The 57671-nt window shown below is 73.9% G+C and carries 28 protein-coding genes (1 of these 28 cut by a window edge); 7 read left to right on the forward strand and 21 right to left on the reverse strand.

The features are described 5' to 3' along the window. The first annotated feature begins 22 nt into the window (after positions 1-22). The 4 genes from ABZ459_RS32950 to ABZ459_RS32965 are packed head-to-tail and all read left to right on the forward strand — an operon-like array spanning position 23 to position 5346. The gene (locus ABZ459_RS32950) at positions 23-1315 is read left to right on the forward strand and encodes a cytochrome P450 (RefSeq protein WP_357978766.1); all 1293 of its coding nucleotides are present in this window, start codon (positions 23-25) and stop codon (positions 1313-1315) included. Positions 1316-1317: 2 nt separating this feature from the next. Next, the gene (locus tag ABZ459_RS32955; RefSeq protein ID WP_357978768.1) at positions 1318-2898 is read left to right on the forward strand and encodes a peroxidase family protein; all 1581 of its coding nucleotides are present in this window, start codon (positions 1318-1320) and stop codon (positions 2896-2898) included. Continuing rightward, entirely contained in the window at positions 2895-5048 is a 2154-nt protein-coding gene (locus ABZ459_RS32960; protein ID WP_357978770.1) for a hypothetical protein, read from the forward strand. The genes ABZ459_RS32955 and ABZ459_RS32960 overlap by 4 nt, the downstream gene beginning before the upstream one ends. Before the next feature lie 10 nt (positions 5049-5058). After that, positions 5059-5346 carry a hypothetical protein gene (locus ABZ459_RS32965; protein WP_357978772.1) on the forward strand — a complete coding sequence of 96 codons (288 nt, stop codon included), beginning with the start codon at positions 5059-5061 and terminating at the stop codon, positions 5344-5346. Between the two features lie 5 nt (positions 5347-5351). Here ABZ459_RS32965 and ABZ459_RS32970 read toward each other — a convergent pair whose 3' ends face one another. From ABZ459_RS32970 to ABZ459_RS32980, 3 genes are all read right to left on the reverse strand, one after another. Then, positions 5352-5534 carry a hypothetical protein gene (locus ABZ459_RS32970; RefSeq protein ID WP_357978774.1) on the reverse strand — a complete coding sequence of 61 codons (183 nt, stop codon included), beginning with the start codon at positions 5532-5534 and terminating at the stop codon, positions 5352-5354. 284 nt (positions 5535-5818) lie between these two features. Then, entirely contained in the window at positions 5819-6751 is a 933-nt protein-coding gene (locus ABZ459_RS32975) for a M56 family metallopeptidase (RefSeq protein WP_357978776.1), read from the reverse strand. After that, entirely contained in the window at positions 6748-7104 is a 357-nt protein-coding gene (locus tag ABZ459_RS32980) for a BlaI/MecI/CopY family transcriptional regulator (RefSeq protein WP_357978778.1), read from the reverse strand. Before ABZ459_RS32980 ends, ABZ459_RS32975 begins: the two co-directional genes overlap by 4 nt. Before the next feature lie 163 nt (positions 7105-7267). On the opposite strand from ABZ459_RS32980, the gene ABZ459_RS32985 reads away from it, so the two are divergent. Beyond that, a complete protein-coding gene (locus ABZ459_RS32985) occupies positions 7268-7960 on the forward strand; it encodes a DUF899 family protein (protein WP_357978780.1) in 693 nt (230 codons plus the stop codon). 29 nt (positions 7961-7989) lie between these two features. Next, positions 7990-8706 carry a PIG-L deacetylase family protein gene (locus ABZ459_RS32990; protein WP_357978782.1) on the forward strand — a complete coding sequence of 239 codons (717 nt, stop codon included), beginning with the start codon at positions 7990-7992 and terminating at the stop codon, positions 8704-8706. 57 nt (positions 8707-8763) lie between these two features. On the opposite strand, the gene ABZ459_RS32995 is transcribed toward ABZ459_RS32990, so the two are convergent. From ABZ459_RS32995 to ABZ459_RS33030, 8 genes are all read right to left on the reverse strand, one after another. After that, positions 8764-9438 carry a Crp/Fnr family transcriptional regulator gene (locus ABZ459_RS32995; protein ID WP_357978784.1) on the reverse strand — a complete coding sequence of 225 codons (675 nt, stop codon included), beginning with the start codon at positions 9436-9438 and terminating at the stop codon, positions 8764-8766. A gap of 124 nt (positions 9439-9562) precedes the next feature. Further along, on the reverse strand, positions 9563-10690 hold the full coding sequence (locus tag ABZ459_RS33000) for an alpha/beta hydrolase (protein ID WP_357978786.1): 1128 nt from the start codon (positions 10688-10690) through the stop codon (positions 9563-9565). Positions 10691-10823: 133 nt separating this feature from the next. Further along, positions 10824-11771 (reverse strand): chlorinating enzyme, encoded by a 948-nt coding sequence (locus tag ABZ459_RS33005; RefSeq protein WP_357978788.1) that lies wholly within the window; start codon positions 11769-11771, stop codon positions 10824-10826. A gap of 3 nt (positions 11772-11774) precedes the next feature. Further along, positions 11775-13511, reverse strand: coding sequence for an amino acid adenylation domain-containing protein (locus tag ABZ459_RS33010; RefSeq protein ID WP_357978790.1), 1737 nt, complete (start codon positions 13509-13511; stop codon positions 11775-11777). Beyond that, positions 13508-14407, reverse strand: coding sequence for a DUF6039 family protein (locus ABZ459_RS33015; RefSeq protein ID WP_357978792.1), 900 nt, complete (start codon positions 14405-14407; stop codon positions 13508-13510). The genes ABZ459_RS33010 and ABZ459_RS33015 overlap by 4 nt, the downstream gene beginning before the upstream one ends. A 79-nt stretch (positions 14408-14486) precedes the next feature. After that, complete coding sequence (locus ABZ459_RS33020; RefSeq protein WP_357978794.1) at positions 14487-15860, reverse strand: carboxyl transferase domain-containing protein; 1374 nt, start codon at positions 15858-15860, stop codon at positions 14487-14489. Continuing rightward, a complete protein-coding gene (locus ABZ459_RS33025; RefSeq protein WP_357978796.1) occupies positions 15857-17050 on the reverse strand; it encodes a cytochrome P450 in 1194 nt (397 codons plus the stop codon). Before ABZ459_RS33025 ends, ABZ459_RS33020 begins: the two co-directional genes overlap by 4 nt. A gap of 167 nt (positions 17051-17217) precedes the next feature. After that, positions 17218-18708 carry an MFS transporter gene (locus tag ABZ459_RS33030; RefSeq protein WP_357978798.1) on the reverse strand — a complete coding sequence of 497 codons (1491 nt, stop codon included), beginning with the start codon at positions 18706-18708 and terminating at the stop codon, positions 17218-17220. Positions 18709-18845: 137 nt separating this feature from the next. Between ABZ459_RS33030 and ABZ459_RS33035 the strand changes: the two genes are divergently transcribed. Further along, entirely contained in the window at positions 18846-20156 is a 1311-nt protein-coding gene (locus tag ABZ459_RS33035) for a fatty acid--CoA ligase family protein (protein ID WP_357978800.1), read from the forward strand. Here the strand turns inward: ABZ459_RS33035 and ABZ459_RS33040 are convergent. The 10 genes from ABZ459_RS33040 to ABZ459_RS33085 form a co-directional block, all read right to left on the reverse strand. Continuing rightward, the gene (locus ABZ459_RS33040) at positions 20153-20692 is read right to left on the reverse strand and encodes a DUF1697 domain-containing protein (protein ID WP_357978802.1); all 540 of its coding nucleotides are present in this window, start codon (positions 20690-20692) and stop codon (positions 20153-20155) included. The two genes, ABZ459_RS33035 and ABZ459_RS33040, sit on opposite strands and share 4 nt — an antisense overlap. Positions 20693-20697: 5 nt before the next feature. Beyond that, a complete protein-coding gene (locus ABZ459_RS33045; RefSeq protein ID WP_357978804.1) occupies positions 20698-21762 on the reverse strand; it encodes an NAD(P)/FAD-dependent oxidoreductase in 1065 nt (354 codons plus the stop codon). A 108-nt stretch (positions 21763-21870) separates the two neighbouring features. Further along, positions 21871-22269: a DUF3224 domain-containing protein gene (locus ABZ459_RS33050; protein ID WP_352327373.1), complete on the reverse strand. Its 399-nt coding sequence runs from the start codon at positions 22267-22269 to the stop codon at positions 21871-21873. Between the two features lie 66 nt (positions 22270-22335). Beyond that, positions 22336-23589: a beta-ketoacyl synthase N-terminal-like domain-containing protein gene (locus tag ABZ459_RS33055; RefSeq protein ID WP_357978806.1), complete on the reverse strand. Its 1254-nt coding sequence runs from the start codon at positions 23587-23589 to the stop codon at positions 22336-22338. Continuing rightward, the gene (locus tag ABZ459_RS33060; protein WP_357978808.1) at positions 23586-23825 is read right to left on the reverse strand and encodes a phosphopantetheine-binding protein; all 240 of its coding nucleotides are present in this window, start codon (positions 23823-23825) and stop codon (positions 23586-23588) included. The genes ABZ459_RS33055 and ABZ459_RS33060 overlap by 4 nt, the downstream gene beginning before the upstream one ends. Continuing rightward, the gene (locus ABZ459_RS33065; protein WP_357978810.1) at positions 23822-25039 is read right to left on the reverse strand and encodes a hydroxymethylglutaryl-CoA synthase; all 1218 of its coding nucleotides are present in this window, start codon (positions 25037-25039) and stop codon (positions 23822-23824) included. The genes ABZ459_RS33060 and ABZ459_RS33065 overlap by 4 nt, the downstream gene beginning before the upstream one ends. After that, a complete protein-coding gene (locus tag ABZ459_RS33070) occupies positions 25036-25272 on the reverse strand; it encodes a phosphopantetheine-binding protein (RefSeq protein ID WP_352327369.1) in 237 nt (78 codons plus the stop codon). The genes ABZ459_RS33065 and ABZ459_RS33070 overlap by 4 nt, the downstream gene beginning before the upstream one ends. Beyond that, positions 25259-26182 (reverse strand): LnmK family bifunctional acyltransferase/decarboxylase, encoded by a 924-nt coding sequence (locus ABZ459_RS33075; RefSeq protein ID WP_357978812.1) that lies wholly within the window; start codon positions 26180-26182, stop codon positions 25259-25261. Before ABZ459_RS33075 ends, ABZ459_RS33070 begins: the two co-directional genes overlap by 14 nt. Next, positions 26166-46784 (reverse strand): SDR family NAD(P)-dependent oxidoreductase, encoded by a 20619-nt coding sequence (locus ABZ459_RS33080; RefSeq protein WP_357978814.1) that lies wholly within the window; start codon positions 46782-46784, stop codon positions 26166-26168. The genes ABZ459_RS33075 and ABZ459_RS33080 overlap by 17 nt, the downstream gene beginning before the upstream one ends. A gap of 4 nt (positions 46785-46788) precedes the next feature. Continuing rightward, positions 46789-57671 carry the 3' portion of an amino acid adenylation domain-containing protein gene (locus ABZ459_RS33085; RefSeq protein WP_357978816.1) on the reverse strand. The gene runs 1321 nt beyond the window's last position, so only the last 10883 of its 12204 coding nucleotides appear in the window; its start codon lies off the right edge, out of view — the gene reads right to left on this strand; it ends in the stop codon at positions 46789-46791.

The raw sequence follows: 57671 nt of genomic DNA on the forward strand, positions 1-57671 counted from the left end.
TATCAGGCGGAAGGTCCACGGAATGGGTGCTGTCGATCAGGCGATCACGGGCGGCTATCTGGAGAGGTACGACCAGGCGCTGGCCAAAGACCCGATATCGGCGTTCGGCCTGGTCCGGGAGTGGATGCGGACCGAGTGGCGGAGCCTGTTCGCCGAGCTGCGCGAGCGGCGTCCGGTCTTCGTCACCCCCGCCTTCACGGTCGTGACCCGCTTCGCCGACGTGACCGAGGTGCTCGCCCACGAGCAGGTCTTCTCCGTCCGCGCCTTCGGTCCCCGCCTCGACGCCGCGCTGGGCGGCCCGTTCATGCTGGGCCGGGACGCCACGCCGATGAACTGGCGGGAGAAGGGCCTGATGCAGCTCATGCTCGCCCCGGAGGACGCGGCCGGCGTGCGCGAGCTGACCGGCCGCCTGGCCGACGAGCTGCTCGACGCCGCCGGGCCCGGCGGGCGCCTGGAGGCGGTCGAAGGGCTGTTCCGCCCTGTCGCCCTCGGCGTGTGCGCGCGCTATTTCGGCGTTCCCGGCCCCGACCCGGTGACCCTGGGCCGCTGGACGCGGGCGATCGTCGCCGACGGCTTCGCCAACTTCCTCGGCGACCCCGAGCTCCAGGCGGCGTCCGTCAAGGCGGGCGCCGAGCTGGTCGGGCACCTGTGTGACCTGCTCGCCGAGCACCGGGCCACGCTGCGCGCCGGCCGGGACCTCCCCGACGACGTCTTCGCCCGTCTGGTCCGCACGTCCCCGCCCGCCGTGGCCGACGACCGCATCGTGATCAACATGGCCGGGCTGCCGCTGGGTTTCGTGGAGAGCGCGCCGGGGGCCATGGTCGAGGCGGTCGAGCAGCTCCTGCTGCGCCCGCGGGTGCTGGCGGAGGCGACGGCCGTCGCCGGGGACCCCGAGCGGTTCGACCCGTACGTCTGGGAGGCCCTGCGGTTCAGCCCGTTCTTCAAGCTGCTTCCCCGGCTGTGCGAGCGCGACCACGTGCTGGCCGCCGGCACGCCGCGCAGCACGGTGATCCCGGCGGGCACGTTCGTGCTCGCGGCGCCGGCCTCCGCCATGTTCGACGCGGCCGTGGTGCCGGAGCCCGGCGAGTTCCGCCTCGACCGTCCCCGTCACCATCAGCTGTTCTTCGGCTCCGGTCATCACGCCTGCCTCGGCGTGCACGTGGCCGAGGTGGTGATCGCCGAGACCGTACGCCGCCTGCTGCTGCGTCCGGGCGTACGGCTGCTGCCGCCGCCGGAGGGCCGGGTGGAGCGGTCACTCGGGATCTTCCCCGACACCTTCGCCCTCGGGCTCGGCACCGGCGCGCGGGAAGGCTGACGATGGCGGCGAGCCGAGCACGCAGCATCGCCACGGACGGCCTGTCCAACCGGCTCAGGTTCCTGGCCCTGACCCGCGGCCGGCCCCTCTGGGACCTGCTGCAGAGCAGCCGCCCGGTGCGGCGCCGGATCAACGCCTCGCTGATCGACCACGCGATCCGCGAGATGCCGCCGCGCCCCGAGCCGCTGAGCACCATGGCCGACTACACCTCGTGGGCCTCGCTGACCGACCGCACCTACAGCGGCAGGCACCTGCCTCCGGTCGCCGTCGCCGAAGAGCGGCTGCCCACGCCGGACAGGGCCGCCGACCTGTTCACCCGCGGCGAGTCCATGATCCCGTGCCCACGCTCCACGGTGCTCTTCGCGTACTTCGCCCAGTGGTTCACCGACGGCTTCCTGCGCGGCGACGTCAACGTCCCGCGCGACCCGCGCAAGAACAGCTCCAACCACCACATCGACCTCAACCAGGTGTACGGCCTCGACGAGGCGGCGACGGCCGCGCTGCGCGCGTTCGACGGCGGGCTGCTCAAGAGCCAGTCGGTCGAGGGCGGCGAGTTCCCGCCCCACCTGTGCGCGAACGGCAAGATCAAGCCGGAGTTCGCCCCGCTGCGCGTCATCCGCTTCGACCAGCTCTCCGACGCCCAGCGCGACACGCTGTTCGCCACCGGCAGCGACCGGGGCAACGGCCAGATCGGCTTCACCATGCTCACGGTGCTGTTCCTGCGCGAGCACAACAGGGTGGCGCGGCTGCTGGCCCGGGAGAATCCGCGCTGGGACGACGAACGGCTGTTCCAGACCGCCCGCAACATCCTCATCGTGCTGCTGATCAAACTGGTCGTCGAGGAGTACATCAACCACATCACCCCCTACCACTTCCGGTTCGCCCTCGACCCGTGGTTGTCCACGCGGCTCGACCACGCGGCCTGGCACCGGCAGAACTGGGCCTCCGTGGAGTTCAACCTCGTCTACCGGTGGCACAGCCTGGTCCCGTCCCGCCTGTCGGTGGCCGGGCGGGAGCTGCCGATGGCCGAGACCTTCTTCGCCGGCTCGCTGATCCCCGGCCCCGGTCTCGGGCGGCTGTTCGAGGACGCCTCCCGCCAGCGCGCCGGCCGCATCGGCCTGTTCAACACCGACCCCGTGCTGCGCGAGATCGACGTGGCCAGCCTCGCCGACTCCCGGGTGCTCGGCCTGGCCCCGTACAACGGCTACCGCGAGCACTGCCGCTTCCCCCGGGTGCGCGCCTTCGAGCAGATCACCGGCGACCGGCGGGTCAGCGGCGCGCTGCGCGACCTCTACCGCGACGTGGACGACGTCGACCTGTACGTCGGGCTGTTCGCCGAGGAGCCCGGCTCCCCCGACGCGATCCTGCCGCCGCTGCTGACCAAGATCATCGCCATCGACGCCTTCTCCCAGGCGCTCACCAACCCGCTGCTGGCGCCGCGGATCTTCAACGCCGCCACGTTCTCCCCCCAGGGCCTGCGGATCATCGCGGCCACGCGCACGCTGTCGGACGTGCTGCGCCGCAACACGCCCGAGGACCCGGCCCCCCGCTTCGTCAGCATGTCCCGGCGGGCCCGGCCATGACCGGCGACCACGATCCGGCCGCCGGGCCCCTGCGCGCCCTGGCCCGGGAGCTGGTGGACATCGCGGTCACCATCCACGGCGCCGCGTCGCACGCCACGGCCGCGCTGTCCGACGACGCGCTGCTGCGCGCCGTGCCACGCGCTCCCACGGCGGCCGGGCCCGCCTACCGCGCGCTGCTGAGGGTCACGACGAACGGCCGGGGCCTCGGTCACTCGTTCACCGGGGGCCGGCTGGCGACCGCGGCCGCCAAGGCCGGCGCCGTGCTGGGGGCCGAGAGCCTGGCCGTACGGGTGCTGGCCACGTCGTTGCGGTTGCGCGTGGCGGCGGTGGCGGTCGCCCATCCCGAGCTGACCGAGGATCCCATGCTCGTCCGGCTCATCGAGGCGGCCGCCGCCGACCGCGACGTGGAGGCCGTGCGGGCCCTGCGCGCCCTGCTCAAGGACCGTGGCGCGGTGCGCGCGCTCAGCCAGCTCGCGCCGGTCTTCGGCGAGGTCCTGGCGCTGCGCGCGCTGCTGGACGAGAACCCGCTCAACGACGCCGCCGCCTGGCTCATCGCGACGGGACGGGGCTTCGCCACCGCCGATCCGCTCTTCGGCGTGAGCAACAGGGCGATCGCCGTCCTCGACGTCGGGGACGGCGCCGCGCGCCGGGTCGAGCTGACCGCGGCCGAGTCGGCCCGGCTGTGCGCGCGCGGGTCGCTGCTCGGCTTCCTGTCCAACATCAGCACGATCGGCACCACCGGACGGGCCCTCCTCCAGAGCATCGAGGGGCCGGACGGCGTGATCCGCCACGTCCTGCACGCGCCGGGCATGCGCGTCGGGCGTCCCGACGGCGAGTCGCCCCAGGACCTGCTCGGCGCGTTCAGCAGCGCCGTCCTGGCCGCCAGCCCCTACAGCCGCGCCCTGGCCCAGGCCGTCGCCGACTACGGGCCGCCGCAGGGCGCCGAGCTGGCGCTGGTCGGGCACAGCGCGGGCGGGGCGGCGATCATGAACCTGGCCCAGGACCCCGCCTTCTGCGCCCGGCACACGGTCACGCACGCCGTCGCCGTCGGCTCGCCCGTCGACTTCAAACGCCCCGCCGACCCGCGCACCTGGGTGGCCAGCGTCACCAACCAGCACGACATCATCCCCACCCTCGACGGGCAGGGCGCCGGCACCTGCTTCGACCTGCACCCCGACTGGTACGTGGTGGACTACAGCGACTCCACCCACATGTTCCCGCAATGCCACAGCATCGAGCGCTATCTCGCCAACCTCACCGACGACCTGCCCGAGGCCCGCGACCTCATCGAGCAGCGGCTCGGCCCGTACCGGGGGCGGGTCGTGCGTTCCCAGGCGTACCTGCTGTTCGACCGTCCGCCCGCGCCGGAGCGGTCGCCCTTCCCGGCCGTGCCCGTCCATGCGGTCGACGGGCCCGAGGGGGCCGTCGAGCTGCCGATCCGGTGCCGCGACGGCGAGGCGCTCACGGCCTGCTTCGCCGTCTGCCCGGCGGCGGTGGCCGGGCTGCTGGCGGGCACGGGGCTCGGTCCCGTCGTACGGGTGGCGGGGCGGGCGCTGGTCGTCGTGCACGCCGCCCGGAACCGGCGCACCGGCGTGGGCGATTACGCGGAGCTGCAGGTGGGCGTCGTGGTGCCGGGGCCGTTCCGGTCGCCGGAGTCCGGCCTGCCGTGGTGGGGCTCCCGCCTGCCCGGCCTGCTGCGGGACGCGGACGCGCGCCGCTGCGGCGGCTTCCTCGTCGGCTCGGCGGTCGACAGCGCGGTCGTCCAGGCCCTGGGCGCGCGGCTGTGGGGCGGCGAGACGTACCTGACGGCTCTGGAGCTGCGGCTCGGCGCGCGGTCCGCGCACCTCGCCGCCGACCGGATCCTCACCCTGCGCGGGCGGCTCGGTCCCGGCCTGCCGCTGAACGATCCCGGACTGGTCGGCTATGCCCGTGAGGGCGGCGCGGTGCTGCGGTCCCGCGTCCGCGCCCGCGGGCGGGCCCGGCTGCACGTGGCGCCGTCGCTGCGGCTGGCCGTCGAGCCGCGGTCGGCCCACCCGCTGGCCGATCGGCTGCGCGAGCTCGGCCTCGACGGCGCCCGCCCGCTGCTGTGCCTGTCGGCCACCACCCGCCGGACGCTCCGGGACGCCGCCGTCCCGGTGCCGACGGGCTGACGGAGGAGCCATGTCCGCCCGGATCGCCGCGATCGTCGCGCACGCCGAAGTCCTGCGCGCGGACGCCCGCGCCCTCGCCGCCTGTGCCGAGCGTCTGCGCGCCGTCGAGGCAGGTCTGAAGGCGGGCGACGGGACGCCTGCCTGGTTGCGCGCGGCGTTGACCGCCCATCTGGCGGCGTGCGTGACCGCCGCCGCCGACCTGGAGGCGTCCGCCCGCCACCTGCTGCGCTACGCGGCCAAGGCGGGCGCCGAGCATCCCGAGCACATGCGGCCTGGTTGCGACGAGCCCGGCCGGTAGCGGTGTCAGCCGTCCGCGCGCGGCTCCGGCTGCCGTCCCGGGTCGGGCGGGGCCGCCGCCCGCTCCCGCGCGGCCCGGGCTTCGGCGGCCTTGGCCCGCCCCTCGGCGCGTACCAGGTGGACGACGCCGGCGATGAAGGCTCCGCCGACCACGACGGGGGGCGCGAGAGCGGCCACGATCTCGTACACAGGGACACCTCTTTCCGGGCTGGTTGCCCAGGACATGGAGAACGCCTACGTCTTGGTGGCGCCGCTCACCCGCCCGCCAGGACGACCGCGGCCACGATCAGGGCCAGGACCAGGACCGCCACCACGCTGACGGCGAGGACGATCCTCGAATCGGTCGACATCTTCCGCCTCCCCGGACAGCGCCCGCCCGACCTCGGAGCGAAAACTTCTACACCACGTAGAACTTTTACCGCACGTCGGATGGGAAGCCAAGCCCGGGGACGGCCGCCCTGAGCGTGGGCGGCCTAGACGACGAGGCAGACCAGCGGCGCGATCAGCACCGCCAGCGGCCCGCTCAGCTGCAGGACGGCCGCCGAGTAGGCCGCCGCCGACACCCAGCGGGGCCGGCCGCGCCCGTCGAGCAGGCGCTCCAGCCGTTCCACCACACCGGCGTCGGCCAGGGCGAACGTGGCCGCCCCCGGCTCGGCGCCACCGCCCGCCATGCGGACCAGGGCACGCGCCAGAGGCAGCTCTCCGTGCACGCGGCGGGCGTGGTCGTCGGCGATCATCTCCAGCAGCACCGCCACCGCCTCGCGTGCCGTGCGCGCGGCGGGCAGCCACGAGAACGCGTGCGACAACGCCACGAACGGCAGCAGGGCCAGATGGTGACGGCCGCGCGCGTGCGCCCGCTCGTGCTCCAGGACGGCCCGCAGCTCGGCCGGCGTCAGCGCGTCGAGGGTGCCCTGGCTCAGCACGATGCGTCGGCGTCTGCCCGGCACGCAGTAGGCCACCTGCCCGGCCACCGGCAGCACGTAGGCGTCGTAGGCCGGATGGTGATCGGCCACCACGTCGACCAGCAGGCGCTGCCGCCGCCGCTCGCGAAGGGTCTTGGCCGTGGCCCGCGCCGTGTGCACGGCCAGCCAGCTCAGCAGGCCCGCCGACCAGGCCAGGGCCAGCAGGTGCGGCGGGCCGAGGCCGACGAGCCCGTGGCCGCCGGCGATCTGCCGCAGCAGCGTGTGCATGCCGTGCGGGAACACCGCCGCCAGCGGCGCGACCGCGGCCACCAGGCCGAGGCCGACCGCGCCCAGGCCCGCCCCCAGCCCGATGGCCTGCCACAGCGCCAGAGCCGCCCGCGGGCAACGATATGACCAGGCGGCGCCGGCCAGAGCCCGGGCGACGCGGCCGCCCAGCGTCACCGGCAGCAGCGCCACCCCGGCGGCGACGAACCAGGCGATCACCGCGCCGGTCCGTCCTGCTCCTCCAGCGCGTCGCGCAGCGCCGCGGCCACCTCGGGCGTCACCGTGCCGACGAACCGCTGCACGGCCGCCACCACGTCGCCGGCCTCCGCCAGCGCCGCGCGCATGGCCTCGGCGACGAAGGCGTCCTTGCCCGCGGTGGCCTTGTAGAGGTGGGCCCGGCCGACGCGCTCGCGGGCGACCATGCCCTTGTTCGCCAGGCGCATCAGCACGGTCAGCACCGTCGTGACGGCGGGCTGGGAGGGCAGGCCGGCCGCGAGGTCGTGGGCGAACATGCCCTGAGGATGCCGCCACAGGGCTTCCATGATCGATCGCTCGAGATTGCCGAGTTGCATCCGCGCCTCCTCCCGAGTTCTACCGGAGGTAGAAGGCTACCGCGGACGCGGTCAGGAGTCCGTCCGGGCGGTCTCGGCGGGATGCGGGGCCGCCGATGAGTTTCGCGACCGCGGCGGGTCTGTCCCTGTGCATCGCAGGCCCACGACCGATCAGTGAGGGACCATGAGCGCGAACGCACTACCGCCCGTCGTCGACGCCGAGACCTGGCGGCTCCGGCTCGACGAGCTGCGGGCCAGGGAGAAGGCCGCCACCCGCGAGCTCGACGCCATCGCCGCCCAGCGCCGTCGCCTGCCGATGGTGCGGATGCCCGACTACGTCCTGGAGGGCGAGGACGGGCCGGTCCGGCTGGCGGACGTCTTCGAGGGCAGGCGGCAGCTGATCGTCTACAACCACATGTGGTCCCCGGGCAAGGAGTGGCAGTGCCCGGGATGCACGGGGTTCACCGCGCAGTTCACCCGCCTGGAGTTCCTGGACGGCTACGACGCGCGGTTCGTCGTCGTCACCCAGGGCCCGATCGAGGAGGCCCTGGCCTACAGGCGGCGGGTCGGCAACCGGATGACCTGGTACTCGACGGCCGGCAGCCCGTTCGGGGCCGACGTCGGCGCGCCGCCCGGCGCGGGCTTCGCCGTGAACGCGTTCCTGCGCGACGGCGACGCGGTGTACCGCACCTGGCACACCGACGGCCGGGGCACCGAGCAGCTCACGCACACCTTCGCGCTGATCGACCTGCTGCCGTACGGGCGGCAGGAGGAGTGGCAGGACTCCCCCGACGGCTGGCCGCGCTCGCCGGCCTACAGCGGCTGGCCCTCCTCCCAGGACGTCGCCCGGCGCTACGGGCCGGACCAACAGGTTTAGCGATCTTCGTGCATGTCAGGGGGAAGGACATGACGGACGACTTACAGCCCATGCCCGATGACTGGACGAGAGCACTGGCCGTCGTGGCCCATCCCGACGACATGGAGTTCGGCAGCGCCGGCGCCGTGGCCGCCTGGACCGGAGCCGGCAAGGAGGTCGGCTACCTCCTGCTCACCCGCGGCGAGGCGGGCATCGACTCGATGCCGCCGGACCAGGCGCGGAAGGTTCGGGAGGAGGAGCAGCAGGCGAGCGCCGCCATCGTCGGCGTCTCGTCGGTCGAGTTCCTCGACCATCCCGACGGCGGGATCGAGCACTCCCCCCGGCTCCGGCACGACCTGGTGGCGGCGCTGCGCCGGCACCGGCCCGAGCTGGTGATCACCTTCAACCACCACGACTTCACCTTCACCGGGAAGTGGAACAGCCCCGACCACCGCGTCACCGGCCGGGCCGTGCTGGACGCGGTCCTCGACGCGGGCAACCGCTGGATCCTGCCCGACGCGGGCGCCGAGCCGTGGGGCGGCGTCAAGTACGTGGCGATCGCCGGTTCCGTCCGGCCGACGCACGCGGTGGACGTGACCGGGTACCTGGACGCGGCGCTGGCCTCGGTCGAGGCGCACGCGGCGTACCTGTCGGCGCTGGGGGTGCCGCCGGGCGGGGCCCGGGTGCCGCTGGAGGGGTTCGTGAACGCCGCGGGGCAGCGGTTCGGCGGCCGTCCGGCGGTGCCGTTCGAGCTGATCTCCTGCTGAACGCCGCCCGGCCCGGCCCGCCGCGCGCGGACCGGGCCGGGGGCGGCTCGTCCGCCGTCAGTTGACCTCGTCGACGTACTCGGCCAGGCGTTCCTCGTCCACGACCAGGTACGGGTCCGAGGTGGGCAGGACCAGGCCGGCGTCCTTGAATCGTTTGAGGAAGAAGCCGACGCGCGACCGCGTGGTGCCGACCATGCCGGAGAGTTCTTCCTGGGTGATGCGTTCCTCAATGGCCCGCACATTCGGGGCACGGCGCTTACCGATCTTTCTGGATAAGCGCAGCAGAACGGAGGCCAGGCGCTGTTCGCTGTCCATCGTGACCATTGTCGCGATCACTTCCTGCTGTTCCCGCAGGCGTAGTGCGAGATAGTCGATGAATCCGTCCATGAGTTCGTTCTCGGCCATGGCGGCGCGGAAGCGGGCGGCCGGGATGCGGCGGACCCAGGTGGTCCGCATGGCGGTGGCCGTCTCGCTGCGCTCGGCCCCGAGCAGGGAGGACTCGCCGAAGATGTCGCCGGCGGTGAAGATCGAGAGCAGGCATTCCTTGCCGCAGCGCGCGTACATCTGGGTCTTGATCTGGCCGCTCTCGATCACGTAGATGTTGCTGTCGCGCTGGCCGCAGTTGTAGATGTTGGCGCGTCTCGGCACCCTGATCGAGCAGGCGCCCGACGTTTCCTGCGAGATGAAGGAGCGGAGCCCGGCTCTCAGTTGCGCAGCGTCGGATGGCTTCATTTACCCCGCCCCTCGGAATTCATTTCATGTTGTCGTTGCCCCTACCCATCAATCGACTGATTAACAAGCCGCCCCATAATTCTCTGATATGTCCGGAGAATTGCCTGGAAGCGGATTTCGGCTCTTATCGGGCCGCTGCTGAGTCAATAAAGTCCCGGGCCATATCCATCAACTCCGGGTCACCCTTGAACAGCGATATGTGGTCGCCGTGCGCCCGCAGATGCAGGACGGCGTCCGGCAGCGCCGCCGCCACCGCCTTCGACCCCGCCGGGTGGGCGGTCTCGTCGTCGTGACTGGACACCACCAGGACGGGCCGGTCGATCCCGGCCAGCCAGGGGCTCACGTCCGTCGTCATGATCTCGCCGTTCAGGCGGCAGTAGCGGTGCAGCAGCTCGGGCGTCGCGTACGGGTAGACCACCAGGTGCGCCAGGTCGGGCGGCACCGAGGAGAGCATCGTCTGGCAGAGCACGGGATGGATGGCGGCGGCCCGGTCGGGGCCGGTCGCGGCCATCTCCATGAGCGCCACCAGGTTCTGCTGGTGGTGGGTCCGGTCGGCGCCCTTCACGGCGGCGAAGTCGCCGTGCCAGAGGCTGAGGGAATCGACGCGGTCCGGGTCGAGGTGCGCGGCGGCCAGGCCGATGACGGCTCCGCCGCACAGGCACATCAGATGCGCGCGCCGGACGCCGAAATGGTCCATGACCGCGAAAAGGTCACCGGCCTGCGCCGTCACCCCCACGTCCGGCGGCTGCGCCGAGGGGTCCTGCCCGAACAGCGCGCGGGTCTCCCAGGTGAGGACGTGATGGGTGCGGGACAGGAAGCGCATCCACTGCTCGCACAGGCGGGCCGGCATGCCGCAGGCGGCCACGATCACGACGGCCGGGGCCTGCGGGTCGCCGGCCGCGTAGGCGGGCAGCGGCGGGCCTCCGTCCGCCGGCGCGACCTCCTCGCGCACGCACAACCCTTCGAAGCCGTCCCGCGCCGCGCCGTCCACGACCTCGTCGACGACGGCCGGCGGCAGGTCCTCGCCCATGCCGTCGCGGAGCGCGAGATGGTCGCTGACCAGGCGTTCGAAGGTGTCGAGCGAGGAGTGGTCGGTCAGTGCGAACTCCGGTGCGCCCAGCCGTCGGGTCACACGGCCCAGGAGGGAGGCGAGGCCGGGCGGGCCGGCCAGGCGCACCGGATGCCGCAGGACGTCCACCAGCGGCCGCGTGTCCTGCACGGCCCGGGTCAGACGTCTCAGTTCGGCGGCCACGAGATGATCACCGCATTCCGTGGGTGGCGGGAGGGCGCGCGGGTCGCCGCGCGCCATGGGCGGGGAGAGGCCGGGTGGCGGGAGGAAACGCGGGTCGCCGCGCGCCGTGGGATCGGAGAGGTCACGGCGGGCCTCATCGGGTGGTGAAGGGATGGCCGGTGGTGGTGGCCGTGGCGATCCGGTTGTTGGGGTTGGTGTTCTGGCCGGTGACCAGGACGGCGCCGTACCGGTCGAGGCTGACCCGGCCGCCGTACTCCTCGATCTCGTCGGTGTCCGGGTAGACGTCCACCTTGGTCGGGACGTACCGGGCCGCGAACCCCAGGCGCATCTCGTCGGTCAGGCCCCGGTGCGGCAGCGAGGCGTGCATGAGCGTCGACCAGAACAGGATGGCCTCCCCCGGCCTCATCACCATGGAGACGGCCTGGGACTCGTCGGGCTTCCAGTCGGGGTCGATCTGCAGGTCGCGGTAGTCGTAGCCGAAGAAGCCGCGCCGGACGCCGTCCTTGTCCTCCTGGTTGATCTTGTTGGGGTCGTAGTGCATGCGCTTGGTCTCGTCGTAGAACATCGTCTCGTGGGTGCCGGGGATGAACTGCAGGCACCCGGTGTCCTCGTTCGCCTCGGTGAAGGCGGTCCAGACGGTGATCGTGCCGCCGAACTCCTCCGCCTGCGGCCAGACGATCTGCGGCTTGCCGGAGGCGTTGGCGAAGGTGTCGGCCTGGTGCCAGTCGGTGCCCTCGTCCCCGGGGTACTTGGGGAAGAACTCGGTGCGCCAGCAGAGCACGTCCGGGCCGAGCACGCTGACCACGCGGTCCACGATCTGCGGCCGGCTGATGTGGTCGGCCAGGAAGGCCGAGTCCAGGTGCCGGTCGTAGTTGGAGATGTTGGTGTTGCCCGAGGAGGCGGCGTCGTCGCGGTAGACGGCGTTGCTGCGGTCCATGAGACGCATGCGCTCGCGCCGCCAGTTCTGGCGCATCTCGTCGATCTCGTAGACCTTGAACGGGCCGAAGTAGCCCTGGGTGTGGAAGCTCTTCAGCTCCTCGGGGGTCATCGAGTGCTCGCCCCGGACGGTGGTCTCGTGCATGGTCTATCCCCTCACGGTCAGTCGTTCCTCGACGCAGGAGGCCAGGGAGGCGACCGACGCCTCCTCCTCCAGCTCGCGTCCCGTCAGCTCCAGCCCGAAGCGCTCGTTCACCTGGGCGATGATGCGGGTCATCGCCAGCGAGGTCGCCCCCAGGTCGAACAGGTCCACCTGGGGTGGCACCTCGTCGCGTTCGAGCACGTCCTCGGCGATGCGCTGCACGACCTTGGCGGCCGACGATGCCTGCGCGGACCTGGCCAGAGCGGCGCGGTCCGCCTTTCCCTGCGGCGTCATGGGGATCTCCGACACGATGTGGTAGGTGGACGGGCGGGCGTGCGCCGGCAACCGGCTCGCGGCCCGCTCGGTGAGCTGGTCGATCAGGTCCGGGCCCGGATCGCCGTCCGGCACGACGAAGGCCAGCAGCCGGACGTCGCCCTCGCCGTAGTCGCGGTGGGCCACCACCGCGTGAGCGACCCGCGGATGGTCCAGGAGGCACAGCTCGATCTCCCTGGGCTCCAGGCGGAACCCGCGGACCTTGATCTGGTCGTCGGACCGCCCGAGGTAGGCGTACTCGCCGCCGGGCAGGCGGGTGACGACGTCGCCGGAGTCGTAGCGGCGGCCGCCGTCCGGCGCGACCGTGAACCGCTCGGCGGTCAGCTCGGGCCGGTCGAGGTAGCCGCGGGCGAGCCCGGGGCCCGAGACGTGCAGGGTCCCGGTGGCGGCCGGGCGTCCGTGCTCGTCGAGCACGTCGAGGCGCAGGTCCGGGATGGGCACGCCGATCGGGCTCAGCTCGGGGTGGTCGAGGTCGGCCGCGCGGACGCGGCGGTAGGTCACGTGGACGGTGGTCTCGGTGATGCCGTACATGTTGACGAGCTGGGGGCTGTCGTCGCCGTAGCGGTCGATCCACGGGGCCAGCAGGTCGACGTCCAGCCGCTCGCCGCCGAAGACGATCCGGCGCAGCCGGTACGGCGAGGGCTCCTCCTGCCGGGCGTCGGCCGCCACCAGGTGCCGGAACGCGGACGGCGTCTGGTTCAGCACGGTGACGCCCTCCGCCACCAGCAGCCGGCGCAGCGACTCGGGCGACCTGGCCACCTCGGCCGGGACGATCACCAGCCGGCCGCCGTACAACAGCGCGCCCCACAGCTCCCACACCGAGAAGTCGAAGCTGACGGAGTGGAAGAGCGTCCAGACGTCGTCGTCGCCGAAGCCGAACCACTGCTCGGTCCGCTCCAGCAGGCGCACGACGTTGCGGTGCTCGACCAGCACCCCCTTGGGCGCGCCGGTCGAGCCCGAGGTGTAGATGACGTAGGCCAGGTCGTCGTCGCGGGCCGTGGCCGCGGGGCGTCCCTCGGGCGGTTCGGCGTCGGCGAGCACGACCTCGCCGGGCAGGACGCCGCCGAGCCGGCCGGCCACCCCGGACGTCGTGACGACCGTGCGGACCCCGCTGTCCTCCAGCAGGTACGCGATCCGCCCCGCCGGGTAGCCGGGGTCGATCGGCACGTACGCGCCGCCCGCCTTGAGTATCGCGAGCAGCCCGGCCACCAGGTCGATGCCGCGGTCCGCGCACAGCCCCACCAGCACGCCGGGGCCGGTCCCCGCGGCCTGCAACAGGCAGGCCAGCCGGTCGGCCCGGGCGTCCAGGTCTCCGTAGGTGATCTCCTCGGCGCCGCAGGTCACGGCGATCCGGTCGGGGGCCTTCGCGGCGCGCTCGGCGAAGATCTCGTGCAGGCAGCGGCCGGTCATGTCGCGTACATCCCCCAGTGGTGCGGGGTGAGCCCGGTGTCGGTCATGCTGCCGGGCACGAACATCCTGGCCCAGGTGCCGCCGCCGCGCTCGGGCGCGATGCGCTGCTGGAAGTACAGGTCCCGCACCTTCTCGTCCTTCACGTGCAGCGCCAGGACCTTGTAATAGGTGCTCAGCGACTTCATGTGGATCAGCCAGTGGATGCGGTCGGCCGCGCCGAAGGCCTCCTCGTAGACGAAGACGGTGGCCTCGCCGGGCAGGTTCTCGTTGATGGACTCGGCGGCCTCGCGGGCGAACGTGCGCCCCTCGGACCGGAAGTCGTAGTCGAGCTGGGCGGTCCGGTGCAGCAGCAGGCCGCAGTTGCCCGAGTGGACGAGCTGCTCGTAGGGCTGCGGCACCTGCTCGCGGGCGCCGGGCAGCCCGGTGATCTCGCCCTGCTGCAGGTAGACCGTGGACTGCTTCTCGCGCTCGCCGTCGACCGCGGTCCCGTACATGCCCCAGAACTGGGGGAGCAGCACGGTCTCGGTCATGCTGCCGTCGACGAAGATCTCGTCCCAGCCGCTGTCGGCGGTGTTGTCGCGGTACTCGCCGTCGGAGGTGCCCATGTGCACCATCTGCTCGTAGGCGTGCAACGAGCTGAGGTGGATCAGCCAGTGCAGCCGGTCCTTGGTCCCGAACGTCTCCTCGTACAGGAAGACGCTGGCGACTCCCACCTGCTTGGCGGTCACCATCTCGGCCATCATGCGGGCGAACTTGCGCCCCTTGGCGTGGGAGCCGTTCCTGACCTGCGCGGTCCGCTCGACGATCACGCCGGCCGTGGCCGAGTTGATCAGATCCGCCGCGGGCACCGAGGTCTGCTGCTCGGCCGGCGGGATGACGGGATTCGGGTTGGTCATCGTTCCACTCCGTCTGTCGGCTTGTTCGTCACGCTAATGAGGGCCCGCCGTGCTGCCTGCTCAATAGTGAGCAGGGGCTTCACAGCGGGATGTTGGTGTGGTCGCCGCGCAGCGGCACGGCCTTGAGCAGGGCCTCGGCGAGCCGCCGCCGGGTGCCGGCGGGCTCGATCACCTCGTCCACGACGCCGATCTCCACGGCCTTGCCGACGCCGCCGGCCTCGCGCTCGTGCTCGGCGACGAGCCGGCGGCGCAGCTCCTCGCGCCCGTCCTGCGGGCCGTCGCGCAGCTTCCTGCGGTGCAGGATGTCCACGGCGGCCTCGGCGCCCATGACGGCCACCTCGGCGGTGGGCCAGGCATAGACCGCCGAGGCGCCCAGGGCGCGGGAGTTCATGGCGACGTACGCGCCGCCGTAGGACTTGCGCAGCACGAGCGTCACCCGGGGCACGACGGCCTCGGCGAAGGCGTGCAGCAGCTTGGCGCCGCGCCGGACCACGCCGTCCCACTCCTGCCGGACGCCGGGCAGGTAGCCGGGCACGTCCACGAGCACGACGAGCGGCACGCCGAGCGAGTCGCACATGCGGACGAACCGTGCGGCCTTCTCGGCCGCCGCCGCGTCGAGGCAGCCCCCCTTGCGCAGGGGGTTGTTGGCGATGACGCCGACGGTCCTGCCGGTCAGCCGGCCGAGCGTGGTGACGAGGTTGGGCGCCCACTTCGGGTGCAGCTCCTCGCCGGGGCCGTCGAGCAGCCGGGCGACGACGGGATGCACGTCGTAGGCGCGCTTGGCGCGTTCGGGGAGCAGGCCGCCGAGCTCGGGGTCGTCGCGGGCCTCCCAGGGGCGCAGCTCGCCCTGGCCGCCGAGCAGGGTGGTGATCCGGCGGGCGGCGCCGACGGCGCCCTCGTCGTCCGGGGCGGTGAGGTGGGCCAGGCCGCTGCGCCTGCTGTGCGGGTCGGGGCCGCCGAGCCGCTCCATGTCGACGTCCTCGCCGGTGACCTTGCGGACGACGTCCGGGCCGGTGACGAAGACGCGCCCGCTCTCGCTCATGATCACCACGTCGGTGAGCGCCGGGCCGTAGGCCGCGCCGCCGGCGGCCGGGCCGAGCACGACGGAGATCTGCGGGACGGCGCCGGAGGCCCGGACCATCGCGGCGAACACCTGCCCGACGCCGTCGAGCGCGGTGACGCCCTCCCCCAGCCGGGCGCCGCCGGAGTGCCAGAGGCCGACGACCGGCGCCCGCTCCCGGACGCCGAGGTCGATGGCCCGGACGATGCAGGCGCAGCCCTCGGCGCCCATCGCGCCGCCCATCCGGCCGGGGTCGGTGGCGTAGGCGACGGCCGGTACGCCGCCGATGCCGCCCCGGGCGGCGAGCACGCCGCAGCCGTCGTCGCCGGGCAGCGGCCGGACGGTCCCCGGGTCGAAGAGCGCGCGGACCCGGTCCCGCGGGTCGCGGTTCATCCCCAGGTCACCGGGAGGGCGTGCACGCCGTACACGAACATGTCGGAGCGGAAGGGCACCTCCTCCAGCGGCACCGCGAGGCGCAGCCCCGGGAGCCGGGCGAACAGCGTGGACCAGGCGATCTCCAGCTGGGCGCGGGCCAGGAGCTGGCCCATGCACTGGTGGATGCCGAAGCCGAAGGACAGGTGCTCCTGCCGCTCGGCGAGGTCGCCGAAGCGGCCGAAGTCCAGCCGGTCGGGGTCGGCCCACACCTCCTCGTCGCGGTTGGCCGCGGCCAGCACGACGACCACGCCCTCGCCCTTCCTGATCAGCCGGCCGCCGACCTCGACGTCGTCGGTGGCCGCGCGGCGGGCGCCGTAGTCGATGACGGTCTGGTGCCGGATGATCTCCTCGATGGCGGCGGGCAGCGCCTCGGGACGTTCGCGCAGCTCGGCCAGGCGTTCGGGGTTCTCCAGCAGCGCCACGGTGCCCACGCCGATCTGGTTGGCGATGGTCTCGTAGCCGGCCACCATCAGCAGCGTGGCGATGCCGACGACCTCCTCCCGGCTGACCTTGGCCGCCTCGCGGTGGGCGCCGAGCCGGCTGAGCAGGTCGTCGGCGGGCCGCTGCTCGCGTTCGGCGACCAGCCGCTCCAGGTAGTGGCGCAGGTCCTCGCGGACCTTCATGCGCTGCTCGGGCTCCACGTTGCGGTCGCCGATGACCTTGGTGGTCTCGTGGAAGTAGTCGCGGTCCTCGTACGGCACCCCGAGCAACTCGGTGATGACCTGGGACGGCAGCGGCAGGGCCAGCGTCTGGACCAGGTCGGCCGGCGGGCCCTGGGCGGCCATCTCGTCGACGAGCGACCCGGTGATGCGCTGGATGGCCGGGCGCAGCGCCTCGACCCGCCTGCGGTTGAACTCCGGCAGCAGCAGGCGGCGCAGCCGCGAGTGGTCGGGCGGGTCCATCCTGATGAAGGTGCCCGGCCCCGGAGGCTGCGAGGTGAGCCGGGCCGGGAAGCCGGGGGTGGCGAAGTCGGAGCTGAACCGAGCGTCGCCGAGCACGGCGCGGGCGTCCTCGTACCGCGTCACCAGCCAGACATCGCTCCCGTCGAAGTCCAGCCGGACGCGCGTGATGGGCCGCCCCGCCTGCAGGTCCCGGTATTCGGACGGCGGATCCAACGGGCACGTCCTGGGGATGGGGTAGGAGTCCATGCCAGCAGCCTCGCCCGCCCGCCCGTCCGCGTCTGCTCAACTGTGAGCAGGCCCGCGCGACCAGGCCGGTGCGAGCGGGCATGGCGGGCGGGCATGGCGGGCGGGCATGGCGGGCGGGCATGGCGATGGCGGGGCCGCGCACGGCCCCGCCACCCGGTGCACCGGGGTCACGCCCTGGCGGCACGCCCCTGGTTGGGCGCGGCCTGCTGGTCGGCCTTGCCCGCCTTCGACCGGCCCATGGACATGTCGCGCAGCGGGACCTCCTTCAGGAAGAGGCTGGCCACCAGGCCGATGCCGACCGCGATCGCGCAGGCGAGGAACAGGTCGCCCAGCGCGTCGGCGAGCACCGCCGGCGCGACGCCCTCGCCGCCCTGGCCGGCGACGCCGAGCCGGGACGACATGATCGAGCCGAGGATCGCCAGCGAGACCGGCCCGGCGATCATCCGCCAGAACTGGATCTGGCTGGTGCCGACGCCCACCTGCTCCATCGGGATCGCGCTCTGCGTGACGGCCGTGGCCATCGGGAACGCGATGCCGATGCCGACGCCGATGAGCACCATGGCGACGATCGGCAGGCCCTGGCCGCTGTCCGGGCCGACGGCCGACAGGATCAGCAGCCCGGCGACGATGGCCGCCATGGCGAAGACGCCGAGCAGCCGGTAGCGCGGCATGGCCGTCATGGCCTTGCCGGCGATCGGGGCCATGAGCATCAGGCCGAGCATCATCGGGATCAGTAGCGTGCCGGAGTGGGTCGCGCTCACGCCGAGCACGCCCTGGTAGAGCAGCGGCACGTAGAAGGCCGTGCCCATCATGGCGAACGCGGAGAAGAAGGCCACCACGGCCATGACGGACACCTGGTTGCTCCGGAACAGCGCGAACGGCACCAGCGGGTTCTTGGCCACCCGCGTCTCGACGAAGTAGAACGCCACCAGCAGCACGGCGCCGCCGATCAGCAGCGCGAGCACCTCGGGCGAGGTCCAGGCGTGCCGGTCGCCGGTGAGCGTGAGCCCGATCAGGATCGGGACGAGCCCGGCCACGAGCGTGACGACGCCGGCGAAGTCGATGTCGCGCCAGCTCGCGCCGCTGCGCACGAACGGGACGCCGATGAGCACGGCGGCGATCGCGAGCAGCCCGATGGGCACGTTGACGTAGAAGACCCAGCGCCAGCTCCAGCTGTCGGTGATGAACCCGCCGAGCGGCGGCCCGATCACCATGCTGAGGCCGGAGAAGCCGAAGAAGACGCCCTGCATCTGGGTGCGGCGCTCCGGCGTGTAGATGTCGGCGAGCAGCGTGAAGACGTTGGCCATCAGCACGCCGCCGAACAGCCCCGCCAGCCCTCGCGCGCCGACGAGCTGGGGCATCGTCTGGGCCGCGCCGCACAACCACGACGCCACCAGGAAGCCCGCCAGGCCGACGAGCAGCACCGGTTTGCGGCCGAACATGTCGCCGAGCTTGCCGGCGATCGGCACGACGACGGCGGCCGCTACGGCGTAGGAGACCCCCACCCACGCGTACAGCGACAGGCCGTGCAGGTCGGCGGCGATCCGGGGCATCGCCGCCCCCACCACCGAGACGTCGATCGACGCCAGCGCGAGGGCCAGGAGTGCGCCGATGGTGGCGAACAGCTGGCCGCGCGTACTCGAACCGGTTTGGTTCATGTCATCGCCTCCCTTGTTCTTGGCAGCCGTCCCACTTCTTCGCGGACCCATGCCGACTCCAGCCCACACGAAGGCGCCCTGCCGGTCTGCTCAACACTGAGCATCCGGGGAGCGCCCGGCTTCCTACCATCGGCCGCATGACGACGAACCCGGCAGAACTGGTCAGCGCCCGAGCGGGCGATCATGTGGCACTCGTCGTGGACGGCGAGCGCGAGCTGCGGGTGGCCGACTGGACCGCCCGGTCGGAGGAGCTGGCCGCGCGGCTGGCCCCGGTCAGGACGGCGCTGCGGCACGACGACTGGATCGGGCACGCCGTCGCCGCCGTCGCCGTGCACCTGGCCGGCGGCACCGTGCTCGGGCTGCCGCCCGCGCTGCCGGAGGAGGAGGCCCGCGCCCGCATGGCCGAGTGCGGGGTGGGCCAGGTGCTGCCCGGCCCGTTGGGTGACGCGGCGGGCACCCGGGACGACGACGTCGCCGAGATCCTCTACACCTCGGGCACGACCGGCCGTCCCAAGGCCGTGGCCGTCCCGGTCGCCAACCTCACCTACGGCCACGAGGGCCGCGGGAAGCTGTTCACCGGCGTGGACGGGGTGCTGGCCGCCGTCCCGCTGGGCACGAACGCCGGGCACAGCGCGCTGATGACGGCGATGACCGCCCCGGCGACCACGCACGTGCTGACCGATCTCGGGCCGGAGAACGTGGCCCGCATGCTGGAGAAGCTGCGGGTGCCGATGGCGATCGTCCCGCCGTCCACCGCGACCCGGATGGTGGCGCACGGGTGGCACGAGCGGTACGACCTGTCCGGCCTGCGGGCGCTCATGCTGGGCTCGGCGCCGGTGCCGATGGCCACGGTGGCCCGGCTCATGGAGGCGCTGCCGGGCGTGCGGATCGTCATCGGCTACGGCTCGACGGAGTCGGCCCCCGCCTTCGTGCACCGCCCGGTGGAGACGCCGCCCACGCAGGAGGACGAGGGGCTGCTGGGCAGCCCGAGCGCGGGCACCGAGGTGAAGGTCACCGACGCGGGCGAGATCTGCCTGCGCTCGGCCGCCCCGCGCCGCTACTACCTGACCGACGCCGCCGCCGACGAGCGCACCTTCCGCGACGGCTGGACCCACATGGGCGACCTGGGCGAGCTGGACGGGGAGGGCCGGCTGCGCTTCTTCGACCGCGCCGCCGACGTCATCACCGCCGGCGGGCGCCGGATCTCGTCGCTGCGGGTCGAGCACGCCCTGCACTGGCATCCCGAGGTGGTCGAGGCCGCCGCGGTCCAGGGGCCGCGGGGCGTCACGGCGACCGTCGTGCTGCGCTCGCCCGTGCCCGAGGACGAGCTGCGCGCCTTCGCCGCCGACCGGCTGGACCCGGCCGAGCGGCCGGCGCGGTACGTGGTCGCGAAGTCGCTGCCGCGCGGGCCGATCGGCAAGACGCTCAAGCGCGAGCTGGCGGGCTAACCGGCGGTGGCCAGCTCGTGCAGCTTGCAGACGGTCTTCCAGTTGCGGGCGGTGGCGGTGACGCCGAGCTTCTTCTCCCAGAAGGAGTAGGACAGCTTGGTGTTGCGCACCCCGTCGGGGCACCAGACGTAGATCTCCTTGCCGACGTGCTTGAACACGTCGGGCTTGAAGGCGTCGGGGTCGAGCGCCTTGATCGGCCCGGCGTCGGGCTTCTCCGACAGGAACGTGACGAGGTGCAGGGCGTCGTCGGCGGCGACGTCCCCGAGCGGGTTGGCCTTGAGGATCTCGCCCAGCTCGGTGCCCGTCCTGGCCAGGACGGGCACCGGGACGCCGAGGTCGCGGGCGAGCGCGGCCTCGATCTCGGCCGCCGCCTTGTCGGGGCTCTTCCCGCTGGTGTAGACGACGTTGCCGCTCTGCAGGTGCGTCTTGACGTCCTCGAAGCCGAGGCCCGCCAGCAGTTCGCGGAGCTCGGCCATGCTCACCATGTTCCGGCCGCCGACGTTCACTCCGCGCAGCAGCGCCACCTGCCTGGACATGTCGCTCAACCCCTTCTGCCCACCACCGCCTGGGGACGGAACTGCCTGATGCGCTCGACCAGATACGCCGCGTCGTCCTTTACCCACCAGATGAGCGCCGAACCGTAGGAGTGCTGGCACTGCATGCCGAGGACGTAGAGGCCGGGGGCCGCGGTCACGCCGCGGTCCTGCGTGATGCCGCCGCCGTCGTCCTGGATGGGGGCGTGCACCCAGGAGTAGTCGTAGCGGAAGCCGGTCGCCCAGACGACGGCGTCGACGTCGGCCGAGCGGCCGTCCTCGAAGCGCATCGTGCGGCCCTCGGCGTCGACCGTACGGCCCACGAGCTCGAAGCGGTGCCGCTTGGCCAGCTTCTTCAGGCTCGGCCCGACCAGGATCGTCTTCTTGTGCAGCCGGTCGCGCTCGCCCATCAGCGGCTTGGCGATCAGCCCGAACTTGTCGCCCCACCAGTGCAGGCCCTTGCCCAGGAACCGGCGGCCGAAGTGCGGCAGCGGCGAGCCCTGCGACAGCAGCACGCGGCGGCCGGCGGCGGCCAGCTCGGGCGCGATCTGCGCGCCGGAGTTCGCGGCGCCGACCACGACGACGGTCCCACCCGGCACCTGGGACGGGTTGCGGTAGCGGCCGGTGTGCACCTGGTAGACCTCGGGGTCCAGCCTGCCCGCGAGCTCCGGCAGCTTCGGCACCCGGTAGGCGCCGGTCGCGATGATCACCTGCGGCGCCTCGTACGTGCCCTTCGTGGTCTCCAGCCGGTAGCCGCCCTCGATCGGCTCCAGGGAGGTGACGCGGGTGCCGAGCCTGACCGGCAGGTCGAACTCCTTGCCGTACGCCTCGACGTAGTCGGCCATCTCCTCCTTGGTGGGGAAGCGGTTCTTCCCGCCGGGGAAGCGCAGGCCGGGCAGGGCACAGTACTCGGCGATCGTGAACAGCTCCAGGGAGTCCCAGCGCTGCCGCCACGCCTCGCCGAGCCGGGCTTCCTCGTCGAGGATGACGAAGGGGATGCCGGCCTGTTTCAGGTAGTAGCCCGCGACGAGCCCGCTCTGGCCGCCACCGACGACGATCACTTCAGTGTCCATGCGGCCATCGTCGCGCGCGGGCGCGAGGCGGTCTGCTCAACACTGAGCAGTTCCTGACATGCGAGTACGCGGAGCCCCCGGCCCCGCGTACCCGACTGCGTGCAGCGCCTACTTGAGGTTGAAGTTGAGGGTGACCTCCGCCGAACCGTCGGTCTTGGAGACGTACCCTCCCTTGCCGCTCAGCCCCTTCAGCTCCTCCGTGCCGGAGTTCGGCACGACGGACCAGTCGGCCTTGGCCACGCCGCCGTCGAAGGTGCCCGTCGCCTGCAGCACGAAGGAGCCCTTCTTGCCGCGGACGCTCCCGACGACCTTCTGCAGGCCGACGAAGCTGGCCTCGGTGTCGCTGGCGTAGGCCATCAGGTACTCGGCCTGCCCCTCGCCTTCGATGTCGCCGGTCCAGGCGTTGGTGACGTGGGCCTGAGTGAGCTTGGGCTGGCCCTTCTTCTCCTCGTAGGGCTTCTCGTCCCAACCGGTGATCTGGTACGAGCCCTTACCTTGGGTAGTCATGTCAGCTCCCTTTTTTGCTCTCTTTTTCGCTACCCCTGACCCTGGGCGCTATGCGTCGGCCGTCGGTCAACGCTCGCGTCCGAGGACGATGCAGGTGTTGAAGCCGCCGAACCCGAAGCTGTTGGACAGCGCGTAGCGGATGTCGGCGGCCCGCAGCCTGCCGGGTGCGAGCCGGCAGTCGCGGTTGATCGGATGGCGCAGGTTCAGGTTGGGATGGACGAAGCCGCGGCGCATCTGCACCACGGTCGCGATCGCCTCCACCACGCCGGCCGCGCACATGCAGTGGCCGATCAGCCCCTTGGTGGAGTTGACCCACGGCCGGCCGAAGCTGTCGCCCAGTGCCCTGCGCAGCGCGGCCAGCTCGGCCACGTCGCCGCTGGGCGTCGCCGTGGCGTGGGCGTTGACGTAGTCGATGTCGCGCGGCCCGACGCCCGCGTTGGCCATGGCGTTGACCATCACCTTGGCCTCGCCCTCCTCGCGCGGGTCGGGCAGGCTGTTGGCGTCCAGCTTCAGGTCGTAGCCGCACAGCTCGGCCAGCGCCGTCGCGCCGCGGGCGGCGGCCGAGCGGGCGCTCTCCAGCACGACGCAGCCGGCGCCCTGGCCGGGCACGAACCCCTCGTGGTCCTCGTCGAACGGCCGGCACCTGGCCTGCTGCGGCTCCTCGACGCCGGCGACCGCCCCGAGCGTGGCCAGGCCGCGCTTCTCCATCGGCGACAGGTCGGTCATGGCGCCCACCACCAGGCAGACGTCCACCGCGCCCGACTCCACCAGCCGGCTGCCGTTGATGATCCCGACGTTCCCGCTGGCCGAGGCGCCGCCCACGGTGTAGCCCTCGCCCCTGATGCCGAACACCTGGCTGAGCGTGCCCACCCGGTCGGTGTCCATGAAGTGCAGCGCGAACCTGGCCGGCAGGTGGGCGGGGTTGTCCTCGTACTTGGGGTGCAGGTCGTGGGCGTAGCCGGAGCTGAGGTTGTGCCCGGCCACGACCAGGCCCATCCGCTCGGGGTCGGCCCGCGCCTCGTGCAGCCCCGCCTGCTCGTACGCCTGCATGGCGGCGACCAGGTCCATCTGCAGCGGCTCCGGCGAGCGGTTGGCCGCCCTCAGCGCGCTGCGCACGATCTCCTCGGGCAGGCGGCGCCGGGCCGCCACCGCCTCCCGGAAGCGGAAGCCCTTGACCAGGGCGGCCAGGCGCGGCCCGCCGTCGCCGGGGTCGGGCACCGGCCCGATCCCGCACCGTCCGGCCCGCAGCGCCCTGGTGAACGACGGGACGGTGGAGGCGATCGAGCAGACGATGCCCATGCCGGTGACGACGACCTTCATGAATGCCTCGCCAGCAGGTCGACCAGGGACCGGATGTCGTGCACCTCCTGGAACTCCGACACCGGCACGGTCAGCCCGAGGTCCTCCATGCTCATGGTGACCACGTCGGCCCGGTCGACGCTGTTCGCGCCCAGGTCGGTCAGGGTGCCCTCGGTCGTCACGTCGCCGGGCCGCAGGTCCGGCAGCACCTTCAGGACGTTCTGCTTGACGGTCTCGAAAATCTCTGTGTCGGTCATGGTGCCAGCCATTCGTAGGTTCGGTGGTAGTCCTTCGTCCCGGTGTTCACCAGGAGGTCGCGGTCGAAGCGGGCGCGGCTGAGCAGGTGCTCGTACGCGCCCACGTCGACCTGCCTGTCCCGCTCCGGCACGAGGCAGGTCAGGGTCTCGGGCAGCAGCGCCGCATACTCGTCGAAGGCGAGCTCGCAGCGGCCGTCCAGGTGTTCGCCGATCCGCATCGCGGCCAGCGTGCTCGCCGACTCCTCGTCGACCAGGCCGCTGAAGAACTCCGAGGAGCAGCCGGAGCCGTAGGAGTAGAGGCCGACCCGGGCCGGGCCGTCCAGGGTGGCGTGGTCGATCAGGCTGGCCAGCGCCAGGTAGACCGAGCCGGAGCAGAGGTTGCCCACCCGTCTGGGGTAGGCGAGCGAGGGCAGCACCCGCCGCTCGAAGTCCTCCTCGACCGACGCCGTGCCGCCGCCCGACTCGCGCATCAGCTTGCGGTGCGCGGCCTTGACCATCCCGGCGAACGGGGTGTGCATGGCCAGGTGGTCGAAGGTGGTGGCGAAGTCGGCGTCCTCGACCCTGGACCGGTAGCCGGCCAGGCAGCTGGTCAGGCAGTCGAGGTAGGCGAACAGCGAGCGGTCGGAGTCGGCGATGTCGAACGTCGGCCCCGGCCGCGCCGAGTCCATCGTCTCGTAGCTGTGGTTGCCGAACGCCCCCAGATCCAGGTCCAGGACGCGCGGCCGGTCGCTGATCAGCACGGCCGCCGCCCCGGCGCCCATGGCGGGCTCGGCGTAGGCGGCGCGCTCGTCCACCAGCGCCACGTCCGTCGCGATCACCAGCGCCTTCGCGCCGGGCGACACGCCCGAGGCGACGTACGCGGCGGCGAGCTGGACGGCCGCCGTGGCCGCGTAGCACGCCTGCTTGACCTCCACGACCCGGCAGCTCCGCGGCAGCCCCAGGTACTCGTGCACGTAGGAGGCCACCGACTTGCTGTAGTCGAGGCCGGACTCGGTGGAGGTGATCAGGATCTCGATCCGGTCGTCGCCGGCGATCGGCCGGGCGGCGTTGACCGCGTTGGTCACCGGGTCCTCGAAGGGCAGGCCGACCGAGCGGTTGCGCATCATCAGGTTGCCCAGGCGCTCGGCGTCGAGCCCGCGCCCCTCGAACAGCTCCGGCACCGGGATCTGGGCCAGGCCGCAGTAGACGTTGAGTGCCTCGATTCCGACGTTCACCTCACACGCTCCCACAGGAAGTCGACCAGGGCGTCGATGCTGGGCACGCCGCCGAAGGAGGACAGCGGCTCGCGCACGCCGAGCCGGTCGAGCACGGCCAGGATGATCTCGACCCGGTCCACGGAGTCCGCGCCCAGGTCCTTCAGGTGCGCCCGGCCGTCGATCTCGACGCCGGGCAGGATCTCGTCGATCGTCTTGTGCACGACGCCCTCGACGTGTTCACGCGTCGTCATCGGTGTCTCCCCTCCGGAGAACTCGCAGGGTGCTGACCGCGATCGTGCGGCCCCGGTCCTCCATGACGAGGTTGACGATCTCCTCGTTCTCGTCCTCCGGCGCCGGCCAGCACTCCAGGCTCACCCGCAGCACCGAGTCGGCGTTCGCGTTGCCCAGGTAGCACAGCCGCTGGTCGAGCACGACCCGCCGGAGGAAGTCGGCGACGCCGATCCCCCGGCTCCGCCAGAAGCGCAGCAGCACCCAGTCGACGATCGCGAAGTAGGAGGCGAAGTAGAGCAGGCCCACGCCGTTCAGGTCCCTGGACGGCTCCACCGGGTAGTCGGCGGTGAACGTGACCGGATCGTCCGGCTTGCGGGCCAGGAACGTACCGGTGCTCCGCGCGTGGCCGTAGATCTTCCTCGGCGAGTACGCGCCGGGCAGCGTCGGCAGGTGCTCGTGCCTGAAGTCCACCGGCGACGACTTGACCAGCCCCTCGTTGCTGCCGGGGGCGCTGCGCGAGATCCAGCGGTTGAAGGTCTCGACGTAGATGCAGCCGGGGTCGTCGAAGGCGTAGAAGCGGTCGGGGTCGAGCTCGTCCGTCCCGCCGCCGCCGCGGCCGATCCGGTGCAGGGCCAGCACCGACTCGCTGCCGAAGCCGAACAGCCGGGAGGTGACCGCCAGCTCGTCTCCGAACGTCAGCGCGTTGACGTGCAGGTCGCGGCTGCCCCTGACGTGGAAGTAGTAGAACGACAGGTACGTCGGGTCGCCGGCGGCGTTGCGCGCGTCGAAGGCGTTCGTGCCGCACAGCGCGCTGACCGTGTCCCAGGTCCAGTCGCCGACCTCGCCCATGAACAGCGAGCTGGGCCCGCACATCCCTGGCTTGACCAGCTCGGTCCTGGTCACGGTGCTGTCGTCAATTCTGTTCATCATGGAACTCGCAGATCAGCCGGTTGACGTGGTCGGGGCTGGTGAGCTGCGGGAAGTGACCCGCGTCGGGGATCTCCTCGTACCGGGAGTCGGGGATCAGGGCGTGCAGCAGGTGCGCGGTCTTGGCCGGGATGACGGTGTCGTACCGGCCCTGGACGATCAGCGTGCGCGCCCGGATCTCCGGCAGCCGGTCGCCCAGGTCCGGGCGTTCGGCGAACACGTCCAGGTAGCGCAGGCCGACCTGCGGGGCCATGCTCTCGGCGCGCAGCAGCAGCCGCATCAGGGCGTCCCGCCGCTTGCGCAGCCGCTTGGACCTGCTGCCCTCGATGACCCGGTCGAAGTCCTGGGTGGCCACCACCTCCAGCTTGTCGATGTCGCCGACCCGGTTGCCGATGCGGCAGGAGCTGCCGATCAGGATCAGCGACTCGGTGTCGTCCGGGTGGTCGAGCGCGTACGCCAGGGCGACCAGCCCGCCGAACGACGCCCCGGCCACGTGTGCCGGGCCGCCCGCCACGTCGTGGCAGAGCCGGGCCAGGCCGCCGAGCGACAGGTCGGCGGCGGCCGTGGTCGCGCCGACGCCCGGATGGTGCACGCTCGTCACCCGGTAACGGTGGGCCAGGCCCTCGAACTGGCGGGCGTAGACGCCGGCGCCGATGTTGAACGGGTGCATGAGCAGCAGGGCCGGTCCTGAGCCGGCGCTGAACAGCTCGACGTCGCCGTCCGCGGTGGTGACGATCTCGTGTTCGACGTCGGGGTTGTGCTCGCGCAGGATCGCCAGGTTGGGGTTGTCGGGGCTCCTCCGGGTCTCGTTCTTCCGGCGGTTGGGACGGGCGGCTCGCGGGGCGTCGGCCTTCCGGCGGGCGGCTTGCGGGGCGTCGGTGCCGAGGAGGGCGCCCAGGCGGGCGGCGGCGTCCTTGGCCTCCTCGACGCTCAGGCCGACCGGCACCGCCAGGCGCACCACGCCCTCGCGGCCGAAGTGCGGAGCGCCCCTGATGCCCGTCTCGCGGAAGATGCGCACGTGGTCGGCGTCCTTCAGCAGCACGCAGTGACCGCCGGGCGGGCCCTCCAGCGGCACGCCGGCCTCCGACAGGCCCTGCCGGAGCGCCGCGACCGCGTCCGTCCGGGCCCGCACCTGCTCGGCCACCGTCTCGCGGTCCTCCAGAGCGGCCGCCATGATCCGGCGGTTGGCCAGGCCGACGTCCCTGCCCCATGTCTCCAGCCGCTCGGCGACCCGCTCGCGCAGGGCGTCGTCGCGGGTGGCGAGCAGGCCGCCGAACGGCACCCCGAAGTCCTTGGACAGGCTGATCGTGGCGCTGTCGGCCAGTTCGAGCAGCTCGCCGACGACCTCCCACACGTCCCGGCCGTCCGCGACCGCCACGGCGTTGTCCACCACGCGGGCGCCGTCGATCACCAGCGGGACGCCGCGCCGCGCCGCGGCCTCCTTGACGGCGCGCAGGCTCGCCAGTGAGGTCGGCGCGCCGCCGGCCGCGTTGTTGGCCACCTCCACGCAGACGAACGAGACCGGCTCGTCCCCGGCCAGCTCCGCCTCCAGCGCCTCGACGTCGATCTCCGGGCCGCCGGGGAGCTCGACCGGCTTGAAGCCGTTGTCGGCCAGGCTCAGGAACCAGGTCGGGAACAGGCCGTTGTGCAGCACCCGCCCGCGCCGGCCCGGCCACGACCGGCACAGCAGCGCCTCGGCCGCCCGGCCGGAGCCCGTCGGGACGACGAAGGGGAACGGCAGGCCCTCGATCTCGGTGTCCGGGCGGGCGGCCGACCGTTCCGTCAGCCGCCGCAGCCGCTCGGCGATCCAGGGGGCGTCCAGCTCGGCCCAGGAGTCGGTGATCAGGTCGGTGGTGACGTGGTGGGCGGGGACGCGGGCCGGCTCGCCGCCGTACCGGTTCAGAAGCTCGGCCATGTCCGGTTTGCCCTCAGCCGGTTTGTCTTTCGCCGGCTTGACTTTCGCTGGCTTGTCCTCTGGCGGCTTGTCCGCGGCCGGTTCGTCGGTGGTGGGGGTGTCGGTGGTGGCGGGGCGCAGGTCCGGGTCGGCGATCATGAGGATGATCTCCGAGACCGGCGTGCGGTCCTCCCCCTCCGGCTGGCACAGGTAGATGGGCACGTTCACCGGCCGGAACTTGTTCTTGAACTGGAAGTTCCCCTCGCCGAAGATGCCCGCGGAACGCAGCTCGTCCAGCGCCTGCCGCACGTCCGGGGCGGCGTTGGCCGACTCCTCCGTCTCCACGCCGAAGCTGGCGCCGAAGCTGAACATCGTGCACCCCTCGTCCACGAGCTGCTCGATGATCTGCACGATCGCGAACTCCAGCCCGCCGAGCGGCATGCCCTTCGGGTAGAACTCGACGTCCAGCAGGTAGCCGTTCTCCGACGGGATCTTCGTGATGACGACGGCGTTGGCCACCTCGTCGTCCAGGTAGGTGACGAAGACGCGGTGCCTGCCGTCCAGGCGGCCCTCCTCGATCTCCCGCCGGACGACCGACACGTACGGGTTGACCATCTGCTTGCGGCCGGCCCACTCGTCCACCAGCCCGGCCAGCCTGCGGTCCATCGCGGGGTCCTCGCCCGAGCGGTACTCGGCCGTCCGGCACTCGCCCGCCTTACAGAAGCGCCGCACCATGTAGCGCAGGCGTTCCATCCGGCCGCCCTTCAGCGTGAAGGAGCCCAGGTCGTCGAGCCGCTGCACGGCCCCGAACGGCGTCGCGCTGTACGGCTCACCGGCCACCTCGCGCACCGGGAGGAGGGACAGGAAGTTGGGCCGCAGGCCGCGCGCCCTCGCGTAGGCGGTGTACTCCTCGACCAGTTCCTGGAAGTACTCCTCTGAGCCGGCGTAGCTCCAGGCCAGCAGGTTGCCGCCGTTCTCGGAGACGTGCAGGTAGCCCTCCCGCGCCGAGCCGACGAAGGCCAGCGGCGCGATGTCGCGTCCGGCCAGGCCGCCCTCCTTGGCGTGGCGGCGGTCGATGCCGGCCACCAGGTCCCGCAGGTCCGGGTGCCGGTGCAGGTCCCGCTTCAGCAGCACGGCCGGCTCGCCGTCACGCGCCCGCGTCTCGAACGGGGCCGGTCCGTCCGGCTCCTCCAGGGGGCGTACGGACTCGGCGCCGCGCTCGTCGCGCAGGTGCGCGGCCAGTTCGGCGGGCGTGGGGTGGTCGAACAGGAGGGTCTTGCGCAGCGCGCCGACCTGCTTCTCCAGGACGCTCACCACGCGCAGCATCTCGAAGGAGGTCAGGCCGTTGTCGGCGAAGCTGCGGGTGGGGTCGAGCGGGCGTTCGATGATCGCGCCGACCAGGTCCGCGAGCTGGTCCTCCAGGGCGCCTGCCTTCCCTTGCGCGGGCTCCGGGGCCTTGGCCCGTGCGGGGCCGGGCGCCTTCGCCTGCTTGGGCGTGCGGGTGCGCTTCGGGGCCGGTTCGGCGACCTTTTGCGCGGGCCTCGGGGCCGGTTCGGGCGTGCGCTTCGGGGTGGGTTCCTGTTGTGGTTTCTGGGTGGGGGCGGAGTCGGTGATGGCTGATTCGACGGCGCGGGCGAGCCGGTCCACCGTGTCGTACTCGTACAGCTCGGCTGCCTGGAGGTCGAGGGAGAAGGCGGTGTTGATCGCCTTGACCAGTTCCATCCGGAAGATGGAGTCGAGTCCCAGTTCCTCGAAGGGGGTGTCCACGTCCACGCCGGCGGGGTCGGCGTCCAGGATCGTGGAGAGCCGTTCGCGCAGCATCTCCTCCACCCCGGCGGGCCCGCCTGCGCTTCCGGCGGGGGCGACCGGTGTCTCGTCCAGCCGTGCGGCCTCCGCCCGCTCGGCGGGGGCGGGCGCGTCCGGCGTCCGGCCGCCCTTGGCGGCGCGCAGGCGCACCTTCCCGTCGCTGGTCCGCCGTACGACCCCGCCGTCCGAAGGCGCGGCGGACGACACGGCGGCCGGGGCGGCGGCCCGGGACGGCTCGGGCGCGGTGAACCAGTGCTCGACGCGGGCGAAGGGCGGGCCGGGCAGCGAGACCCGCACCGGGCGCGGCCCCTGCCACAACCCCTGCCAGTCCACCTCGCTGCCGGAGACCCACGCCTCGGCGAGGTCCTGCGGCCCGGTGCCCCACGGCGCCGGGGCGTCCCTGCGGGCGGTGCCCCTGTGCACGCCCGCCGGTTCGCCGCTCAGCGCCCGGACCGCCTGATCGCGATCGCTGACCACCACGGCGAGCCGTTCGGACAGGTGGCGGCGTCCGTTCTGGAGGGTCCAGGCGATGCGGTCGAGGCCGATCTCCGGATGTTCCCGGATGTACCGGGCGACGTTCTGGGCGTACTCCTCCAGGGCTTCCCGGCGGGCCGCCGACAGGACCAGCACCCGCAGCTCCCCCGCCTTCTCCGGCGGGACCTGTTGCCGGTACGCCTCCAGCACCACGTGCGCGTTCGTGCCGCCGAAGCCGAACGAGCTGACCCCGGCGACCCGGTCCGGCCCGTCCCACGGCGTGAGCCGCGTGTTGATGGTGAACGGGCTGCGCTCCAGCCGCACGTACGGGTTGGGGCGCTCGTAGTGGATCGTCGGCGGCAGCGCCCCGTGGCGCATGCACAGCAGCACCTTGAGCAGCCCGGCGATGCCGGCCGCCGCCTCCAGATGACCGATGTTGGTCTTCACGGTGGCGAGCGCGACGTGCGGGACGTCCGGCGCGGGCCGCCCCCGGTCGGCGTACAGCCGGGCGAACGCCTTCTTCATGCCCTCGATCTCGATCGGATCGCCGAGCCTGGTGCCGGTGCCGTGCGCCTCGATGTAGGTGACACGGGCGGGATCGACGTCCGCCTTGCGGTAGGCGTCGACCAGTACGCGCGCCTGCGCCTCGGGGTTGGGCGCGGTGAGCGAGCTGGCCCGGCCCCCGTGGTTGACCGCGCTGCCCCTGATCACGGCGAGGATCTGGTCGCCGTCCGCCTGCGCCGTCCGCAGCGGCTTGAGCAGGACGGCTCCGCAGCCCTCGCCCCGGCCGTAGCCGTCGGCGCGTTCGTCGAACGTCTTGCAGACGCCGTCCTCGCTGATCATGCCGGACTTGGCGAAGGCGATGTAGAGCCCCGGGCTGAGCGTCAGGTTGACGCCGCCGGCGATGGCCGCGTCGCACTCGCCGTCCTCGATGGCGCGTACCGCGTGGTGCAGGGCGACGAGGGAGCTGGAGCAGGCGGTGTCGACCGCCTCGCTCGGGCCGCGCAGGTCCAGCAGGTGGGAGACGCGGTTGGCCAGGATGCAGTCGGCCACGCCGCTGGCCGTGTGGGCCTCGACCGGCACGCCGTGTTCGCGCAGCAGGTCGTCGTAGTCGCACGCGGACACGCCCGCGAACAGGCCCGTCCTGGTGCCGGCCAGGTCGGCGGGGCGGTAACCGGCGTCCTCGACGGCCCGCCAGACGGTCTGCAGGAACAGCCGCTGCTGCGGGTCCATCATCGCCGCCTCCTTGGGCGAGATGCCGAACAGCGCGGCGTCGAAGGAACGTACGTCGTCCAGGAATCCGGCGCGGACGTTCGCCGTCTCGGGGTTCTCGCGCAGCTCGCGCCGGTCCTCGGGGACCGGCCGGGTGAGGTCGCGGCCCTCGGCCAGGTGGCGCCAGAAGTCGTCCAGGTCGGCGGAGCCGGGCAGCATGCCCGCCATGCCGACGATCGCGATGCCCCCCGTTGCCAGGTCGCCCGTCGCGGTCCCAGCCGTCGTTCCGGTCGTCGGGTTGTCAGGGGCGGGTGGGGAGGTCCCGGCGCCGGGCCGTGGGGGCGAGGTCACGGTCTCCGGCGCCGGGCCTGGCTCGGCGTCCTCCTGCCGCCCGGCGGGGGCGGCGAGAGGTTCTGCGGCGGGGGCGGGTGGGGTGGTGGTGGCCGGGGCGGGTGGGGTGGTGGTGGGAGCGGATGCGGTGGTGGCCGGGGCGGGTGGGGTGGTGGTGGGAGCGGATGCGGTGGTGGCGGTGGGTGGGGTGTGGGCGGCGGCGATCTCGGCCGGGTGCTCGGCGAGCAGGTGGTCGCAGAAGGTGGCCAGGTCGGTGGCCTCGAAGAGCACGGTCGGCAGCAGGTCCAGCTTGTACCGCTCGTTGACCTGGTCCACCAGCTCGGCCATGGAGATCGAGTCGAACCCCATGTCCATCAGCTCGGCGTCGAGGTCCACGTGCTCCTCGCCCACCAGCAGGAATCCGGCCGCCGCGCGACGCAGCTCCGCCCGGACCGCCTCGATCAGATCGTCGTCGGACCCGGTCGTCTCCGTCGCGGACATGGGCTCACTCATCTCCATAACCTCGGATTCGGGGTTCGCGGGCGGCTGGGACCGTTCGGGGGCGGGCCCGGATGGGCCTTCGACCACGGCGAAGCTCGTCTCGGCTCCGGCCAGCCCTCGGGCGAAGGCGGCGAGACCGGCGGCGGTGCTCATCGGGACGCTGCCCCAGCGGCGTTCGAACAGCCGGCGGGTGGCGTCGTCCACCTTCATGCCGCCCTCCTCCCACAGCGGCCAGCCGACGGCGAGCGTCCTGCCGTGCCCGAGCCGCGCGCGCCGCTCGGCGAAGTGGTTGAGGAAGGCGTTGGCGTAGGCGTAGTCGATCTGCCCGATGTTGCCGGTCTCGGCGGCCACCGACGAGAACAGCGCCAGGAAGTCCAGCGGCTGCCCGCGCAGGGCCTCGTCCAGCAGGACGGTGCCGAGAACCTTGGGCTCCAGCACGGCCCGCGTGTCCTCGGGACGTTTGCGCACGGCCCGCGCGTCCCGGTGGATCCCGGCGGCGTGGATGACGCCGTGGAAGGGGCCGTACCGGTCGCGCAGGTCACGCAGGTCGGCGGCCGAGCACACGTCGGCGCGCACGTAGACGGCGGGCAGCCCGGCGATCCGGCGCCCGATGTCGTCGCCGGGCTCGGACCGTCCGGTCAGGACCAGCTTCGCCGCCCCGCGCCCGGCGAGGAAGCGGGCGAACGCCAGCCCGATGGCCCCGGCGCCGCCGGTGATCAGGTACGTGCCGTCCGGCCGGACGTCCAGCCCGGGTGGCGGCGGCTCGTACGGCTCCATGCCCTTCAGCAGGCGGGCGCCGTCGCGGTAGGCGACCTCGGAGACCCGCTGCTCGGGAGCGGTTCCGGCGGCGGGCGCCCGCAGCTCGGCCGCGACCTGCGCCGGGGTGGCGCCGGTGACGCAGACGCCGCTGAACGCCGTGTGCTCCAGGGCCAGCGTCCTCAGGGCGGCGGCCAGGGCGGTGTGGTGCGGCTCGCCGGTCGCGGCGGACACCACCACCCTGAGCGGGCCCCCGTCGCGCAGGACGGCGGTGGCCGTGCGCAGCAGAACGTCGAAGGCGGCGGTCCCGGGGAACGGGTCCGAGGGTGCGATCACGATGGCGTCCGGGGTCCGGCCCAGGCCGCCGAACTGTCCGGCGGCCTGCTCGGAGGGATCGTCCAGGCCGTCGAGCTGTCGGGCGGCCTGGTCGGGGGTGCCGTCCGATGGGAAGGCGTCGCCGGGGCGGAGCCGGGTGCCGCCGAGCGCTGCGGCCAGCCGGTCGTCGTCGGTGATCACCAGGAGGGCTTCCGGTTCCCGGGGGCCTTCGGGGAGTGCGGCGGGCGTCCAGCGGGGCCGCAGGTAGGTGCAACGCCCGTCCGCTGGCTCCCCCGCTCCCTGAGCGGAGGCGGCCTCGGGGGCCGGCCCCGAGGTCAGCTCGGACGCCGGCTCGGCGGCGAGCTCCGAGCCCGCCTGAAGGGCGGCCGCGTCGGCGGGCGTCGACTGGAGGTCGGGAGGTCGGGGCGCGGTGCTGGGTTGGGGCTTGCCCGCGGGGTCACCAATGGGGTGGGTGGGTGCGGGGGTGGGGAGCCAGTAGGGGCGGCGGTCGAAGGGGTAGGGCGGGAGGGTCACGCGACGCGGGTGGGGGGTGGGCCAGTTGGCGGCCCAGTCCACCCGGGCGCCCGCGACCCAACCGGCCCCGAGCCCCTCCGCGCCGCCCTCCGGCGGAGCCTGGCCGGCGCCGGGATCCGCCGTCCCCACGAGGACGCCTTCGGCCTGCCCGTCGTCCGCGAACGAACGCAGCCGGGCGGCGAGCTCGTCCAGGGTGGCTGCCCGGACGGCGAGCCGTTCGGGCAGCTCGGCGCGGCCCACCTGGGTGGTGTAGGCGAGCTCCGCCAGCCCCGCCCGCCCGCTCGCCGCGACGTCCGCGACCCCGCCCGCCATGGCGCGCAACTGGTCACGGGTACGCGCCGAGAGCAGGATCACCTGCTCGCCCGCGTCGACGGGCTCCGGCGGCGTCCCGGCGGTGGGCACGTACTCCTCCAGGACGACGTGCACGTTGGCCCCGCCGGCGCCGAACGAGCTGACCCCCGCCCGGCGCGGGAACGCCTCGCCGTCCAGGAAGGGCCGCTGCCAGTCGGTCAGCCGGTCCGGCGGCCGGAAGGGGGACGCGGTGAAGTCGATCTTCGAGTTGGGCGTCTCCAGGTTCGCGCAGGGAGCCACCTGGCCGTGCTGGAACTGCAGCAGCACCTTGGTGAGCCCGGCGATGCCCGCCGCCCCCTCCAGGTGCCCGATGTTGGCCTTGACGGAGCCGACCATCCGGTCCACGCGGTCCGCGTCCGCGGCACCCTGGGAGGCGAAGGCCCGGGTCAGGCTGGCGATCTCGATGGGGTCGCCGAGCGCGGTGCCGGTGCCGTGGGCCTCGACGTACGAGATGGTCCGCGGGTCCAGTCCGGCCCGCCGGACCGCCTCGGAGACCAGGTCGGCCTGGGCGCTCGGATTGGGCACGGTGTACCCGGCGGTCTTCCCTCCGGCGTTGGCGAAGGCGCCCTTGATGACGCCGTAGATCCGGTCGCCGTCCCGCTCGGCGTCGGCCAGGGGCTTGAGCAGCACCGCCCCGACGCCCTCACCCGGCACGAACCCGTCGGCCGCCTCGTCGAACACCTTGCAGGCGCCGTCGGCGGCGAGCATGTTCAGCGAGCAGAGCGCCACGAAGTGGGCGGGGTGCAGGATCAGGTTCACGCCGCCCGCGATGGCCTGCGCGCACTCGCCGCGCCGCAGGCTCTCGCAGGCGAGCTGGACCGCGGTCAGCGACGACGAGCAGGCCGAGTCGACGGCGAGGCTCGGCCCGCGCAGGTCGAAGAAGTACGACACCCGGTTGGCGATCGACCAGTACGCCGAGTGCGCTCCCGCGAACCTGCCCTCCGGCCAGCCCTCGGCCGCCGCCATGCGCCCGTAGGAGCCGTACATGGTGCCGACGAAGACGCCGGTGCTCGGCTGCCTGGTGTGCTCGCTCAGGTAGCCGGCGTCTTCGAGCAGGGTCCAGGCGGTCTCCAGGAACAGGCGCTCCTGCGGGTCGGTGATCTCGGCGTCACGGGGCAGGATGCCGAAGAACGGCGCGTCGAACTGCTCCACGCCCTCGATGAAGCCGCCCCACTTGCTGTAGGTGCGCTGCTTGCGTCCGCGTTTGGGGTCGTACAGGGCGTCCAGGTCGAAGCGGTCCGCCTCGGTGATGCAGTTCGCGCCCTTCGCCAGGTTGTTCCAGAAGGCGTCCAGGTCGGGGGAGGCCGGGTAGCGGCCGGTCACCGCGACCACGGCGATGTCGAGCGCCTGCGCGGCGGGCTCGCGGCGCGGCGCGGGCCGCGCCGGCTCCGCCCGCGCGGGTTCCTGTCCCAGGGCCGCGCGCAGGCGCTCGCCGTGCTCGTTCTCCAGGTACGCGGCCAGCTCCTCGATCGTCAGGTTCTCGAACAGCAGGGTGGACGGCAGCGGCCCGAGGTCCTGCTCGAACCGGTGGATGACGTTCTGGCTCACCAGCGAGTCGATGCCGAACGTCTCGAACGTGGCGCGCTCGTCCAGGTCGGTCGTCCCGTACTTGAGCACCTCGGCGAACACCCGCTTGACGTAGCCGCGGGCATCGGTGCCGGTGGCGGTGGCGGGCGTCGTCTCGCCCACCAGGACGCACTGGTCGAGCTCCGCGACGGGCGTGCCGGGGATGCCCAGGGTGCGGGCGGGGGTGAGACCGGCTTCCCGGAACGCCCGCTGCCACTGCGGCGCGCCGAGCAGCGGACTGTGCGGCAGGCGCAGCTCCTCGTCGGTGAAGCGCCACCAGCCCGGGGTCAGCCCGAACGTGAGGGTCAGGAAGTCGGCCGCCCTGGTCACCTCGTTGACCAGCAACCGGCCGCCGGGACGCAGCAGCGCGGCGGCGTTGCGCAGCGTCCGGCCGACGTCGGCGGTGGCGTGCAGGACGTTCGTGGCCAGCACGACGTCGTAGGCGCCGGTCTCGAAGCCCTGCTCGGCCGGGTCGCGTTCCACGTCGAAGAGGGCGAGGACGAGGTCCGGGCGGCGCGCGCCGAACTCCCGCTCGCCGTGGCGCAGGAACCCGGGCGAGACGTCGGTGTAGGTGTACTCGACGTCCTGGCCTTCCAGGGCGTCCAGCACGAAGCCGGTGCTCGCGCCCGTACCGGCGCCGATCTCCAGGACGCGGCGGGGGCCGCCGCGGGCGACCTCCCCGGCCAGCAGCCGGTTGAAGTGGTCCGAGACCGCCTGTCCCTTGTAGACCTGCTCGACCAGGCTCATCGAGCCGCCGGGGAACAGCACCTCCATGGGGTCGCGGTCGCCCGCCAGCACGCCGGGCAGCGCCTCGACGCAGGCGGTCAGCAGCTTGACGTGCGGCTCCAGGTCGGGGAAGCGGGCCAGCACGTCCGCCGGCGACGTCTCCGGCGCGGGCCCGTCCAGCAGGTCGAGCACGGCGGCGCGCAGCCGTCCGCGGTCCGCGCGCACGTTCTCGACCGCCCTCACCCGGTCGGCCGACCGGTGCAGCAGCCCGCGGGCCAGGTCGTCCAGCGCGGCGAACGCCGTCCGCGCCCGTTCCAGCTCTGCGAGCTCGCCGGTCCGGCCGGGCTCGGTGGCGGCGTCCGGGGTGCGGACGCCGATGTGGGCCAGGCCCTTCGGCTCCGCCTTGACGACGAGTGCCTGCCGCGCGCCCGAGCCCAGGACGGCGGCCAGCGCCGCCATGCCCTCCTCGGGCTCGATCGAGCCGATGCCCAGCTCGGCGAACCGGCCGTCGTAACCGCCGCCGGAGACCGCGCCGACGCTGCCCCAGTAGCCCCAGTTGATCACGCTGACCGGCCGGTCGGGCAGGCTCAGCGCGTAGGCGTCCTCGAACGTGCTGGCGGCCGCGTAGTTCGCCTGGCCGCCCACCTCGACGAACGAGGCCGCCGAGGAGAAGTAGGCCAGGAAGTCGAGCGGCAGTCCCGCCAGCGCCTCGGCGAAGACGGCGGCACCGGCGACCTTGGGCGCGAGCACCTGGGCGAACGCGTCGTCGTCCATGTTGGCGAGCGTCATGTCGCGCAGCACCAGAGCGGCGTGGAAGGCGCCGTGGAGCTCGCCGAACCGCTGCCGGGCCGCCTCGACGGCCCTGCCGAACGCGGCCCGGTCGGCCACGTCGGCCCGCAGGTACACGGCCTGGCCGCCGAGCGACTCGATCTCGGCCAGCTGCTCGCGGATCTCGGGGCTGATCTCCCGCCGTCCGACCAGGGCCAGCCGCGCCCCTGCGGTGGCGGCCAGATGCCTGCTCAGGGTACGTCCGAGGCCGCCGGTCCCGCCCACGATCAGGTAGGCCCCGCCGTCCCGGTACGGGCTGCGGCCGGAGGTCAGGGACAGGGGTTCCAGGGTGCGGAGGTGGCGGTGGCCGTCGCGGAGGGCGACCAGCTCGTCGGCGCAGCTCTCGGCGCGTACCAGGCGGGCGAGGTCGGCGGGCGGCGGCGGCTCGGCGCCGGCGTCGATGACGGCGACGGTCCAGTGCGGGTGCTCGGCGGCCACCGCCCTGGTCAGGCCGATCAGGCCGGCCGCGTGCGGGACGATCTCCTCGTCCCCGACCCGCACGGCTCCGGCGACGACCACCTTCACCGTGGGCCTCCAGTCGCGCCCCTGCTCGGAAAGCCGCTTGACCAGGCGGAACACGTCGCGGGTGGTGGGGTCGCCGGCTGGCGGGCCGCTCCGGTCGGGCAGGGCGAGGACGTACACGGTGTCGTACCGCCCCTCCGGCCGTCCCTCGGGCGGGGCGGGCGAGGCCAGCGGCGCCAGGCGGCCGTCCTCGTGGGTGTCCAGGAGGGCGCGGGCCAGCGGCTCGGCGGCGGGGGTGTGCAGCACGAGCGCCCGCCCGCCGCCCGCACCGGACCCGGTGGCGGACTCGATGGCGGGCTCGGTGGCGGGCTCGGTCCGGCGCCAGACGGGGGCGAAGATCATGCCGTCCGCCGGCCGGGCCGGTCGGGTCCGCAGGACGACCCCCCGGAACTCGGCCCTGACCTGCCCGGCGGCGTCGGCGAGGCGGACCGTGTACCCGTCCCGGCCCTCGTCGATCACGTGGGCGTGGGCGGGGCCGGTGATCGGGCCGTCCAGCTCGGCCGACTCCACGCTGAACGGCATCGCGGGCTCGCCGTCCTCGGGACGCAGCGCCGCGACGGTCTGGAGCGCGCCGTCCAGCAGCGCCTCCCAGCGCGCGCCGTCGCGCAGGACGCCGAGCGCCTCGCCGTCGCCGACGCGGACCTCGCGCAACACCCGGAACCCGGGCCCGTAGTGCAGCCCGGCCCGGTCGAAGGCGCGGTAGAGGTCGTCGCCCGGACGGCCGCCCGTGCACCGGGCCTCGACCTGCGCGACGTCCAGCCGCCGGAGTGCGCCGTCGCCGGTCCGCAGGGTGCCGCGGGCGTGCCCGTCCAGTTCGAGGCCGCCGTCGTCGCGCACGACCACGTCCAGGGCACGGGCCTCGCGCACCTCGAACGGCCGCAGCCACCGTACCCGCTCGAAGCGCACCGGACCGGACAGCCCGCCGCGCTCGGCGGCGATCGTCAGGAAGGCCACGCCGGGCAGCACGGGGGTGCCGCCGATCCGGTGGTCGGCGACCAGCGGGTCGTCGGGGCGGATCCACGTCCCGAGGGCGGGCCCGGCGGGGTGGCCGGCGCCGTCGATCCAGTGGCGCCGGTCGTCCGCGAACGGGTATCCGGGCAGCGGCACCCGCCGTCCGCCCGCCGTCAGGTCGTCCCAGGGGAGGTCTTCGCCGCTCGTGTACCGCTCGGCGAGGCGTCCCGCCTCACCGCGTGCCGGGCGGGCGCCGTCGCGCAGCTGGCCGCGCAGGTCGGCGAGGTCCCCGGCCACGTACGCGCACCGGGCCCCGGCCAGGTGCGGCCTGCCGACGGCGAGCGTGCGGGCGACGTCGCGCACGTCCAGCTCCGGGTGGGCGCCGAGGTGGCCGGCCAGGCCGGTGCGCAGCCGTGCCAGGGCCTGCTCGTCCGAGGCCGACAGGGGCACGACGACGTCCTCGCGCCCGCCGGCCCGCGGTTCGCGGGAGGGCGGGTCGGCGACCACGACGTGGCAGTTCGTCCCGCTGAAGCCGAAGCTGCTCACCGCCGCGACGCGCTCGCCCGAGCGGCCGGGCGTCCAGGGCGACAGCTCCGTGACCACTTCGAGCGCGCCGTCCGCGAAGTCGATCTTCGGGTTGGCCCGGACGAACCCCGGCGACGGCGGCAGCTGCCCATGCCGTAACGCCAGCAGGGTCTTGAGCAGCCCGCCGATCCCGGCCGCCATGGTGGTGTGGCCGACGTTCGCCTTGAGCGACCCGATGCGGCACGGGCGTTCGCGGTCCGTGCCGAACACCTTCGCCAGCGCCTTGACCTCGATCGGGTCGCCCAGCTCGGTCCCGGTGCCGTGCGTCTCGACGTAGTCCACCGCGCCGGGACGGATCCCGGCCCGCCGGTGCACCTCGGCCAGCAGTTCCGCCTGGGAGGAGGCGCTGGGCGCGGTGATGCCGTTGCTCGCGCCGTCGCCGTTGACGCCGCTGGCCCGGATCACGCCGTGGACGTGGTCGCCGTCCGCCAGCGCCCGGTCCAGCCGCTTCAGCACGACCACGCCGACGCCCTCGCCCAGCACGATGCCGTCGGCCGACTCGTCGAAGGGCGCGCAGGTGCCCGTGGGCGAGAGCATCCCGGCCTTGCTGCACCAGATGTGCATCCTCGGGGTGTTCATCACCGCCACCCCACCCGCGACCGCCGCCTCGCACTCGCCGCGCCGGATGCTTTCGCAGGCCAGGTGCACGGCCACCAGCGAGGACGAGCACGCGGTGTCCACGGCCATGGTCGGCCCGCCGAAGTCCAGCAGGTACGCGATCCGCGCGGGCAGCACCGAGGAGGCGTTGCCGAGGAAGGCGTGCCCGGTGTCGTCGCGTCCGGCCGCCGCGAGCAGGCCGGCGTAGTCGCCCGCGCCGCAGCCGACGAAGCATCCCCACGGCCTGCGGCCGGACCTGGCGGCGTAGCCGGCGTCCTCCAGGGCGTGCCACGCCTCCTGGAGGAACAGCCGCTGCTGCGGGTCCATCGTCTCGGCCTCGAGGGGCGAGATGTTGAAGAAGGCCGCGTCGAAGGCGTCGACGTCGGTGAGCATGGCGGCCCACTTGCTGTACGTCCGGCCCGGCGCCATGCGGTCGGCGTCGTACACCCGCGACACGTCGAACCGCTCCGGGGGCACCTCGCGGATGCTGCACCGGCCGTCCGCCAGGTTCCGCCAGAACGCCTCGAGGTCGGGCGCGTCCGGGAAACGCCCGGCCATGCCGATGACGGCGATGTCCCCCTCACGGGCGGCCTGCTTCTCACGGACGGCCGACTCCTCATGGGCGGAGGGCTCGTTCCGGGCGGGGGGCTCCTCGGGGGAGCGCACCGTCTCCAGGGTGACCGTGCCGGTGTTCGCGGGAGGCCGGGCGGCCGTGGTGTCCGGCTCGGCGCGGTCGCCGTCGAGCGAGGGCAGCCGGACCTGGCCCGCCCGCTCCTCCGGGCCGCCCGGTCCGGGCGTCCCGTCCCGCTCGGCGGGGGTGGGTTGTTCGGGCACGAAAGGTCGCTCCTCCCGGACCGGCTGCTCAGGGGCGGGACGCGGTGCGGAAGGGCTCTCCTCCCGGACCGGCTGCTCAGGGGCGGGACGCGGTGCGGAAGGGCTCTCCTCCCGGACCGGCTGCTCAGGGGCGGGACGCGGTGTGGAAGGGCTCTCCTGCCGGATCGGCTGCTCGGGGGCGGGACGGGGCGGGGGCACGGTCAGCCCGTCGGCGGCCACGGCGTCCCGTACGGCCTCCACCAGCGCGGGGACGGTCGGGTGGTCGTAGACCGCGACGGAGTCCAGGTCGAGCCCGAAGCTCCGGTTCAGGTCCCGGACGATCTCCACGGCCCCGATCGAGTCCAGCCCCATCTCGCTGAAGCTCAGCGAGTCGTCCACCTCGTGGGGCTGGAGGTAGAGGTGGCTCATGAGCGTGCCCTCGATGACCCGCCGCACCTCCCCCGGCTCAGGTCCGGCCCCCGCGGTACGCCCTTCCACGGGCCGGCCCTCCGCTGGACGGCCCTCCGCACCGCCTCGGGAACGACCGGGCTCGGAGGCCCCTTCCTCGGAGGCCCCTTCCTCGGAGGAGCCGCCTTCGGAGGCGCCGGCCTTCGGTGACGCGCTTCCGCCGGTGTCCGCTTTCGAGGCGTCGCTTCCGCCGGTGTCCGCCTTCGGGGCGTCGCCTCTGAAGGTGTCCACCTTGGCGAAGTAGTCGTCGACGCGGGCCAGCGACTCCTCCCCCAGCACGCGCTCGTGCATCCCCGACTCTCCCGCGATGACGCCGGTCAGCCGGTCGAGCACCCGTCCGGCCAGCTCGGACTTGAGCGCCCGCAGGGCGGGCAGCGGCAGCGCGGCGATCGAGCGGGCGTGCCTGAGCGCCGCCTTCAGCACGGCGCCCTGCGGCAGGACGGTCACCCCGGCCCCTCGCCGGGCCAGCTCCTCACCCGTGACGGACCGGCCGGTGTAGAGCATCTCGTGCGCCGCCGACCGGCCGAGCCGCTCCTCCAGGATGTACGTCGCGCCCATCCCGGGCGTGAAGCCGAACTTCATGAAGTTGGCGCTGTAGACCCCTTCGGCCGCCATGATGACGAGGTCGGCGAACAGCCCGAAGGCCAGCCCACCGCCCGACGCGTGCCCCTGGACGGCGGCGATGACCGGCCGGTCGCACCGCAGCAGCCCTTCGTACAGGAAGGGCACGTCCGTGAAGCGTCCCTCGCCGCCAGCGAGGGTGCGCAGGGCCTCCGGGGTGGCGCCCATGCTGAAGACGTTGCCGCTGCCGGTGAGCACGACCGCCTTGACGTCCTCGCGCCCGGCGATCTCGGCGAACGCGGCCTGGAGGTCGTCGATCAGCTCCCTGGTGAACATGGACGCCCCGGACCCCATCACCACCAGCGCCACCCCTTCGGGCAGCACCTCGAACCGCACCCCTTCCCCGTCCGGCACGAGCTCCACGACCTGCTCCTCCGGCGTCTGCGCGGCGGACGGCTCGGTGGGCGGCTCGACGGGTGACTCGGCAGGGGGCTCGGGGGTCGTGGTGGCGCGCTGCCAGCGGCCGAGCCAGCAGCTCTCCTCCTGGAACGGGTAGACCGGCAGCGACACCAGCCGCCCGCCGTCGTGGCACTCGCGCCACGGCACCTCGGCTCCCCCGGCCCAGGCGGCCGCCACCTCCGCCAGCCGTCCGGCCCGGAACAGCCGGACGCATTCCGCCGCCGACGGCGTCCCTTCCTCGCCGCCGCCGGAGCCGGTGAAGACGCCGGGGCCGGGGTTCGCGCCCGCCGCGTACGCCTCCAGGCCGTCCCGCAGCTCGGCCACGTCGCTCACGACGAGCGCCAGCCGCTCCGCCATGCCGGTCCGGCCGACCTGCGAGGTGTAGGCGAGGTCGGCCAGGGCGGTGCCGGGCCCGGCCAGGGAGGCGACGGTGTCGTCCAGCGAGAGGCCCTGACCGAGCTGGATCAGCGCGGCCGGGTCGAGGCCGAGGTCGCCCAGCGAGTCGGCCGGGTCGAGCTGGTCGGCGGGGATGCCGAGCAGCGCGGCCACCCGTTCGACGCCGCCCGGGGAGCCGCCCGGGGAGCCGCTCGCCGTCGCGGAGCCCGTGGCGGCGGTGTCCGCCAGGAAGCGGGTCCAGGCGCGGGCGTAGTCGCGCAGCGCCTCGGGCGTACGGGCGGAGAGCACGACCAGGCAGGGCCCGTCCGCGCCCGGCCCGGGAGCGGGCTCCGGCGCCTCCTCGACCAGGACGTGCGCGTTCGTGCCGCCCGCGCCGAACGCGCTGACCCCGGCCCGCCGGGGTGTGCCGTCCGCGCGGGTCCAGGGTTCGAGCGCGCGCTGCACGTGGAAGGGCGTGGCGGCGAAGTCGATCTTCGGGTTGAGCTCGTCGGCGTGCAGGGACGGCACCAGTTGCCCGTGCTGGAGCTGGAGCAGCACCTTGGTGAGCCCGGCGATCCCGGCCGCGCCCTCCAGGTGGCCGATGTTGGACTTCACCGAGCCGATCGCGCAGTCCGCGCCCTCCGGCAGGGCCTGGCGCATGCCCTCGACCTCGATCGGGTCGCCGAGCGAGGTGCCGGTGCCGTGCGCCTCGATGTAGCCGATGCTCGCCGGGTCCCAGCCGGACCGGCGGATCGCCGTGCCGATGAGCTGGGCCTGCGAGCGCGGGCTCGGGACCGTGGCGCCGCTGGTCCGGCCGGTGTGGTTGACGGCGGTGGCGGCGATGACGCCGTAGACGTGGTCGCCGTCGGCCCTGGCCTGCGAGAGCGGCCTGAGCAGGACGGCCCCGACGCCCTCGCCGGGCACGTACCCGCTGCCGCCGGCGCCGAAGGCGCGGCACCGGCCGTCCTCCGACAGCCAGTGTCCCTGGGCGAGTTGCAGGTACTTCTGCGGGTGGACGGTCGCGTTCACGCCGCCGGCCAGGGCGAGGTCGCACTCGCCGCGCCGCAGGCTCTCGACGGCCAGGTGCACGGCGGTCAGCGAGGAGGAGCAGGCGGTGTCCAGCGCGATGCTCGGGCCGTGCAGGTCGAGGGTGTAGGAGACGCGGTTGGCGATGGAGGCGTGCATGGCCGTGGGGGCGACGCCGCCCTCCCCGCCCTCGACGAGCTGGTAGTGGTTCCACATGACGCCCGCGAACACGCCGACGTTCTGCGCCGACAGCGACTCCGGCGGGTGGCCGGCGTCCTCCAGCGCGTGCCAGCAGGTCTGGAGGAACAGCCGTTCCTGCGGGTCCATGCGTTCGGCGTCGCGGCGGGAGATGCCGAAGAAGGCCGGGTCGAAGCGGTCGACGCCGTCGAGGAAGCCGCCCCACTTGCCGTACGTCCTGCCACGGGCGCCCTTCTCGGGGTCGTAGATCTCGTCGTGGTTCCAGCGGCCGTCCGGGACCTCCTCGATGCAGTCGCGTCCCTCGGCCAGGTTGCGCCAGAAGGCGCGCAGGTCGGGGGCCTGCGGGTAGCGCCCGGCCAGCCCGACGACCGCGATGGGCTCCTCGACGCGCACCGCGCCGGGCTCGCCGCCACCCGCCACCCGCTCCGCCGCGCGCGGCACGACCGCCGCGGGCCGGGAGGCCGGGCGGGGCGAGGGTTGCGGTGGGGCGGCCGGCAGCAGCGCGGGGATGCGGTCCGCGTCGCCGTGCAGCACCGTCAGGACGTCCTCGGTCCCGCTCAGGGCGCGGTCGAACACGTCGAGGGCGGCCTCGGTGGGCAGCGGGACCATCCCGGTGGCCGTGCGGGCGCGCTCGACCGTCTCCGGCCCGACCCGCATCCCGCCCTCGGCCCAGTACGGCCACGCGATCGCCAGGGTCCGGCCCGGCCGGTCCCCCCGTGCCGCCCGTCGCCGGGCGAACTCCTCCAGGTACGCGTTCGCGAAGGCGTAGTCGGCCTGCCCCGGGTTGGCCAGCGACGCCGACACCGACGAGAACACCACGAAACAGTCCAGGTCGTCGTCCCTGGTCGCGGCGTCCAGGTGGCGCACGCTCAGGGCCTTGGCCGCCACCACGGCCTCGATGTCGGCGGCCCGCTTGCCCGGGTAGAGCCCGTCGCGGTTGACGCCCGCGCAGTGGACGACGCCGTCGATGCGGCCGTGGCGCTGCCGGACCGTGGCGAGGGCGCGCTCGACCTGGTCGGGGTCGGTCAGGTCGGCGGAGATCTCGGCGTTCCTGCTGACGGGCACGGCCGTGGCCTGGTGGCGGCGTTCCAGGTGCTCGGCGAGAAGGCGGCCGATGCCGCCCGTCCCGCCGGCGATCACGTACACGCCGCCCTTCCTGATCGGGACGGGCCCGCCGGGCTCGGGCTGCCCGGCCGGCTCGGCCGGGAGCCAGCGGCGCACCAGGCGTTCGCCGCGCTCGTAGCGGATCTCGGGCTCGGCGGAGGCGTCCCGCAGCACGTCGGAGCCGGCGGGGGCGGTGGTGTCCAGCCGGATGCTGCGGCAGCGGATCAGCGGGGTCTCGGTGGTGATCGTCCTGGCCAGCGCGCCGACGGCCTCGTGGGCGGGGTCGTCGCCGGTGTGGGCGTAGGTGAGGGTGACCGGTCGCTCCGGCTTCGCGGCGAGGACGGCCTTCGCGGTCTCCCAGACGGCCAGGCACGGGTCGGCGGGCTGCCCCGGCGTGGCCCGGATCACCAGGTGCCGGGAACCGTCGTACCGGGCGCCGGGGGTGATCTCGCGGTACTCGCCGGGGTCGTCGCCGTCCTGGGGTTGCGGCACCCACACGTCGCGGAAGCAGTGCGTCTCGCCCGGCTCGGGCTCCGGCTCTCCCGGGGTGAGGTCGTAGGCGGAGGAGAGGTGGGCGGCGAGGCTGTCGATGTCGCCGTACTCGAACAGCAGGGTCGGGTAGAGCCGCCGCCCGACGATCTTCTCCAGCCGTTCGCTGATGTCCACGAGCGTGACCGAGTCCAGGCCGAGGTCGTAGAAGCCGGTCCCGGTGGGCACCTCGCCGGGCGGGCGGCCGAGCGGCCCGGCGACGAGCTCGCGCAGGCGGCCGACCAGGTCGCCGGAGCCGTTGTGGCCGGTGGCGGACGGCTGCTCAGGACGCGCCGGGTCGTCGAGCAGCCGCTCGATCAGCCGCGGCGACCTGATGCGCTTGCACGACAGCCCGCCGAACCCGGCGACGAAGCGCCCCCGCTCGTCGTAGAGGCCGAAGTCGTTGGTGATCACGTCGCCGGACGGCGCGATGCTCTCCGGACGCGGCGCGTACACGTGGAAGGTCGCGCCGAGCCGCCGGGGCGCGCGGAACTCGGCGATGTAGACCGGGATGAACGGCTCCCGCCCCGACGCCTCGGTCTGCCCCAGCCCGGCCAGCGTGGCCGCGTCCAGCCGGGCGGGGTGCAGATGGAAGCCCTCGTGGCCGGGGGCGGGCGCGTCCTGCCGCAGCTCGGCGAGCAGGTAGCCGTCGCCGTGGTGCAGCCGTCCGGCGCACTTCATCGGGGCGCCGTGGCTGATGTCCTCGGCCCTGGCGCGGGCGTACAGGTCCTCCATGTCGCCGTGCCGCCGGGCGCCCCGGCGGAGAGCGTCCAGGTCGATCGGGCCGGGCTCGGGGCCGCTCGGCGTGCCCACCTTGCCGGTGAAGTTCCGCCGCCAGCCGGACAGCGGCGTCCCGTCCCTGCTCCAGCGGCTCTCCGCCCGCACGTCGGCGCCGTCGACGGTGACGCGGATCTCCCGGTCGGCCTCCGGCTTGGTGACGATCGCCTCGGTGAACAGCACCTCGCGCAGGACGATGTCCCCGGGGTCCCGCCCGGTCGCCATCAGCGTGCGGAACACCAGATCGAGGAACGTCACCCCGGGCATGACGGACACGTCGTGCACGCGGTGGTTCCGCATGATGAAGTCGGTGTGCTTCAGCGTGGTGTGACACTCGATCGCGGGCATGGAGTCAGCGCCTCCCCGTGGTGATGTTCAGGTCGAGCAGCGAGCTGGCGTCGTCCGGCGGGCCGGGATCGGGACCGGGGCCGGAGGCGCCGGCCGGAGCCGGGTCGCGGGCCGGGGCAGGGTCGCGCTCCAGCCACAGTCGCCTGCGCCGGAAGACCGGCGCGGGGGCGGGCTCGCGTTCCGGACGCACGCGCGTCCGCGGGTCCGGCTCGCTCAGCACGAGGTGCGCGTTGGTGCCGCCGAGCCCGAACGAGCTCACGCCCGCGACCCTGGGTGAGGGCCAGTCCCGCGGCTCGGTGGCGGGTTCGAAGGGCGAGGCGGCGAAGTCGAAGCGCGGGTTGGGCCGCTCGCAGGACAACGTCGGCGGGATCCGCCCGTGCTCGACGGCCAGCGCCGCCTTGATCAACCCGGCGACCCCGGCCGCGCTGAGCGTGTGGCCGATGTTGCTCTTCACGCTGCCGATCGCGCACGTCCCCGGGTCGCCGCCGCCCTCGGCGAACACCCGCGTCAGGGCGCGCAGCTCGATGGGGTCGCCGATGAGCGTGCCGGTGCCGTGCGCCTCGATCAGGCCGATCTCCGCAGGCGTGCGGCCGGCCGCCGCCAGGGCCCGGCGGACCACGTCCGCCTGGGCCTCGGGGTTGGGCGTGGTGACGCCCATGGTGCGGCCGTCGTTGTTCACCGCGACCGCCTCGATGACCGCGTGCACCCGGTCGCCGTCGGCCAGCGCCGCGCGCAGCGGCTTGAGCAGGACGACCCCGCACCCCTCCCCCGGCACGAACCCGTCGGCGCGCTCGTCGAACGTGTGACACCGTCCGGTGGGCGACAGCGCCTTGGCCGCGCTGAGCTGGAGGTAGTCGTTCTCGTCCAGGAGCACCTCCACCCCGCCCGCCAGGGCGACCTCGGCCTCCCCGGCGAGCAGGCTCTGCGCGGCGAGCTGCACGCCGACCAGCGAGGAGGAGCAGGCGCTGTCCACGACGAGGTTGGGGCCGCGCAGGTCGAAGTGGTGGGCGACCCTGGCCGCGATGAAGTTCTGGTCGGAGGCCAGCCCGCCCGGCCGGACGCCGACCCGGCGCCCGTAGTCGGACATGCGGGCCCCCGCGAACACGCCGGCCCGGCGTCCGCGCAGCTCGGCGGGGTCGTATCCGGCGTCGGCCAGGCAGGCCGCGCAGCACTCCAGGAACATGCGGATGGCCGGGTCGAGGGCGCGGGCCTCGTCCTCGCCCAGGTCGAAGTAGTCGTTGTCAAAGTCCTCGATGCCGTCGACGAAGCCGCCCCACTTGCTGATGCTGCGGCCGAGGGCGGGTTCGGGCGAGTACAGCTCGCGGTGGTCCCAGCGGGAGGCGGGCACCTCGCGCACGTCGCACCGGCCCTCGGTGAGGTTCCGCCAGAACGCGGCCACGTCGGGTGCGCCGGGGAACCGGCAGGCCATGCCGATGATCGCGATCCTGCGATCATCGGCGGCCCCCGGGAGGGCGGGCTCGGGGGCGCCGACCTGCGCGGTCTCCCGGCCCTCCCCCCGCGCGCCCGGCTCGGGGACGGCCGGATGACCGGCGCCCGGCTCGGCGGTGGCCGGACGGCTGACGGTCGGCTCGGGGACGGCCGGATGACCGGCGCCCGGCTCGGGGGCGGCCACATGGTCGGTGGCCGGTTCGGGGTGGCCCAGGCGGTCGCGGAGTTGCTCCAGCGTGGGGTAGTCCAGCAGCAGCGACGGTTCCAGGCTCTCCCCGAGTCGTTCCTCGATGCGCTGCACCAGCTCGGCCAGCATCACCGACTCGACGCCGAGGTCCCCGAACTCCGCCGTCGGGTCCAGCGCGTCCACGGGGATGCCGATCGTCTCGGAGAACAGCACGGCCAGCCAGTCGGGCCCGTCGGCCCGCGCCTGCTCGGGAGCCGGGCGGGCGGGGGCCGGACTGGTGGGGGCCGGGCCGGCGGGGGCCGGCTGGTGGTCCGCCCGTTCGGGGAGCCGGATCAGCGCCGGGACGTCCACGGACGCGCCGGACGGCGGGCACGGCAGCACGGTCGCGCCGCGCGGCAGCCCGATCACCCGGTCCAGCACCCGCAGCCCGTCCCGGTCGCCGAGGGACGCCAGACCGACGGCCTCGCCGACGTTGGGCTTCCCGCGCGCCCCGCCGGACTCCCGCCACTGCGGCCAGTCGACCGACCGGAACTCGGTCCGCCCGGACCGCCGCCTGACCCCGGTGCAGTAGTCGAGGAAGGCGTTGGCGGCCGCGTAGTCGGCCACCCCGGCGGCCAGCGCGGGCACGGCGGCGCACACGGAGGAGAAGGTGACGAAGAAGGCCGGACGGTCCCCGGCGCACGCCTCGTCCAGCGCCTCCAGCAGGTCGGCCTTGGGCGCGAGCACGGCCCGCAGGTCGTCCTCGGACTTGTGGGCCAGCGACGGACGGCCCTGGCTGGAGCGTCCCGCACAGTGGACGACGCCGCCGATCGGGCCCAGCTCGCGCCGCACGCCGTCCAGGAAGGCGGCCACCCCGGACGGCGGCCCGGTGTGCACGACCACCCGGGCGCCCGCGCGTTCCAGGTCGAGGACGGTGGCGACGGCCTCCTCGCCGGAGCCGTCCCACTGCTCGCGCGGCGGCAGTGGGCGCACCCCGAGCAGGGCGAGCCGGCGCGCGCCGCGATCGGCCAGGTGGCGGGCCACCAGCGCGCCCAGCCCCCTGGTGCCGCCGCTCACGACGTAGACGGCCGTGGGATCGAGCTCCGGCTCGGCGTACGGCGCGGACAACTCCCGCAGATCAGGACGGAACCGCTCGCCGTCGCGGTAGCAGACCTCCCCGTACGGCTCCGCGGCCGCCCACTCGGCGCGGATCTGCGCGGCCGTGGGCCGGTCGCTGTCCAGCACCGTGGCCGTGACCGCCGGGTACTCGGCGGCGAGCATCCGCACGAACCCCGCCAGCCGCGCCCCCGCCAGGCTCGGCGAGGCGCCGTCGAGGTCCAGCAGGCCGCTGGTGACGTGCAGGATCCGGAGCGGGCGGCGCCGGGCCAGGGCGTCCCGCAGGACGGCGAGCCGGTCCAGCTCGCCCCCCGGGTCGGCCTCGCCCAGGTCGCGCAGGTCGATCCAGCCGGTGAACTCCTCGGGGACGGGGTCGCCCGCTCGTACGGGCACGACCTGGTCGCCGAGCGAGCGCGCCAGCTCCTCGGAGGCGGCGTCGAACAGGCACACCACGGTCCCGTCGCCGAGCGTCCCGGGGTCGTGGGCGGGCTGCCCGGACGGCGCCCAGGTCCGTTCGAAGAGCGGCGTCTCGGGGGCGGCCGGTTCCCGGTCGCCGGAGGCGGGTTCGAACGGCCAGCACCGCATCCGGTCGAACGGGTACGACGGCAGCCCCACCAGCCGCGCGCCCGGCGGCGGCGTCCGGTCCACGTGGCCGCCGTCCACCCAGTGCCGTCCCAGCTCCAGCAGGTCGCCGGGCCGCCCGGACAGCTGGTCGCCGGGCCGCCCGGATGGCGGGGCGCCGGGACGTGTCCGGCCGCGCAGCACGTCGGCGGGCTCCGACCGGGCGAACCGCTCCAGCCGTTCGCACAGCTCCGCCACGTCCGCGACGACCAGGGCGAGCCGTTCGCGCAGCGGTTCGCGTCCGGTCCGGAGGGTGTGGGCGACGTCGGCGAGGTTCTCGGGCGTCGCGCGCAGGTGACCGGCCAGCCGGCCCGCCATGGCGCGCAGCCGCCGCTCGTCGTGGGCCGACAGCACGATCAGCTGCGGTCCGGCGTCGGGAGTGGCGGGAGTGGCGGGCGGGGCCTCCTCGATCACCGCGTGCGCGATCGTCCCGCCGGCGCCGAACGAGCTGAGGCCCGCCCGCCGGGGCGCGCCGCCGGGCCCCTCGGGCCAGTCGGCCGCCTCGCGCTGCACCCGGAAGGGGATCTCGTCCCAGGCGATGTCCGGGTTGAGTTCGTCGGCGTGCAGGGAGGGCACGAGCCGCCGGTGCCGGAGCTGGAGCACGATCTTGGTGAGCCCGGCGATGCCGGCGCCCGACTCGACGTGCCCGAGGTTGGACTTGACCGACCCGATCGGGATGCTGCCCGGCGCGGCCCCCGCCGGCCCGAACACCCGCATGAGGGCGTTGATCTCGATGGGGTCGCCGAGCGCGGTGCCCGCGCCGTGGCACTCCAGGTAGCCGATGCCGGCGGGGTCCACGCCCGCGTCGGCGAGCGCGCGGGCGACGAGCTCGCCCTCCTCGACGGGGCTCGGCACCACCCAGCCGTTCGTCCGGCCCGAGTGCACGACGGCGGTGCCCCTGATCACGGCGTGGATGCGGTCGCCGTCCGCCTCGGCCCTGGACAGCGGCTTGAGCAGGACGACCCCGGCGCCCTCGGCGGGCACGAAGCCGTCGCCGCCCGCCCCGAAGCTGTGGCAGCGCCGGTCGCCGGCGGTGAGCCGCATGCGGGCGTGCTGGACGAACTTGTTCGGGTGCAGGTTGAGGTTGACGCCGCCGGCGATCGCCAGCTCGCACTCCCCCTGGCGCAGCGACCGGACCGCGAGGTGCAGCGCGGCCAGCGACGACGAGCACATCGTGTCGACCGACATGCTGGGCCCCTTGAGGTCCAGGTGGTAGGAGACGCGGTTGGCCACGCCGCCGAGGGTCGCGCCGGTGTCCTGGGGCGTGCCGCGCAGGCTCTGCTCGACGCCGAAGAAGGGGTACTCGTTGTACATCACGCCCGCGTAGACGGCGACGTTCGAGCCGTGCCGGTCGCGCAGGCGGGTGCGCGGGTAGCCCGCGTCCTCCAGGGCCTCCCAGGCGACCTCCAGGAAGACGCGCTCCTGCGGGTCCATGAGGGCCGCGTCGCGCGGGGTGATGCCGAACAGCAGCGGGTCGAAGTCGGTGACGCCGTCGAGGAAGCCGCCCCACATGAGGTCCACGGGCCAGCCGTCGCGGGTCCTGTCGGCGGGGACGCGGGAGAGCGAGTGCCGCCCGGCGGCCAGGTTCTCCCAGAACGTGCCCAGGTCGGGAGCGTCGGGGTAGCGCCCGGCGATCCCGATGACGGCGATCGCGCCGTCGTCGGCACCGTCGCCGGAACCGTCCGGCCCGTCGGTCCGCGGTTCGGTCCGCGGTTCGGTCCGATCGGTCCGATCGGTCCGATCGGTCCGATCCGGCCGGTCCGTCGGGGGCGGGGCGGGGGTTCTGGCGGACAGCGCGGCGGCGACCCCGGCCAGGTCCTTGTGCTCGAAGAAGAGCGTGCGCGACCGCTCGCCCAGGTCCCGCTCCAGCCGCGCGTTGAGCTCGACGATCTGGGACGACGTCAGCCCGTACTGCTCCAGCGGCACCCGCGTCCCCAGCCGGTCGGCGTCGATGCCAGAGACCTCGGCGTAGACGCCCTTGAGGTAGTCCTCCATGTCCCCGGCGGCGGCCTGGGCCGCGACCGGCTCCGCCCGTTCGATCCAGTACGGCTCGGCCTCGAACGGGTAGGCGGGCAGCGCGACGCGTCCGGGCCGCTCCGGCCAGAACCGTGCCCAGTCGACGTCCTGCCCGGCCACCCAGGCGGCCGCCGCCTCGGCCTCCGTGCCCGCTGGGCCGGCGCCCCCGCCGGAGCGCCCGGCGAGCACGGACGGGTGCGTCCTGCCCGCCGCGAACGCCTCCAGCCCCTCCCGCAGCCCGGCCGCGTCACGGCAGACGACGGCGAGCCGGTGCGCGAGGGCGGCACGCCCGGTCTGGGAGGTGTAGGCGATCCGGCGCACGTCCCGCTCCCCGGTCTCGGCCAGGCGGCGGGCGGCGGTCACCAGCCGCTCCCGGGTCGCGGCGGAGACCAGGACGGCGTGTTCCCTGCCGTCCTCGGCCGCGCTGCCCGGGGTCTCCTCGGGACGGGGCGCCCGGACGACGGCGTGGGCGTGCGTGCCGGTCGCCCCGAAGGCGTTGATCAGCGCCCGCCGCTCGCCGGTCCACGGCTCCGGCTGCTCCGGCACGGCGACCGCGTCGGTGGGCGGCTCGGCGAGGAGAGTGGGCGCCAGCCGTCCGTGCCGCAGCTGCAGCAGCACCTTGGCGAGCTGGGAGGCGCCGGACGCGGCTTCGAGATGGCCGATGTTCGGCTTGAGCGTGCCCGCCGCGACGGGCTCGGACCGCTCGCCGAAGACCTCGGCCAGCGCCTCGGCCTCGGCCGCGTCGGCCAGGGCCGCCCCGGCCGCCGCGCACTCGACGTAGGAGACGTCGCCGGGCCCGGCGCCGGCCAGCTCAAGGGCACGGCGCATGGACGCCGCCATGGCGCCGGCGCTCGGCGCGGTGAACCGCCCGGTACGCCCGGTGTGCGCGACCCAGGTGGCCTCGACCACGCCGTGGACGGCGTCCCCCGCCCGGACGGCGTCCGCGACGGGCCGCAGCAGGAAGGAGCCGACGCCCTCGCCGACCGTCCAGCCGGGCCGGTCGGCGTCGAAGGCGGCGGCGCCGGCCTCCTCGGCCAGCAGGCCCAGCCCGGCCAGCAGCCCGGCGTGGTAGGGGTCGGCGAGCAGGTTGACGCCCGCGACCACGGCCGCGTCGCAGTCGCCCGTACGAATGGCCTGGGCGGCCAGGTGCAGGGCGGTCAGCGTGGACGAGCACGACGTGTCCACGGCGATGCTCGGCCCGGTGAAGCCGAAGAAGTACGAGACGCGGTTGACCATGTCGGACGCGGTCGCCGAGACCACGGCCGGGCCGCCCGCGCGCCAGGCGGCGGCGCCCGCGTGCTGGTAGTCGTGCCACATCGAGCCGACGAAGACGCCCACCCTGGGGGCGGTCGCGTGCAGCGAATCGGGGGTGTGACCGGCGTGCTCCAGGCACTCCCAGACGCTGTGCAGCAGGAGCCGGAGCTGCGGGTCGAGCGTCGCGGCCTCCTTCGGCGAGATGTGGAAGAGCAGGCTGTCGAAGCGGTCGATGTGCTCCAGGTAGCCGCCGGGACGCTCGCCCCTGGGGCTCGGGCCCAGGCTGCGGGTGCCGGTGCTGAGGTTGCGCCAGAAGCCGTCCAGGTCGTCGGCGCCGGGGTAGCGGCCGGCCATGCCGATCACGGCGAGACCGGCCGGCCGCTCCTCGGACGTCGGCTCCTCGCGCCGGACGGGCTCGGTGCGGAGGGCCGGTTCCGTCTCGGGTGTGGAGAGCACGGGAGTGGCGAACACGGGGGCGGCGTCGCCGGTCGCGTACTCGGCGGGGCCGCCCAGGAACGCCTGGAGGAAGCGGTGGCCGTCGTCCAGGTCGAACTGGTCGCGCACCTGGTCGAAGGCGACCTCGCCGATGGGACAGAGCCCGATGCCGCAGGCCGCCTGGCCGGTCATCAGGAGCTGGCCGAGGTAGCCCGCCTCCAGGGTCAGGTAGCGCAGGCTCTGCTCGCCGTACAGGGGTTCGATGCCCTTGGTCTGGCCGATGAGGTAGAGGCTGAATCCGGCGCGGTCGTACAGGTCGCGGTTGTAGACGAAGTGGGCCGTACGGTCGAGCTCGGGGCGGCCGTTCACGAGCTGGAGGGCGTGCTCGACCGGGTTGTAGTAGTAGATCCCCTCGGCGACGCCGCCGATCGCGCCCTTGGTGACGTGCAGGTACGCCTGCACGGCGTAGGTGTCCCCGGCCGACGGGTACAGGTGGCGCGCGCGGTCGCCGAGCCGCCGTTCGCGCAGCAGCCCGAGCAGCCGGCACAGCGACCGGTACGGCAGCGAGCCGGGCGCGAAGTCGCGCACGCTGGCCCGCCAGGCGAAGTGCTCCTCGGGCACGTCCAGGCGGTCGAGGCGGATGAGGCTGGCGTCCGGCTCCAGCGGGCGCAGGTTCCACTGGCCCGCCTTGAACGCCTCCCGGTCCTCGGGCGAGAAGAAGTCGACCTCCCCCGGCCCGTCCGCCTCGACGTCGGCCCGCGCGGGCTGCTCGACGGGCTGGTCCGCGGAAGGCTTCTCCGCGGTGGGCTTCTCCGCGGCGGGTTTGTCCGTGGAGGGCTTCTTCGTCGCGGGCTTGTTCGTCGCGGGCTTGTCGGTGGGGGCGCCGACGACGGTGGCGATGCCGGTGACGGTCGGGTTCTCCAGCAGCAGCGCCACCGGAACGCGCCTGCCGTACCGCTTCCGCAGCGCCTTGGAGACCTGGACCATGGTGAAGGAGGTGACGCCCTGGTCCCAGAGGTCCTGGCCGGGATCGACCTCCTCGACCCCGATCAGCTCGGCGAACAGCTCGGCGATCTCCGTCACCGTCTGTCCCGCCACCTCGGGCTCGGGCTCCGGCTCGGGCTCGGGCTCGGGGGCGCGGTCGGCGAGCGGCCACGGGAGGGCGTCCCGGTCCAGCTTGCCGTTGGAGGTGGCCGGGAACGTGCTGACGAACGCCACGTGGTTGGGCACCATGTACGCCGGCAACGTCCCGGCCGCGTGCGCCCGCAGTTCCCCGACGTCCGGCTCCGCGCCCTCGGCCATCACGTACGCGACCAGCTTCCGCTCCCCCGACCGGTCGTCGCGGGCCAGGACGACGACGTCCCGCACGCCCGGATGTTGCCGCAGCCGGTGCTCGATCTCGCCCAGCTCCACCCGGAACCCGCGGATCTTCACCTGGTTGTCGGCCCGCCCGAGGAACGTGATGTTCCCGTCGGGCAGCAGCGCGGCCCGGTCGCCGGTCAGGTACATGCGCCCGCCCGCGAACGGGTCCGGCACGAACCGCTCGGCGGTCAGCTCGGGCTGGTTGCGGTAGCCGAGGCTCAGGCACCTGCCGCCGATGAACAGGTCGCCCTCCTCGCCTTCCGGGCAGGGCCGCCGGTCCTCGTCGAGGATGTAGTAGACGGCGTCGTCGATCGGCCGCCCGTACGGGATGCTCCGCCACGACGGGTCGACCTCGCCCACCTCGAACCAGTTCGACCAGACGGTGGCCTCGGTGGCGCCGCCCAGGCTGACCACCCGCGCCCGCGGGAACGTGGCGCGCACGGCGTCCGGCAGCGGCAGCGGCGTGTAGTCGCCGCTGAGGAAGACCAGCCGCAGGTCGCCGGTGCCCTCCTCGCCCTGCCGCTCGGCGAGCAGCGGGGCGAGCTGGTTGAGCGTGGTGGGCGCGGAGTTCCAGAACGTGATCGGCTCGTCGATGAGCACGTCCAGCAGCAGCTCGGGGTCGCGCTGCTGGCCCTCGTCGGCGATGTAGAGCGAGGCGCCCCGGCCGAGCAGGCCGAAGATGTCGAACACCGACAGGTCGAAGCCGAGCGAGGTGACGCAGAGCCCGACGTCGGAGGCGTCGAAGTCGAAGGTGCGGTAGCACCAGTCGAGCAGGTTGAGCAGCGGCCGGTGGCTGACCTCGACGCCCTTGGGCTTGCCGGTGCTGCCCGAGGTGAAGATCACGTACGCGAGGTCGTCCACGGTGCCGGCTAGGGGCGGGTCGCCGCGGTCGTCGCCGCCGGCGTCCAGCTCGACGGCGCGCACGCCCTCGGGCACGGCCCAGCCGGGCGTCTCGGCGCAGGTGAGCACGATCCCGGCGGCGGCGTCGTCCAGCATGACGGCGGCCCGCTCGTCGGGCAGGGACGGCTCCACCGGCAGGTAGGCGCCGCCCGCCTTGTGTATCCCGAGGACGGCGGCCACCATGTCGGGCCCGCGGCACAGGCGCACGGCGACCACCGTCCCCGGCCCCACGTCCAGCTCCTTCAGCCGCCAGGCGACGGCGTTGGCGCGCCGGTTCAGCTCCCCGTAGGTCATGGTGCCGCCGGCGTGCCGCAGCGCGACCGCGTCGGGATCGGCGGCGGCCTGCCGCTCGAACAGCCGGTGCGCGGGGCGCAGCCGGTCCTCGAAGGCCGCGAACAGCTCGGCGAGGTCGGGGAACTCCGGCTCCAGCGCGTCCCAGTGGTAGTGCAGCCGGTCGCCCTCCCTGATGACGATGCAGTCGAGCGCGACGTCCGGGGTGTAGGTCATCCAGGGCCCGGCCTCGACGCCGTCCGGCAGGGGGTGCTCGGTCAGGTCGAGGGTGCTGGTGTAGACGACGGGGAAGGCGTAGGCGCGGCGGCGGCGTTCCTTCATGACGTGGCCGCGCAGCGTGGCCAGGCCGGTCAGGGCGCCGTTGGCGGCGTCGGCGGCGATCCGGTCCGGGTAGGACTCCTCGTCGGTGACCCAGCTCAGGGCGGTGTGCTCGCCGGGGCGCCGCGGCTCGGACTCGGCGGTCCAGCGCACCACGGACACGCTGAACGGATCGGCGAAGCGCGCGCGCAGCGCGCCGGCCAGGGCGGCGAAGACGGTCTCGTCGGACACCGCGGCGACGCTGCCGCTCAGCCGGACGCGGCGCGCCGGCGTGGTGGCCACTTCGGGCCCCGGCGGCAGGTCGCGGAACCGCTCGTCCCAGTAGCCCCCTTCGTGCGGGCGCTCAAGGGCGCCCGGGGCCTCGGCGGCCGGCCGCGGCTCGGCGGACGGGTCGGCGTACAGCCTGAACAGCTCGCGCAGCACGATGTGGATGCTCCGGCCGTCCAGCACGGCGAGGTCGACGGCCGCGTGCACCGTCTCGCCGCTGACCCGCAGCTCCCAGTGCGGCCAGCGGCCCAGCGGGAACGCCCGCCCGGCCATCTCCCCGGCCTCGACGCCGGGGGTCTCGGGGATGCTCCAGTTCTCCGGCGCGTGCGGCCTGACCCGCAGCGTCCCGTCGTGGGTGACCTCCGAGCGCAGCGCGTCGTGCGCGGCCACCAGGCGCAGCCAGGCCCGTTCGAGCCGGTCCCGGTCCAGGTCGCGGACGTGGAAGCTGTGGTGGACCTGGCAGCCGTCGTACGGGTGCGCGCCGCCCGCGCGGGCCACGTAGTACGCCTTCTGCAGCTCGTTGAGCGGCCGGATCTCCTCCTCGCCGGTGTCGGCGGCCAGGGCGCGCAGCGCGTTGGTGAAGCGGGCGAACAGGGTCTCCGGCTCGCCGGGCTCGAAGCACCCGGGCACCAGGTCCCAGCGCACCCGCAGCTCGCCGTCGTGCTCCCACATCTGGTGGTCGAGCGCGACGC

Origin of the sequence: Nonomuraea sp. NPDC005692, from assembly GCF_040631115.1 — a bacterium.
Taxonomy (GTDB): Bacteria; Actinomycetota; Actinomycetes; order Streptosporangiales; family Streptosporangiaceae; genus Nonomuraea.

What these genes read in the sequence shown, in the direction of transcription:
- ABZ459_RS33050 (WP_352327373.1), bottom strand. Translation starts at nt 22,269, where the DNA reads ATGACTACCCAAGGTAAGGGCTCGTACCAGATCACCGGTTGGGACGAG.
- ABZ459_RS33005 (WP_357978788.1), bottom strand. Translation starts at nt 11,771, where the DNA reads ATGCACGAGACCACCGTCCGGGGCGAGCACTCGATGACCCCCGAGGAG.
- ABZ459_RS33060 (WP_357978808.1), bottom strand. Translation starts at nt 23,825, where the DNA reads ATGACCGACACAGAGATTTTCGAGACCGTCAAGCAGAACGTCCTGAAG.
- ABZ459_RS32950 (WP_357978766.1), top strand. Translation starts at nt 23, where the DNA reads ATGGGTGCTGTCGATCAGGCGATCACGGGCGGCTATCTGGAGAGGTAC.
- ABZ459_RS33025 (WP_357978796.1), bottom strand. Translation starts at nt 17,050, where the DNA reads ATGGACTCCTACCCCATCCCCAGGACGTGCCCGTTGGATCCGCCGTCC.
- ABZ459_RS32955 (WP_357978768.1), top strand. Translation starts at nt 1,318, where the DNA reads ATGGCGGCGAGCCGAGCACGCAGCATCGCCACGGACGGCCTGTCCAAC.
- ABZ459_RS33020 (WP_357978794.1), bottom strand. Translation starts at nt 15,860, where the DNA reads ATGAACCGCGACCCGCGGGACCGGGTCCGCGCGCTCTTCGACCCGGGG.
- ABZ459_RS33035 (WP_357978800.1), top strand. Translation starts at nt 18,846, where the DNA reads ATGACGACGAACCCGGCAGAACTGGTCAGCGCCCGAGCGGGCGATCAT.
- ABZ459_RS33055 (WP_357978806.1), bottom strand. Translation starts at nt 23,589, where the DNA reads ATGAAGGTCGTCGTCACCGGCATGGGCATCGTCTGCTCGATCGCCTCC.
- ABZ459_RS32995 (WP_357978784.1), bottom strand. Translation starts at nt 9,438, where the DNA reads ATGAAGCCATCCGACGCTGCGCAACTGAGAGCCGGGCTCCGCTCCTTC.
- ABZ459_RS33015 (WP_357978792.1), bottom strand. Translation starts at nt 14,407, where the DNA reads ATGACCAACCCGAATCCCGTCATCCCGCCGGCCGAGCAGCAGACCTCG.
- ABZ459_RS32965 (WP_357978772.1), top strand. Translation starts at nt 5,059, where the DNA reads ATGTCCGCCCGGATCGCCGCGATCGTCGCGCACGCCGAAGTCCTGCGC.
- ABZ459_RS32990 (WP_357978782.1), top strand. Translation starts at nt 7,990, where the DNA reads ATGACGGACGACTTACAGCCCATGCCCGATGACTGGACGAGAGCACTG.
- ABZ459_RS33030 (WP_357978798.1), bottom strand. Translation starts at nt 18,708, where the DNA reads ATGAACCAAACCGGTTCGAGTACGCGCGGCCAGCTGTTCGCCACCATC.
- ABZ459_RS32960 (WP_357978770.1), top strand. Translation starts at nt 2,895, where the DNA reads ATGACCGGCGACCACGATCCGGCCGCCGGGCCCCTGCGCGCCCTGGCC.
- ABZ459_RS33010 (WP_357978790.1), bottom strand. Translation starts at nt 13,511, where the DNA reads ATGACCGGCCGCTGCCTGCACGAGATCTTCGCCGAGCGCGCCGCGAAG.
- ABZ459_RS33070 (WP_352327369.1), bottom strand. Translation starts at nt 25,272, where the DNA reads ATGACGACGCGTGAACACGTCGAGGGCGTCGTGCACAAGACGATCGAC.
- ABZ459_RS33045 (WP_357978804.1), bottom strand. Translation starts at nt 21,762, where the DNA reads ATGGACACTGAAGTGATCGTCGTCGGTGGCGGCCAGAGCGGGCTCGTC.
- ABZ459_RS32985 (WP_357978780.1), top strand. Translation starts at nt 7,268, where the DNA reads ATGAGCGCGAACGCACTACCGCCCGTCGTCGACGCCGAGACCTGGCGG.
- ABZ459_RS33080 (WP_357978814.1), bottom strand. Translation starts at nt 46,784, where the DNA reads ATGCCCGCGATCGAGTGTCACACCACGCTGAAGCACACCGACTTCATC.
- ABZ459_RS33040 (WP_357978802.1), bottom strand. Translation starts at nt 20,692, where the DNA reads ATGTCCAGGCAGGTGGCGCTGCTGCGCGGAGTGAACGTCGGCGGCCGG.
- ABZ459_RS32980 (WP_357978778.1), bottom strand. Translation starts at nt 7,104, where the DNA reads ATGCAACTCGGCAATCTCGAGCGATCGATCATGGAAGCCCTGTGGCGG.
- ABZ459_RS33075 (WP_357978812.1), bottom strand. Translation starts at nt 26,182, where the DNA reads ATGATGAACAGAATTGACGACAGCACCGTGACCAGGACCGAGCTGGTC.